The 55376-nt window shown below is 72.6% G+C and carries 52 protein-coding genes (1 of these 52 running past the window's edge); 30 read left to right on the top strand and 22 right to left on the bottom strand.

All coding sequences use genetic code 11. The features are described from left to right. Window positions 1-1014: the 5' portion of an aminotransferase class I/II-fold pyridoxal phosphate-dependent enzyme gene (locus tag ACIBEA_RS38520; RefSeq protein WP_399268037.1), read on the bottom strand. Its footprint begins 198 nt before the window's first position; the window shows 1014 of its 1212 coding nt (coding positions 1-1014); the start codon lies at window positions 1012-1014; its stop codon lies beyond the left edge, outside the window. A 371-nt stretch (window positions 1015-1385) separates the two neighbouring features. Here ACIBEA_RS38520 and ACIBEA_RS38515 point away from each other — a divergent pair, with 371 nt between their 5' ends. Beyond that, window positions 1386-2294: a BTAD domain-containing putative transcriptional regulator gene (locus ACIBEA_RS38515; protein WP_399268035.1), complete on the top strand. Its 909-nt coding sequence runs from the start codon at window positions 1386-1388 to the stop codon at window positions 2292-2294. Window positions 2295-2512: 218 nt separating this feature from the next. Here ACIBEA_RS38515 and ACIBEA_RS38510 read toward each other — a convergent pair whose 3' ends face one another. The 3 genes from ACIBEA_RS38510 to ACIBEA_RS38500 are packed head-to-tail and all read right to left on the bottom strand — an operon-like array spanning window position 2513 to window position 4523. Beyond that, on the bottom strand, window positions 2513-3265 hold the full coding sequence (locus ACIBEA_RS38510; protein WP_399268033.1) for an SDR family NAD(P)-dependent oxidoreductase: 753 nt from the start codon (window positions 3263-3265) through the stop codon (window positions 2513-2515). Continuing rightward, window positions 3262-4248, bottom strand: a complete 987-nt coding sequence (locus tag ACIBEA_RS38505; protein WP_399268031.1) for a 3-oxoacyl-ACP synthase III family protein — start codon at window positions 4246-4248, stop codon at window positions 3262-3264. Before ACIBEA_RS38505 ends, ACIBEA_RS38510 begins: the two co-directional genes overlap by 4 nt. A 20-nt stretch (window positions 4249-4268) precedes the next feature. After that, window positions 4269-4523, bottom strand: a complete 255-nt coding sequence (locus ACIBEA_RS38500) for a hypothetical protein (RefSeq protein WP_330335474.1) — start codon at window positions 4521-4523, stop codon at window positions 4269-4271. Window positions 4524-4793: 270 nt separating this feature from the next. On the opposite strand from ACIBEA_RS38500, the gene ACIBEA_RS38495 reads away from it, so the two are divergent. From ACIBEA_RS38495 to ACIBEA_RS38460, 8 genes are all read left to right on the top strand, one after another. Next, complete coding sequence (locus tag ACIBEA_RS38495; protein WP_385776400.1) at window positions 4794-5690, top strand: class I SAM-dependent methyltransferase; 897 nt, start codon at window positions 4794-4796, stop codon at window positions 5688-5690. Between the two features lie 9 nt (window positions 5691-5699). Beyond that, window positions 5700-7262, top strand: coding sequence for a flavin-containing monooxygenase (locus tag ACIBEA_RS38490; RefSeq protein ID WP_399268029.1), 1563 nt, complete (start codon window positions 5700-5702; stop codon window positions 7260-7262). 13 nt (window positions 7263-7275) lie between these two features. Continuing rightward, window positions 7276-8802, top strand: a complete 1527-nt coding sequence (locus ACIBEA_RS38485; RefSeq protein ID WP_399268027.1) for an FAD-binding protein — start codon at window positions 7276-7278, stop codon at window positions 8800-8802. A gap of 127 nt (window positions 8803-8929) precedes the next feature. Next, window positions 8930-9415 (top strand): SRPBCC family protein, encoded by a 486-nt coding sequence (locus ACIBEA_RS38480; RefSeq protein WP_399268025.1) that lies wholly within the window; start codon window positions 8930-8932, stop codon window positions 9413-9415. Continuing rightward, window positions 9412-10269: an alpha/beta fold hydrolase gene (locus tag ACIBEA_RS38475; protein ID WP_399268023.1), complete on the top strand. Its 858-nt coding sequence runs from the start codon at window positions 9412-9414 to the stop codon at window positions 10267-10269. Before ACIBEA_RS38480 ends, ACIBEA_RS38475 begins: the two co-directional genes overlap by 4 nt. After that, window positions 10266-10913: a 4'-phosphopantetheinyl transferase gene (locus ACIBEA_RS38470; protein WP_399268021.1), complete on the top strand. Its 648-nt coding sequence runs from the start codon at window positions 10266-10268 to the stop codon at window positions 10911-10913. Before ACIBEA_RS38475 ends, ACIBEA_RS38470 begins: the two co-directional genes overlap by 4 nt. Window positions 10914-11070: 157 nt before the next feature. Then, complete coding sequence (locus ACIBEA_RS38465) at window positions 11071-12741, top strand: FG-GAP repeat domain-containing protein (RefSeq protein WP_399268019.1); 1671 nt, start codon at window positions 11071-11073, stop codon at window positions 12739-12741. A gap of 298 nt (window positions 12742-13039) precedes the next feature. Then, window positions 13040-13741, top strand: coding sequence for a C2 family cysteine protease (locus ACIBEA_RS38460; RefSeq protein ID WP_399268017.1), 702 nt, complete (start codon window positions 13040-13042; stop codon window positions 13739-13741). A 6-nt stretch (window positions 13742-13747) separates the two neighbouring features. On the opposite strand, the gene ACIBEA_RS38455 is transcribed toward ACIBEA_RS38460, so the two are convergent. The 4 genes from ACIBEA_RS38455 to ACIBEA_RS38440 all read right to left on the bottom strand — a co-directional run bounded on the left by ACIBEA_RS38455 (window position 13748) and on the right by ACIBEA_RS38440 (window position 16941). After that, on the bottom strand, window positions 13748-14743 hold the full coding sequence (locus tag ACIBEA_RS38455) for an AraC family transcriptional regulator (protein ID WP_399268015.1): 996 nt from the start codon (window positions 14741-14743) through the stop codon (window positions 13748-13750). Between the two features lie 91 nt (window positions 14744-14834). Then, window positions 14835-15329: a DUF1772 domain-containing protein gene (locus tag ACIBEA_RS38450; RefSeq protein WP_399268013.1), complete on the bottom strand. Its 495-nt coding sequence runs from the start codon at window positions 15327-15329 to the stop codon at window positions 14835-14837. Then, window positions 15326-15967, bottom strand: a complete 642-nt coding sequence (locus tag ACIBEA_RS38445; RefSeq protein ID WP_399268011.1) for a hemerythrin domain-containing protein — start codon at window positions 15965-15967, stop codon at window positions 15326-15328. The genes ACIBEA_RS38450 and ACIBEA_RS38445 overlap by 4 nt, the downstream gene beginning before the upstream one ends. 137 nt (window positions 15968-16104) lie before the next feature. Next, window positions 16105-16941: an NAD(P)H-binding protein gene (locus tag ACIBEA_RS38440; RefSeq protein ID WP_399268009.1), complete on the bottom strand. Its 837-nt coding sequence runs from the start codon at window positions 16939-16941 to the stop codon at window positions 16105-16107. A gap of 401 nt (window positions 16942-17342) precedes the next feature. On the opposite strand from ACIBEA_RS38440, the gene ACIBEA_RS38435 reads away from it, so the two are divergent. Continuing rightward, a complete protein-coding gene (locus tag ACIBEA_RS38435; RefSeq protein WP_399268007.1) occupies window positions 17343-18344 on the top strand; it encodes an AMP-binding protein in 1002 nt (333 codons plus the stop codon). 39 nt (window positions 18345-18383) lie between these two features. On the opposite strand, the gene ACIBEA_RS38430 is transcribed toward ACIBEA_RS38435, so the two are convergent. The 3 genes from ACIBEA_RS38430 to ACIBEA_RS38420 all read right to left on the bottom strand — a co-directional run bounded on the left by ACIBEA_RS38430 (window position 18384) and on the right by ACIBEA_RS38420 (window position 21034). Further along, the gene (locus ACIBEA_RS38430) at window positions 18384-19028 is read right to left on the bottom strand and encodes a GNAT family N-acetyltransferase (protein ID WP_399268005.1); all 645 of its coding nucleotides are present in this window, start codon (window positions 19026-19028) and stop codon (window positions 18384-18386) included. 118 nt (window positions 19029-19146) lie between these two features. Beyond that, window positions 19147-19959: an SDR family NAD(P)-dependent oxidoreductase gene (locus ACIBEA_RS38425; protein ID WP_399268003.1), complete on the bottom strand. Its 813-nt coding sequence runs from the start codon at window positions 19957-19959 to the stop codon at window positions 19147-19149. A gap of 163 nt (window positions 19960-20122) precedes the next feature. Beyond that, the gene (locus tag ACIBEA_RS38420) at window positions 20123-21034 is read right to left on the bottom strand and encodes a LysR family transcriptional regulator (RefSeq protein WP_399268000.1); all 912 of its coding nucleotides are present in this window, start codon (window positions 21032-21034) and stop codon (window positions 20123-20125) included. 130 nt (window positions 21035-21164) lie between these two features. Here ACIBEA_RS38420 and ACIBEA_RS38415 point away from each other — a divergent pair, with 130 nt between their 5' ends. From ACIBEA_RS38415 to ACIBEA_RS38405, 3 genes are all read left to right on the top strand, one after another. Further along, window positions 21165-22163, top strand: a complete 999-nt coding sequence (locus tag ACIBEA_RS38415) for an NADP-dependent oxidoreductase (protein ID WP_399267998.1) — start codon at window positions 21165-21167, stop codon at window positions 22161-22163. Window positions 22164-22305: 142 nt separating this feature from the next. Then, the gene (locus ACIBEA_RS38410) at window positions 22306-23529 is read left to right on the top strand and encodes a hypothetical protein (RefSeq protein ID WP_399267996.1); all 1224 of its coding nucleotides are present in this window, start codon (window positions 22306-22308) and stop codon (window positions 23527-23529) included. 80 nt (window positions 23530-23609) lie between these two features. Beyond that, the gene (locus ACIBEA_RS38405) at window positions 23610-24260 is read left to right on the top strand and encodes a hypothetical protein (RefSeq protein WP_399267995.1); all 651 of its coding nucleotides are present in this window, start codon (window positions 23610-23612) and stop codon (window positions 24258-24260) included. Window positions 24261-24323: 63 nt separating this feature from the next. Here ACIBEA_RS38405 and ACIBEA_RS38400 read toward each other — a convergent pair whose 3' ends face one another. The 3 genes from ACIBEA_RS38400 to ACIBEA_RS38390 all read right to left on the bottom strand — a co-directional run bounded on the left by ACIBEA_RS38400 (window position 24324) and on the right by ACIBEA_RS38390 (window position 29136). Continuing rightward, window positions 24324-25664 carry an AMP-binding protein gene (locus ACIBEA_RS38400; protein ID WP_399268083.1) on the bottom strand — a complete coding sequence of 447 codons (1341 nt, stop codon included), beginning with the start codon at window positions 25662-25664 and terminating at the stop codon, window positions 24324-24326. Window positions 25665-25871: 207 nt separating this feature from the next. Next, window positions 25872-27230, bottom strand: coding sequence for an NADP-specific glutamate dehydrogenase (gene gdhA / locus ACIBEA_RS38395; protein ID WP_399267992.1), 1359 nt, complete (start codon window positions 27228-27230; stop codon window positions 25872-25874). 328 nt (window positions 27231-27558) lie between these two features. Further along, entirely contained in the window at window positions 27559-29136 is a 1578-nt protein-coding gene (locus tag ACIBEA_RS38390; protein WP_399267990.1) for an acyl-CoA carboxylase subunit beta, read from the bottom strand. A gap of 179 nt (window positions 29137-29315) precedes the next feature. Between ACIBEA_RS38390 and ACIBEA_RS38385 the strand changes: the two genes are divergently transcribed. From ACIBEA_RS38385 to ACIBEA_RS38375, 3 genes are all read left to right on the top strand, one after another. Next, complete coding sequence (locus tag ACIBEA_RS38385; protein ID WP_399267988.1) at window positions 29316-30548, top strand: helix-turn-helix domain-containing protein; 1233 nt, start codon at window positions 29316-29318, stop codon at window positions 30546-30548. 114 nt (window positions 30549-30662) lie between these two features. Further along, window positions 30663-30971, top strand: a complete 309-nt coding sequence (locus tag ACIBEA_RS38380) for a hypothetical protein (protein ID WP_399267986.1) — start codon at window positions 30663-30665, stop codon at window positions 30969-30971. Further along, a complete protein-coding gene (locus ACIBEA_RS38375) occupies window positions 30968-31477 on the top strand; it encodes a hypothetical protein (protein ID WP_399267984.1) in 510 nt (169 codons plus the stop codon). Before ACIBEA_RS38380 ends, ACIBEA_RS38375 begins: the two co-directional genes overlap by 4 nt. 48 nt (window positions 31478-31525) lie before the next feature. Here ACIBEA_RS38375 and ACIBEA_RS38370 read toward each other — a convergent pair whose 3' ends face one another. Then, entirely contained in the window at window positions 31526-32218 is a 693-nt protein-coding gene (locus ACIBEA_RS38370; protein ID WP_399267982.1) for a lysophospholipid acyltransferase family protein, read from the bottom strand. 193 nt (window positions 32219-32411) lie between these two features. Here ACIBEA_RS38370 and ACIBEA_RS38365 point away from each other — a divergent pair, with 193 nt between their 5' ends. Both ACIBEA_RS38365 and ACIBEA_RS38360 read left to right on the top strand, forming a co-directional pair. Then, window positions 32412-33002 (top strand): DJ-1/PfpI family protein, encoded by a 591-nt coding sequence (locus ACIBEA_RS38365; RefSeq protein ID WP_399267980.1) that lies wholly within the window; start codon window positions 32412-32414, stop codon window positions 33000-33002. Then, entirely contained in the window at window positions 32999-33469 is a 471-nt protein-coding gene (locus tag ACIBEA_RS38360; RefSeq protein ID WP_399267978.1) for a MarR family winged helix-turn-helix transcriptional regulator, read from the top strand. Before ACIBEA_RS38365 ends, ACIBEA_RS38360 begins: the two co-directional genes overlap by 4 nt. A 60-nt stretch (window positions 33470-33529) precedes the next feature. On the opposite strand, the gene ACIBEA_RS38355 is transcribed toward ACIBEA_RS38360, so the two are convergent. Continuing rightward, window positions 33530-33886, bottom strand: coding sequence for a hypothetical protein (locus tag ACIBEA_RS38355; protein ID WP_399267976.1), 357 nt, complete (start codon window positions 33884-33886; stop codon window positions 33530-33532). A gap of 559 nt (window positions 33887-34445) precedes the next feature. Next, window positions 34446-35021 carry an RNA polymerase sigma factor gene (locus ACIBEA_RS38350; RefSeq protein ID WP_399267974.1) on the bottom strand — a complete coding sequence of 192 codons (576 nt, stop codon included), beginning with the start codon at window positions 35019-35021 and terminating at the stop codon, window positions 34446-34448. Window positions 35022-35322: 301 nt separating this feature from the next. Between ACIBEA_RS38350 and ACIBEA_RS38345 the strand changes: the two genes are divergently transcribed. Further along, window positions 35323-35868, top strand: coding sequence for an FABP family protein (locus ACIBEA_RS38345; protein ID WP_399267972.1), 546 nt, complete (start codon window positions 35323-35325; stop codon window positions 35866-35868). 27 nt (window positions 35869-35895) lie between these two features. On the opposite strand, the gene ACIBEA_RS38340 is transcribed toward ACIBEA_RS38345, so the two are convergent. After that, a complete protein-coding gene (locus ACIBEA_RS38340; RefSeq protein WP_399267970.1) occupies window positions 35896-36321 on the bottom strand; it encodes a hypothetical protein in 426 nt (141 codons plus the stop codon). A gap of 306 nt (window positions 36322-36627) precedes the next feature. Continuing rightward, window positions 36628-37845 carry an aminotransferase class V-fold PLP-dependent enzyme gene (locus ACIBEA_RS38335; protein WP_399267968.1) on the bottom strand — a complete coding sequence of 406 codons (1218 nt, stop codon included), beginning with the start codon at window positions 37843-37845 and terminating at the stop codon, window positions 36628-36630. Between the two features lie 383 nt (window positions 37846-38228). On the opposite strand from ACIBEA_RS38335, the gene ACIBEA_RS38330 reads away from it, so the two are divergent. From ACIBEA_RS38330 to ACIBEA_RS38315, 4 genes are all read left to right on the top strand, one after another. Further along, window positions 38229-38465 (top strand): hypothetical protein, encoded by a 237-nt coding sequence (locus ACIBEA_RS38330; protein ID WP_399267966.1) that lies wholly within the window; start codon window positions 38229-38231, stop codon window positions 38463-38465. A 77-nt stretch (window positions 38466-38542) separates the two neighbouring features. Then, window positions 38543-38866 (top strand): acyl carrier protein, encoded by a 324-nt coding sequence (locus ACIBEA_RS38325; RefSeq protein WP_399267964.1) that lies wholly within the window; start codon window positions 38543-38545, stop codon window positions 38864-38866. 256 nt (window positions 38867-39122) lie between these two features. After that, window positions 39123-39731, top strand: a complete 609-nt coding sequence (locus ACIBEA_RS38320; protein WP_399268081.1) for a DUF998 domain-containing protein — start codon at window positions 39123-39125, stop codon at window positions 39729-39731. A gap of 99 nt (window positions 39732-39830) precedes the next feature. Continuing rightward, entirely contained in the window at window positions 39831-40043 is a 213-nt protein-coding gene (locus ACIBEA_RS38315; RefSeq protein ID WP_399267962.1) for a DUF4287 domain-containing protein, read from the top strand. Between the two features lie 120 nt (window positions 40044-40163). Here the strand turns inward: ACIBEA_RS38315 and ACIBEA_RS38310 are convergent, their stop codons facing one another. Continuing rightward, window positions 40164-40700: a GNAT family N-acetyltransferase gene (locus ACIBEA_RS38310; protein WP_399267960.1), complete on the bottom strand. Its 537-nt coding sequence runs from the start codon at window positions 40698-40700 to the stop codon at window positions 40164-40166. Window positions 40701-40979: 279 nt separating this feature from the next. Between ACIBEA_RS38310 and ACIBEA_RS38305 the strand changes: the two genes are divergently transcribed. From ACIBEA_RS38305 to ACIBEA_RS38295, 3 genes are read left to right on the top strand one after another with little or no spacing between them, the layout of a single operon-like run. Then, entirely contained in the window at window positions 40980-46655 is a 5676-nt protein-coding gene (locus tag ACIBEA_RS38305; protein WP_399267958.1) for an amino acid adenylation domain-containing protein, read from the top strand. Window positions 46656-46706: 51 nt separating this feature from the next. Continuing rightward, window positions 46707-47183 carry a hypothetical protein gene (locus ACIBEA_RS38300; protein WP_399267956.1) on the top strand — a complete coding sequence of 159 codons (477 nt, stop codon included), beginning with the start codon at window positions 46707-46709 and terminating at the stop codon, window positions 47181-47183. 49 nt (window positions 47184-47232) lie between these two features. Then, a complete protein-coding gene (locus ACIBEA_RS38295; RefSeq protein WP_399267954.1) occupies window positions 47233-47712 on the top strand; it encodes a DUF2871 domain-containing protein in 480 nt (159 codons plus the stop codon). Window positions 47713-47740: 28 nt separating this feature from the next. Here the strand turns inward: ACIBEA_RS38295 and ACIBEA_RS38290 are convergent, their stop codons facing one another. Next, the gene (locus ACIBEA_RS38290) at window positions 47741-48367 is read right to left on the bottom strand and encodes a TetR/AcrR family transcriptional regulator (protein WP_399267952.1); all 627 of its coding nucleotides are present in this window, start codon (window positions 48365-48367) and stop codon (window positions 47741-47743) included. A gap of 184 nt (window positions 48368-48551) precedes the next feature. Here ACIBEA_RS38290 and ACIBEA_RS38285 point away from each other — a divergent pair, with 184 nt between their 5' ends. Next, window positions 48552-50207, top strand: coding sequence for a condensation domain-containing protein (locus ACIBEA_RS38285; protein WP_399267951.1), 1656 nt, complete (start codon window positions 48552-48554; stop codon window positions 50205-50207). Between the two features lie 184 nt (window positions 50208-50391). On the opposite strand, the gene ACIBEA_RS38280 is transcribed toward ACIBEA_RS38285, so the two are convergent. Further along, window positions 50392-51564 (bottom strand): glycosyltransferase, encoded by a 1173-nt coding sequence (locus tag ACIBEA_RS38280; RefSeq protein WP_399267950.1) that lies wholly within the window; start codon window positions 51562-51564, stop codon window positions 50392-50394. Between the two features lie 81 nt (window positions 51565-51645). On the opposite strand from ACIBEA_RS38280, the gene ACIBEA_RS38275 reads away from it, so the two are divergent. The 3 genes from ACIBEA_RS38275 (at window position 51646) to ACIBEA_RS38265 (ending at window position 55159) form a co-directional block, all read left to right on the top strand. Next, window positions 51646-53385 carry a cytochrome ubiquinol oxidase subunit I gene (locus tag ACIBEA_RS38275; RefSeq protein ID WP_399267948.1) on the top strand — a complete coding sequence of 580 codons (1740 nt, stop codon included), beginning with the start codon at window positions 51646-51648 and terminating at the stop codon, window positions 53383-53385. Next, on the top strand, window positions 53382-54443 hold the full coding sequence (locus ACIBEA_RS38270; RefSeq protein WP_399267946.1) for a cytochrome d ubiquinol oxidase subunit II: 1062 nt from the start codon (window positions 53382-53384) through the stop codon (window positions 54441-54443). The genes ACIBEA_RS38275 and ACIBEA_RS38270 overlap by 4 nt, the downstream gene beginning before the upstream one ends. Window positions 54444-54643: 200 nt before the next feature. Continuing rightward, window positions 54644-55159 (top strand): hypothetical protein, encoded by a 516-nt coding sequence (locus ACIBEA_RS38265; RefSeq protein WP_399267944.1) that lies wholly within the window; start codon window positions 54644-54646, stop codon window positions 55157-55159. Window positions 55160-55376 lie beyond the last annotated feature (217 nt).

Genomic DNA, 55376 nt, shown 5'->3' with positions numbered 1-55376 from the left:
CGCGATGATCGGGACGACGGCGGTCTCGCTGTCGACGGTGCTCATTCCGGCGTCGTGGAGCATGCCGCGGAAGCGCGCCGACTCCTGCTGGATGAACTCGACCCGCTCCGGCTCGCGTTGGAGGACCCGCAGGGACTCCAGGGCGGCCGCGGCCTGGGCCGGTCCGAGGGCCGCGGAGAAGAGGAAGGGGCGGGCGGCGTACTTCAGGTGGTGGACGAGTTCGGCGGAGCCCGCGACCCAGCCGCCCATGGAGGGGATGGCCTTGGAGAGGGTGCCGAGCTTGATGTCGACCTTCACCTCGTAGTCGAAGTGCTCCTCGATGCCCTTGCCGGTGGCGCCGATGACACCGAGCGCGTGGGCCTCGTCGACCATCAGCAGCGCGTTGTGGGCGTCGCAGACCTTGCGCAGCTCCACGAGGGGGGCGATGTCGCCGTCCATGGAGTAGACGCTGTCGACGATGACCAGGCGGACCCCGGTGTCGGGGGCGGCGGCCAGGCGGCGCTCCAGGTGCGCCACGTCGTTGTGGCGGAAGCGGGTGACGGTGGCTCCGGAGAGCTTGCAGCCGTCGACGATGCTGGCGTGGTCGTACTTGTCGATGAAGACGGTGTCGCCGGGGCCGACGATGGCGCCGACGGTGCCCACGTTGGCCGCGTAGCCGGAGCCGAAGACGAGGGCCTTCTCGCGGCCGGCGAACCGGGCGACCTCCACCTCCAGTTCCTCGTGCAGCGGGGTGGACCCGGCCAGGGCGCGGACCCCGTGGTTGCCGGTGCCGTAGCGGTCGACGGCGGCCTTGGCGGCCGAAACCACCCGCTCGTCCCCGGCGAGGCCGAGGTAGCTGTAGCCCGACATCATCAGCAGCCGCTGGCCGTCCTGGTCCGCGTACGCCGAGTCCCGCTCCACCGTGTATGCGACGAAGCTGTTCTTGCGGTTGGGCTCGTACTCCAGCGACGCTACGCGGTCCCTGAAGTACGCCAGCTTCGGCTCCAGACGGTCCCAGGCGGCGGATGCGTTCACGTTCTTCTCCTCGTCGTGATCGTCCGGCGGACCCGGAACTCCATCGGTGCCCTGCCGTTCTTCCGGCTGGGCTCTAGTGCAATTCCATTAACCCGCGGCGGCGCAATGGCGACGCAACAGCGGTATGCGAGTGGGGCGTTAGCCTCGCGCGAGCGGCGCTCCAGTCGTTTCGCGGGCGGGATTCCAGTACTCCGCCAGTGGGTCTCGAATTCCGGGGCCAGAACCCTCCACCCCGCTTCGACCTGGCATTTCATTCGCGAAGGAATGTTTGCCGGGCTCTGTTGACACACGGAGAAGGCCCGCAGGTATCTTCGAACCGCACGCGAACCAGGGGGACACGGCCGGAAGTCGACCGTTTCGGAGAGTGCATAGTGCTGATCAGACTCGTAGGTCTCGTCACGATCGAGCCGGACGGAGCCCCGCCGCAGCACCTCTCCAGCGCCCAGGCGCAGGTGGCGTTCGCCCGGCTCCTCCTCGAACGGACGGGAGGCACCGAGCGTGACCAACTGGCCGAGACCGTATGGCCGGAGGGGCTGCCCGACACGTGGGCCTCGGCGCTGCGCAGCGTCGTGAGCCGCGTACGGACCTTCGTCACCACCCCGCAGGACCAGCCCGGTGTGACGCCCCTGATCGCGCAGGGCGGCCGGTACGTCCTGCGCATACCGCAGGACGCCGCCGTCGACGTGGAGTGCGCGGAGACGGCGGTGGCGGAGGCGGCGGAGGCGTACGCGGAGGGGGCCTACGCGGTGGCCCAGCAGCTCGCCGCGGGGGCCGTGTCGAACCTGCGCGGCTCGTTCCTGCCCTCGCACGAGGGGGACTGGGTCAACGCGGTGCGCGAGCAGCTGGAGGAGTTGCGGCTCAAGGCGCTGGAGACGGCGAGCCTGTCCTCGTCGGCGCTGGGCGACCAGCACCACGCCCTGCGGTACGCCGAGGAGGCGGTGCGGCGGGCTCCGTTCCGCGAGAGCGCGTACCGCTGCCGGATGGCGGCGCACACCCGGGCGGGCAACCGCGCGGAGGCGCTGCGCAGCTACCAGCAGCTGCGCGAGGTGCTGGCGGAGGAGCTGGGGATAGACCCGGCGCCGGAGACGGAGGCGGCCTACCTGGACCTGCTGCGCACGCCGGAGCCGCGGCCCGCGGCGCGGCCGTTCGCGGTCCTGGACCCCTTCCTGATGGGCATGTTCGAGGTGGACCGGGCGGCGGGCCCGCAGCCGTGCTCCCTCTCGGACCACGGCTGCGTGACGCACCCGACGGCGGCGCCGACACCGAGCTCGGCGGCCTAGCCGGGGCACGTACGTGGGCACCCGCGGGGAGGTTCTCCCCGCGGGTGCCCACGGCTGCCCACGGCTGCCCACGGCTGCCCACGACTGCCCACGGGCGCCCACAGCTGCCCACGGGCGCCCCCACGAGGGAACGCCGAACGGCCCCGGCCTCCCTGGGGGGCGGGGGCCGGGGCCGTTCGGGGTGGAGCAGGGTGCAGCAGGGTGCAGCAGGCGGTGGCTCAGGTGATGGACACACCGCTGTCGATGCTGATGACCTGGCCGGTCATGCAGTCCTGGTCCAGGAACAGACCGGCGCTGCGCGCGACCTCCTCGACCGTCACGAACCGCGGGATGGGAGCCTTGTCCTCCATGCCCTCGATCACCCGGTCCGGGAGGTCCTTCGTCATCCCCGTGATCATGAATCCCGGGGACAGCGCGTTCACCGTGACGCCGCGCCGGCCGCACTCCGACGCGAGCGTGCGGGTGAAGCCGATCAGGCCCGCCTTGGACGCCGAGTACGCCGTCTGTCCGGCCGTCGCGATGATGCCCGACGGGGAGACGATGTTGATCACCCGGCCCCAGCGCTGGCGCAGCATGGCCGGGACCGAGGCCCGGGCCGTGTGGAAGGACCCGATCAGGTTGGTCTGGATGACCTGCGCCCAGTCCGTCGGGTTCTGCATCGCCATGAGGCCGTCCTTGCGGATGGCCCCGTTGTTGACGAGTACGTCGACGGGTCCGAGCCCCGCGGAGATCTCCGCGTAGATCCCCTGGACCGTTTCCCAGGAGCCGACGTCACCGGTGACCAGGACGGACGGGTTGGTCAGCTTCTCCTGCACCGCCAGCGCCGCGTCGCGCGAGCTGTTGTAGTGCACCGCGACCCGACAGCCCAGGGCGTCCAGCTCCAGCGCCAGCGCCTGGCCGAGGCCGCCCGAGGCGCCGGTGACGAGCGCGACCGGGGACTCGGGCCGCTGGCCCGCACTCTTGTTGCTCATGCTGCCGCACCGCCCCATTCCATCAGGATCGAACCCCATGTCATACCGGCGCCGAACCCGGCCAGCAGGACCTTGTCACCGGCCTTGATCCGGCCCTCGTCGAGGGCTTCCGCCAGCGCGATCGGAATCGAGCCGGAAGCCGTGTTCCCGTACTTCTGGAGGTTGGTGATCAGCGCCTCCTGGCGCAGCCCGGTGTGGGACATGATCGAGTTGATGATCCGGATGTTGGCCTGGTGCGGCACCACGTGGTCCACGTCGGCCGCGTCCACCTTGGCGCTCTCCAGCGTCTCGCGCACCGTGCGGACGGTGTAGCGGACGGCGTTGAGGTAGATCTCGTTGCCGTTGATCTGCGCGTAGTGCAGGCCCGCCGCGACGGTCTCCGCCGTGGTCGGCATCCGGCTGCCGCCCGCGAGCACCTTGAGGGATCCGGTGCACGAGCCGTCGGCGCCCAGGTTCCAGGCCTTCACCCGGTTCTCCGGGCCGGGCACGATGACGACCGCGCCCGCGCCGTCGCCGACGAGGATGGACAGGTCCCGGTCGGCCGGGTTGGCCGTCAGGGTGTGGGTGTCGGAGCCGATCAGCAGGATCGGCCGCGGGTCGATCCCGATGAGGGCCATCGCGGAGACGAGTCCGTAGACGAATCCCGCGCACTCCGAGTTGACGTCGTGCGCGCTCCCGGCGATCCCGAGTTCGTGGTGGACGAACGCGGAGGTCGCCGGGGACGGCTGTTCGGGCGTCGCCGTGGCGACGATGAGGTGGGCGATGTCGGCGCCGGTGAGGCCCGCCTTGTCCAGGGCGCGCCGGCCGGCCTCGACGGCCAGGGAGACGGTCGTCTGCCCCGGGTCGACCGCCCGCCGCTCACGGATCCCGCAGCGGCTGACGACCCAGTGCTCGTCCACGCCGAAGCGTTCGGCGAGTTCCGCACTGGTGACGACGCGCTCGGGTACGGAGATGCCCCACCCGGTGATGTCGAAGCCGGTCACGTGGTTCCCCTCGTCCCTTGTTACGCCTGCGCCGGGACGAGCTCGACGATCTTCGCGTAGACATCGCGCAGCGTCGTCGTGTCGTCGAGGTCCGCGAAGAGCGACTCGTCGGCCGGGATGTGCGGGTAGTTGGTCTGGAATCCGTACAGCCACTCCATCAGGTCCAGCGAGTCGACGTCCGCGATGTGCTGGAGCGGGGCGTCGGGGCTGACCTCTGCGGCACCCGAAACGGCCTCGAGCTGGCTCGCCAGTTCTTCGATGGTGGGCAGCGACATGGGGTCGGTCCTCTCTCGGCAGTGCAACTCGGCAGTGCGTCTGTGTTTTCGACAGCGATGAAAACCCCGGGCCCGCAAGGAAGGCGCAACACGGCTTTCCGGCTCCGCCTTCCCGCCCCCTTCCCACCCCCTTTGTCCAGCGGATTCCGACCGTGTTGCGCACGCCTTGCGCGTCATCGGGTTTCCTCGGACGCGAATTCAGATCGGACGGCCCCGCCGGACAGCCAGGGCCCCGCCGGACAGCCCCGGACAGCCAGGAATGAGGATCAGATGACAACGGTCGCCCCCAAGTCGGTGGACCCCGAGGTCGATGCGATCAGGCACCACTACGAGGTCAGCAACGATTTCTACCGGCTGCTGCTGGGCCCCACGATGATGTACTCCGGTGGCTACTGGGAGGACGGCGAGGACCTCGTCGCCACCCTCGACGAGGCGCAGGAGCGCAAGCTCGACAAGTTCGCGGAACTGGCGGGCGTCCGCGCCGGCGCCGCCCAGCGCGTGCTGGACATCGGCTGCGGCTGGGGCACCATGCTCAACCGCCTCACCACCGTGCACGGCGCGGAGCAGGCCGTCGGCCTGACCCTGTCGCGCACCCAGGAAGCCTTCATCGACGGGCTGAAGAACCCGCGGATCACCACGCTGGTCGAGAGCTGGGCCGACTACAAGGTCGCCGACGACAGCGAGAAGTACGACGCGGCGTTCTGCATCAACGCGCTGGAGCACTTCGTCTCCTCGGCGCTGCCGCCGAAGGAGCGCACCAAGCGCTACCGGTACTTCTTCCAGCAGGTCGCGAACACCCTGAAGCCGGGTGCGAAGTTCGTGCTGCACACCATGACCGCCGAGGCGCTGCCGATGAACCGCGCGCTGCTGGACGACCTGAAGTTCCTGCAGCGGTCCGAGTTCAAGGACTGCCACATCCCGCACCTGCACGAGCTGGCCGCGGGCGCCGAGGGCCTCTTCGAGATCGACGAGATCGTCAATGAGCGCGAGTCCTTCGCGATGGCCTGCCGCGCCTGGCTGGTGCTGCTCGCCGAGCGCCGGGACGAGGCCGTCGCCCTGGAGGGCGAGGAGGTCGTGGCCCGCTTCGAGCGCTACCTCGACATCTTCGCGTACACGCTCGAGGACAAGTTCTTCAACAACTTCCGCGTGACCATCACGCGCCGCTAGGAGGCCGACGTGACGAGCATTCTCGAACCGGCCAAGGACGGCGGAGCCCGCCCGACGACCGAGGCGGCCGCCAAGGGCCGCGGGCCGACCCGCCACCTGCGGGTCGCCGTCATCGGTACCGGGTTCTCGGGCCTGGGTACCGCCGTCCGGCTGCTGCAGTCGGGCATCGACGACTTCCTGGTGTTCGAACGGGCCGATGAGGTCGGTGGCACCTGGCGCGACAACAGCTATCCGGGTTGTGCGTGCGACGTCATGTCCCACCTCTACTCGTTCTCGTTCGCCCGGAACCCGAACTGGAAGTCGACGTTCGCGTCCCGGGACGAGCTGTACGCCTACCTGCGCGACACCGCCGACCGTTTCGGCGTCCGTCCGCACATCCGGTTCCAGCACGAGCTGCTGGCCGCCCGCTGGGACGAGGGCGAGCGGCACTGGAAGATCGAGACCTCGCAGGGCGACTACACCGCGCAGTTCCTGGTGACGGGCACGGGCTACCTCAGCGAGGCGGCCGTGCCGGACATCAAGGGGCTGTCGGACTTCCAGGGCAAGGTCTTCCACTCCTCGCGCTGGGACCACGAGCACGACCTGACCGGTCGGCGCGTCGCCGTCATCGGTACGGGTGCCTCGGCGATCCAGTTCGTGCCGGCGATCCAGCCCGAGGTCGGCCGGCTGGACCTCTACCAGCGCACGCCCGCCTGGATCGGTCCCAAGCCCGACAAGGCCAACAGCGAGCTGCACACCAAGATGCTCCGCTCGCTGCCCGGCTACCAGCAGTTCCGGCGGGGCTTCAACATGTGGGGCCGGGAGATCCTGGCCTTCTTCTGGAAGCGGCCCAAGCTCGCCAAGAACGTCCAGAAGATGGCGAGCGACCACCTGGAGAAGTCGGTACCGGACGAGGCGCTCCGCAAGCGCCTGACCCCGGACTACCTGGTGGCCTGCAAGCGGCTGTTGTTCTCCAACACCTGGTACCCGGCGATCCAGCAGCCCAATGTGGAGATCGTCACCGAGGGCATCGCGGAGGTCCGGGCGAACTCCATCGTCGGGACGGACGGCGTCGAGCGCGAGGTCGACACCATCATCCTCGGCACCGGCTTCCGGGCCACGGACCGGCCGGTCGCGCGACAGATCTGGGGCCGCGACGGCGTCCAGCTGCGCGAGGCGTGGAAGGACGGAATGTCCGCGCACCGCGGCACCACCATCGCGGGCTTCCCGAACCTGTTCATGATGCTGGGCCCGAACACGGCGCTCGGCCACTCCTCGCAGACCGTGATGATCGAGGCGCAGGTCCAGTACGTCGTGGACTCGCTCCAGCAGGCGCAGAAGCACGGCCTGTCGAGCATCGAGGTCCGCCAGGAGGCGCAGGACGCCTACAACCTGAAGCTCGACAAGCACCTCGACGGCACCGTGTGGATGTCGGGCGGCTGCAAGAGCTGGTACCTCGACGAGAGCGGCCGCAACACCTCCATCTTCCCGACCTACACCTGGCGCTTCCGCCGGGGCACCAAGCGCCTCGACCTGAGCGAGTACGAGCTCGCTTCCCAGGTACGCAGCACCAAGCCGGTACCTCACCAGTAGGAGACGTAGGCAGATGAGCAGCACCCACACAGACGCCGCGGGCAGCGCCGCCCAGCCGTCCCGCCGCCGGGTCCTCGGCGGGATCGCCACCACGGCGGTCGCGGTCGTCGGCTGGAACGTCGTGTCCCAGACCTGGGCCACGGCCGCCGAGGCGGCGGGGAACACCGATGTCGTCCCGGTGCCGGGGCTGGTCGGGACCCTGGAGACGGCGCCCGCGACGGTCGAGGGCTTCGGCCACGACTTCGGGCACCTCTTCGACGGCGCCGCGAGCAAGCCGTGGGCCGTCCTGCGGCCGGGCGGCGTGGACGACATCGTCACGATCGTCAACTACGCCCGGACCCACGGCATCCAGCTCGCCGTCAACGGTCAGGGCGGCACCGGCAACGACATCGAGTCGCACTCGGTGTACGGCCAGGCCCGCGTCCCGGGCGGCATCTCCATCGACGCCAAGGGCATCTCGCGGATCCTGTCGATCGGCTCCGACCACGCGGTGGTCGAGGCCGGGGTGACCTGGGGGCAGCTGACCGACGCGACCCTCAAGGTGGGCAAGACCCCGCCGGCGCTCCCCGACTACCTGTACATCTCGATCGGCGGGACCATCAGCATCGGTGGGATCGGCGGCACCGTGCAGCGGTACGGCCTGTTGTGCGACACCGTCCAGTCCATCGACATCGTCACCGGTGACGGCAGGCTGGTCACCGCGACGGCGCAGCTGCGGCCGGAGCTGTTCAACGCGGCGCTGTCGGGCGGCGGTCAGGTCGGCATCATCGTCCGGGCCACCGTCAAGCTGATCCCGGCGCCGAAGCGCTCGGTCATCTTCAGCCTGTTCTACGCGGACGTGGCGACGTACCTCGCGGACTCGGAGAAGGTCCTGGCCGACGGCCGCTTCCAGGTCCACGCGGGCGAGATGCTGCAGAAGCCGGACGGTTCGGGCTGGCGCTACAAGCTGGAGGTCGGCGCCACCTACAACACGACCCCGCCGGACCGCGCGAAGCTCCTGTGCGACCTGAAGGACGTACGGGCGGACGCGATCATCGAGGACGTGCCGTTCCGGGACTACATGTTCCGGCTCGACGCCTACGAGGCGGTCCTGAAGGAGGGCGGCCACTGGTACACGCCCAAGCCGTGGCTGAGCATGTTCCTCCCCGCGTCGAAGACCAAGCAGTTCATGAAGCGGGTGGAGCAGGAGCTGGACGCGAGCTCGCTGGGCGGCGGCTTCCTGCTCTTCTACCCGTTCTACACCTCGAAGTTGAAGCGGCCGCTGGCGATGATGCCCAACGAGTCCGTGGTCTACCTCTTCGACCTGCTGCGCTTCCCCAACCCGGGCGAGCCCAACATCCAGGGCATGATCGACCAGAACCGCCGGCTGTACGACATCGCGGTGGGCCTGGGCGCCAAGCGCTACCTGGTGGGCTCGATCCCGATGACGAACGCGGACTGGAAGAAGCACTTCGGCAACCGCTGGGCCGGCTTCGTCAACGCCAAGAAGAAGTACGACCCGAACAACACCTTCACCCCCGGTCAGGGCTTCTTCGCCTGACGGCGGGAGTCCTACCGGTAGGGGAGCACCGGCGGCGGGGGCGGGGGCGGGCTCCCCGCCCCCGCCGTCGCCTTCCCGTACCCACACCCGTACACGTACCCGTTCCCCGCCACTGGAGGGTTTCGCCATGACGACCTACGACCGGATCGACGAGGCGGTGATCGACGCCCCGGCGCCCGCCGTCTGGGAGGCGCTCGTCGCGGAGCTGCAGGGCGCCAAGGAATGGTGGGTCCCGAGCAACACCTTCGAGCTGCTCTCCGGCGCCGCCGACCGCGTCGGCGGGCGGGTCGCGGTGACCGTCCACACCAAGGGCTCCGACAACGGCGGCCTCAAGCTCCGCTTCACCCAGCGCACCGTCGCGGTGGACCCGGGCCGGCGGCTGGACGTCGCGTACGTCGACGGGGTCTTCCGCGGGACCGCCTCCTTCCGGCTGGAGTCGCTGGTGGACGGCCGCACCCGGATCTCGATGCACTTCATCGGCACCCCGAACGGCTTCCTGAAGGTCCTGTCCAAGGTCGCCGACCTGGGCGCGGAGCACTCCAAGGGGGCCCTGTCGGCCTTCGAGTCGCTCGGCCGCAAGCTGGCGCCGGTGGGTTCGGGGGCGCGGGGATGAGCGCGGCGATGGAGGCCTCCCTCGCCCGCGAGCTGAGCCGGGAGCTGACCGTACGGACGGACGACGGCGCGGAGCTTGCGGTGACCGTGCTGACCCCGCTGGCGGGCACGGCGCCGGCCGTGGACGTGGTCCTGGTGCACGGCTGGGCGCACACCCGGCGGGTCTGGGGCACGGTCACGGACCGGCTGATCCGGGCCGGGCACCGGGTGGTCCTGTACGACCAGCGCGGGCACGGGGCCTCCACGCTCGGCCGGACCCCGGTCTCGATGGAGCGGCTCGGCTCGGACCTGGCGTCCGTACTGGAGGAGACCGGCGCGCGCGGGGCGGTCGTGGTCGGCCACTCGGGCGGCGGGTTCGCGGCCCTGGCGTACGCCGCCCAGGACCCCGGGGCCGGGAGGCTGCACGGCCTGGTGCTGCTGGGGACGGCCGCGCACGGCCAGGACACCCCGGACAGCGAGGTCAAGATGATGGGCAACGCGCTCTTCTCCTGGGCGCTGCGCCGGTCCTGGCTGGGCGGCAAGCTGCTGTCCTCGACCATGGGCAAGGGCGTGGACCCGGTCGCGCTGGACGTGAACCGGCAGCTGTTCGCGGCGACCGCCCCGCACGTGCGGGCGGAGTTCTTCCGGAGCACGCGGGGCTGGGACGCGCGCGCGGCGCTGAAGTCCGTACGGGTGCCCGCGGTGGTGCTGCACGGGGAGGGCGACAAGGTGATCGCCCCCGCCCTCGCCGAGATCCTCGCGGAGACCCTGCCGGGCGCCCGCTTCGAACCGGTCGCCGGCGCGGGCCACATGCTGCCGCTGGAGCGCCCGCTGCTGGCGGTGTCGGCGGTCGCGGAGCTCACCTCGCGCCGATGATCGAGTCCCTGCTGCCCCCGGGCGTCGCGTCGTCGGAAGCCTTCGACGACGCGGCGCCCGCTCCGCTGTTCCCGGCCGAGGCGGCGCTGATGACAGGCCGACGGGCGCGCCGCCACCGCCAGTTCGCGACGGCCCGGGCCTGCGCCCGGCGCTGCCTGGCCGACCTCGGGCACGCCCCCGTCGCACTGCTCCCGGGCCCGGGCGGCGCCCCGGCCTGGCCGACCGGGGTGGTCGGCAGCATCACCCACTGCGACGGCTACCGCGCGGCGGTGGCGGACCACTTGGGCCGCACCGCGGCCCTGGGCATCGACGCCGAACCGGCGGGCCCGCTCCCGCCGGGCGTGCTCGGCCTGATCACGTCCCCGGCGGAGCGCGCCCACCTGTCCGACCTGGCCGCGGCGGACCCGGCCACCCCGTGGGAGCGGCTCTTCTTCTCGGCGAAGGAGGCGGTGTACAAGGCGTGGTACCCGGCCACGGGCACCTGGCTCGGCTTCCGCCAGGCCACCCTGTCCCTCTCCCCCACGGGCACCTTCACCTGCACCCTCCACCCCCCGCCCACGGCCCCCCCGCTGGACCCCCACTACACGGGCCGCTGGCTGACGACGCCGGGGTTGGTGCTGACGGCGGTGGCGCGGGCGGGGTGAGGGGGAGGCGCGGGGTGCGCGGGGGAAGGCGCGGGGGCCGCCGGGGCCGTAAATCCCGGTGGAGATGTCCGTGCGATCTGATATTCCTGCTCCCCAACGGGATCACGCCCGACACTTCCGGCTGATCGCGTCAACTTCCCAGGGGGGACTCATCACCATGCAACGTGCCCGCTTGCTCCTGACGGCCGCACTGGCCCTGGGGCTCGGCCTACCGGCCGCAGCGCCCGCCTCCGCCACCCAGGACCCGGCAGCGCCCCGGACCACCGCGCCGCGCACCGCTCCCACGCCCGGCTTCGCCGGTGAGGGCCGCTACTCCGACTGCGACACGAACCCGTACTCCGGCAGCGGCGCGGGGTGGCTCGGCCTCGACGACGTCACGCTCCGCGTGAGCACCGGCTCCCCGGCCGCCACCCAGCTGCGGACCGACTTCCAGCTGTGGGACACCGCGTACGGCGGCCCGCGCACCGACTACCCGACGTCCTGGGCGCCGCTCGGCGAGGCGCGCACGACCGTGCCCAGCGATCGGCTGAAGGACGGCGGCCAGTACGCCTGGCGGGCCCGCAGCAACGACGGCACGCTGACCGGCCCCTACACGGCGTGGTGCTACTTCCGCGTGGACCACACGTCGCCGACGGCGGAGGTCACCACCGACGCGACGCCCAAGAAGGTCGGCCAGCTGGCCGGCTTCACGCTGCGCGGCTCCGACACCGGCTCGGGGATCGCCTGTGCCCGCTGGTCCACGGACACGGTCATGAGCGTCGGCTGGCGCTGCTCCGACGGGGCGACCGACAACCACGTCGTGCGCCTCGTGGACGGCGTGGCCGAGATCAAGGTCAAGCCCGCGGGCTGGGGCAGCCAGCGGCTCCAGGTCGAGACGATGGACGACGCGGGCAACGTCTCGCAGCCCGCGGCGCTGACGTACTACGCCACGCCGTCCACGAACCCCGCCGCCTTCGGCGACATCGACGGCGACGGCACCCCGGACGTCCTGGTCCCCGACGCCGCGGGCGACCTCCGCACGGCGGGCTCCGACCCCAAGTCACCTGCCAACGCACACCGTTCGGCCGCCCCTGGCGGCAGCGGCAGCTGGGCGAACGTCCAGTACACGCACCGCGGGACCCTGGGCTACCAGCAGGTCGACGACCTACTGGCCCACGCACCGGGCGACTCGTCCCTGTACGTGTTCAGCAATGACCGAACGGGCGCCTTCACCGGTCAGTCGCCAAGCGTGGTCGGCAAGCCCACCACCTGCCAGGACCCGGCGGGCGGGGCCATCGACTGCGCGCAGCACGGCTACGGCGCCGACTGGTCCAAGGTCACCCAGATCGCGGCCTACGGTTCCCCCCTCGGGGACACCGCCAACGCCAACGGGATCCTGCCGGAGACCTCCGTGCTCTTCGTCGAGAACGGCCGGCTCTGGCTGGCGCTGCGCGGTTCCACCCGCCAGCTCGACAGCTCGGTCATCCTGCTCTCCGACACCGCCTCCGGCTGGGCCGGCTACGACCTGCTCACTCCCGGGCCGGCGCAGGGCACCGCCTTCCCGACCCTGTGGGCCCGCTCCCGGGCCGACGGCGCGATCCGCGCCTTCTCCGTCAAGGGCACGTCCGACGCACCGGACTTCTCCGCCTTCGTCGACCCGGCCGCGGGTCCCGTCCTGGCGACGCTGCCCACCGGTGCGCACCCGCGGATCGGTTCGGACGGTGACCTCACGGGCGACGGCCTGCCCGACCTGTGGTCCGCCGACACCGCCGGCCGGATCACGCTCTTCCCCGGCGTGGGCACCACCACCCCCCACCCCACGGTGACGGGTTTCACCCCGGCCTCCTGACCGCACACCTGGGCAGCCCGTCACGGCACCGCGCGCAACACCTCCCTTCATCTCGGTATTCCGAATCTTCGAAAATAGTCAACTTACGACCATCCGGTTAGACCTGGGTTGACCCTGTGGCGCTTTACCGCCCTGTACGGTGGATCACAAGCACGTGCCAAATTAGAAACTTAAGAAGGTCGGCATTCGCGTCCACCCAAGCAGCCAATTCCCCAGGGGGGACCCGCCCGCAATGTTCGATAAATCGAAAACGAATACACCCGTTGCCGCAAAAGCCAAAATCCAGCGGAAACCGTCCGTGAACGAATGCAAGAGAGAGCGGGACAGAACAGCGGCAGGGGTGATTCTCACGACTTACGATCTCGGCGCGCTGGCCCTCTGGGGCAGGAGCGAAAGTCCGAGCCCGCTTGATGTTCGCCAGGGCGAGCTGGGGGACTGTGTCTACCTATCTACGCTCGCCGCTTTGGCCCACATCGACCCCGAAGGGATCAAGAGTCGCATCACGCCCCTCACGAATGGGCGATTCAAAGTGCGCCTCGACCGGACCGTCGAGGTAGGTCCCCTCGTACACGCCCGCCCAGCACGTTCGACAGGTTTGTATGCTGAAGGAGAGCTTTCGTCCTGGGTGGCCCTTATGGAAAAGGCCCTGGCGAAGCGCAGATCCCCTTTGCTGGGCGCACCCAGCTATGAAGCCCTTAATGGCTGTAAGAAAATGTCGACCGCACTCAAAGCGCTTGGCTACGGCGTCGAGCTTGAGGACGATAGTGGTGACGAACCACTAGAAGGAGCCCTGGAGATCGTTTCGGAGGGTTTGCGGTGTGAGCGAATCGTCCTCGCTGCGCTTGAGATTGGTGGTGACCAGTCGCAGCATGCCCATGCCGTGCTGGGGGTGAGCTCGAACATGGTGCGGCTGTACGACCCCTACGGGAGTCAGAAGGACTTGACGATCAGAGAGTTCGAGGCCCGCGTGAGAGCGGTGACCGTATCCACGGCGCTGTAAGCCCCCTCACGCCTCCAGAATCACCGTGCGGGCCGGGGCCGGGGCTTCCTGGGGGGTGTCGGGGGTGGTGCCGGCGCGGAATTCCTGGGGGCTCACGCCGCGGACGCGTTTGAAGGCCGTCGAGAGGGCGAAGGCGTTGCTGTAGCCGACGCGGCGGGCGACCGTGGCGACGGTGGCGTCCGGTTCGCGCAGGAGGTCGGCGGCCAGGGCCAGGCGCCAGCCGGTGAGGTAGGCGACCGGGGGTTCGCCGACGACCTCCGCGAAGCGGCGGGCCAGCGAGGCGCGGGAGACGCCGACCTTGAGGGCGAGTTCCTCGACGGTCCAGCCGTACGCCGGGTTCTCGTGCAGCAGCCGCAGCGCCGGGCCGACCACCGGGTCGCTCTGGGCGCGGTACCAGGCGGGCGCGCCGCTGCCCGGGTCGGCGAGCCAGGTGCGCAGGATGCCGATCAGGGGCAGGTCCAGGAGCCGGTCCAGGACGATCTCCTGGCCCGGTTCGTCCTTGCCGATCTCCATCGCGAGCAGCCGGACCAGGGTGTCGTCGCCGGACGCGGCCGGCCGGACCAGGATCGTGGGCAGGGCGTTCAGCAGCCGCCGGCCGATCTCGCTGGGCGCCTGGTAGGTGCCGCTCAGCATGATGGCCGAGCCGTCGTCCTCGAAGGCCTCGCCCCAGGAGCGCACGCCCAGCGCCATGGTGTCGGTGACGTCCTCGCCCTCCTGCGTGTTGCAGCGCTGCTCGGGGCCCACGGTGATCTGGACCGGGGTGTCCGGGCTGTCGGAGACCGTGTACGGATCGGGGCCGCGTACGACGGTCAGGTCGCCGGGGCGGATCAGTACGGGCTCGCCCCGGTCCGGGATCAGCCACGCCTCGCCGCGCACCATCGTGACGACGGACAGCGGGGCCCGGTCCTCGACGCGCAGCGACCAGGGCGGGTTGAAGACGGACTTCAGGAGGAAGGCGCCGCGGGCCTTGGGGCCTTCCAGCAGACCGGTCAATGTGTCCATGCCCACGGGCCTTCCTGGTTGCGGTGGATCCGAAGCGCCCGCTCCCCCGCGGGGGACGGAATTGAGAGCGGGCGCCGTCACGGGGGTGGTGCTACGCGACCGAACCGCGGCCGTGCAGGGTCAGCGCCCGGCCCAGCGCGGCGAGGGCCGCCGTGCAGGCCACGGTGCGCACGATGTTGCCGCCGGTCCAGCGGGCCCCGAAGCGGGACCTGGCGGCTCCGAAGTCGGCTCCGGCGCGGGCCAGTTGGGTGTTCAGCGGGATGTTGATCGCCGCGGTCACCACCAGCGAGAGGGCGTACAGCCCGAAGGCCGTCCAGCCCCAGCGCGCCGCGTCCGGTCGGCCGCCGCGCTGCTGCTGCGCGGCCGCCACGCCCGTGGCGAGGAAGGCCCCGAGGAAGAGCAGGCCGAACAGCCCGTTGTCGATGGCGTCGTTGATGTTGCGCATCGCGGTCACGTAGGTCTGGTCGTCACCGCGTCCCAGGCCCGGCATCACCGAGATGTCAAAGGCGAAGTACAGACCGGCCATCAGGCCCGTGCTCACCGTCGCCGCCACCAGGGTGGCCGATTGGGTCGTCGTGCTCGTCACGTCAGGAGTCCCTTCAGTGTGCGCTCGTACCGCCTGCGCAACAGCGTCGCACCGATCAGCCGGACCGGCGGTGGAATGGTGGAGGACACGTGGGAGACGGACTCCCGACTCGCGCCGTCGAACATCCACGGCTGGAGGTACGTCATCACGCGCATCGGCGCACTGGAGACCACCTTGCGCTCCTCCGTCAGGTAGGCCCGCTCCCCCAGTCGGTCGAAGACCGGGAAGACCACGCGCTCCTCGTCGCGCAGGTGACCGTGCAGGATCTCCTCGAACGCCTTGGCGGCCGGGGCCAGACCGTCGCCGCCGCGCCCCACGGCCGTGGACACCGCGGCCATCGCGGCGTCCAACTCCTCGTGGTCGTCGTGCAGTTCACGGGCCTGCGCGTCGAAGTCGGCGTCACGGCGGCGCAGCCCCGGCCACAGCACGTCGTCCTCGCTGGTGTGGTGCCACTCGATGACCTCGCGCAGCCGCTGCCACCACTCGGCGCCACCGCCCCGCCAGCCGGGCGCCGCCGCGCGCAGCCGCGCCGCGTCGCGCCGCATCGCGATGTGCATGAGCGCGAACCCGTGGAAGTGCGGCGGGAGCGCGGCCAGTCCGTTCTCGCTGGAGAAGGACGGTCGGGGGGTGCCGGTCATCGGGGCCTCCTGTCGGGGGGCGGTGGGGCGTGCGGTCGCGCGGTCGTGCGTACATCCCGGGCAGTTGTGCGTACATCCCGGGCGGTCTCACGGACGGGTGCGTCCCGGGATGTACGTCGGATCTGCGTACGGCCCGGTCAGACGTTCCAGACCCCGGTGGCCGCCGCCTCGCGGGCGAAGTCGGCGAAGTCCTTGGGCTTGCGGCCCAGGGCCTCCTCGACCCCGTGCACCAGGTGCGCGTTGCGGCCGTCCAGGATCATGGTGAACAGGTCGGCGAACTCCTCCGGGAGGTCGTTCTCCCGCAGGACGGCGCGGTACTCCTCGTTGGTGACCGAGATGTACGTGATCTCCCGGCCGGTGGCCTTGGTCAGTTCCGCCGCGACGTCGGTGTAGCTGAGCAACCGCGGGCCGGACAGCTCGTAGGTCTTGCCGATGTGCTTGTCGTCGGTCAGGGCGGCCACCACGACGTCGGCGATGTCGTCGACGTCGACGAAGGCCTCCACGGCGTCCCCGGTCGGCAGGGCGATCTCGCCGGCCAGGACGGGCTCCAGGAAGAAGCTCTCGTTGAAGTTCTGGTTGAACCAGCTGGACCGCACCACGGTCCAGTCGGCGCCGGAGGCCTTGAGGTTGTCCTCGCTGACCTCCGCGGCCTCCTCGCCCCGGCCCGAGAGCAGCACCAGGCGGCGCGCGCCGCTCGCGACGGCCAGCTTGGAGAACTCGCCGACCTGCTCGGCGGCACCCGGGAAAGCTAAGTCCGGGTAGTAGGTCACGTACACCCGGCTGACGCCCTCCAGGGCCGCGGTCCAGGTGTCCGGCTGGTTCCAGTCAAAGGCCGGCTCACCATGGCGCGATCCGACCCGGACCGGAAGTCCCTGGGCGGTGAGTTTTTCCGCGACGCGGCGCCCGCTCTTTCCGGTGCCGCCGATGACGAGGGTGATCTGCGCGTTCTGCGTGTTCTGCGTGTTCTGAGTCATGAGTACAGTCAAGTCCAGTCTCGCGAGACGGGCCATAGCCACGAAGCTCTCCTCCATACGCGTGCGTCTACGGCCTGGGCCCGCGACAGGGGGCGTGGAGTACGTGGCGGCGGCGGGAACCCTCGAATCGTAGGCATGCCTTACCCGCCCCTGCCACAGCCTCCCCAGCCCCCCTCGACCCCGCCTTGAGCCGTCGACGAGCGACTCCCGAAGCGATCTCCGGCGATGTCCGAGCAGCTCCCGCGCCGCCCTCCCGGCGCGCCTCCACCCGGCCCCCGACGCTCCCCCAGCGACCCTCCACCCGGCCTGGACCCGTTCTGTACGGCGGAACTTGAGTGATCCTCAGGCGCGCGCCGACACCATCGGGCCGTGGAAGACCGCAGCGAGGTCCGGGAGGCCCCATGAACCCCACTCCGGAGCATCCGGAGCTCGACCAGTTGTCCGCCGACCTCGGCGGTCTGCTCGGCCGGATCGGGCTCGACCCGGCCCGGGAACGGACGGAGCGCCGGGACCGCATCGACATCCGCTTCGCGACGGTGGCCGCCCGCCACCCGGTGCGCATCGCCGCGCGCGATACCGAGGAGCAGGCGACCTACCTCGAACTGGACTGGCTCGCCGACGAGATCGCGCGCAAGCTGTCGGGGCGCACGGGGCCGGGGCTCGCGGTCGCGGTGCGCGCCCGGCGCTCGTGCATGTCGGCGGGCGCCGTCGTGGGCGCACTGCGCTCGGGAGCGGCCGTACTCCCGCTGGAGCCCGGTCACAACGCGGGGCTCCAAGAATTCTTGATGCGGGACGCCGGTGCGTCGCTCGTCGTTTCGGACAGCGGACTGCTGCGCGACGAGATACCCGTGGCGAAGGCCGGCCCCTTCGTCATCGCGACCCGCCCGCGGGGCGCCGGCGCACCGCGCGAACTCCCGCAGGACTCCGCCTTCCTGGCCCTCCCCTCCGGCGGCGGCAACCCCGGCCGGGCACTGTCCGTGGACCCGGTGACGCACGGGGAGGTGCTGTCCTGGGTGGACAGCATCGTTCCGCTGTTGGAGGCGGGACCGCAGGAGGTGTGGACGTCCTTCCACTCGCTGAGCCTGGACCTCGGCATGCGCGAGATATGGGGGCCCCTGCTCTCGGGCGGCCTCGCGGTCGTCGTCGACCAGGACACCGGGGCGGACGCCCGCGAGTTCGCCGAGCTGCTGGAGGACCAGCAGGTGACGGTGCTGACCCAGCTGCCCTCCGGGTTGGCGCGGCTCACCGGGGCCGCCGCGCGCGGGACGACGCTGCCCGCGCTGCGGCACGTACTGCTGTCGGACGAACCGGTGGAGGAGCGGGTGCCCGCCGCCTGGCGTGCCTCGGGGATCGCGCCGTGGGCCGTGGTGTGGGAGGTCTCGGGATCACCCACCGTGCGGTGAGCCGACCCGGCCTTACGGTCCCCAGGGGGCCTACGGGGCCTACGGCGCGGTGACGCTGCGGCGGTCGAGGGCGCGGGCGATCCGTGCTTCCAGCGCGATGCGACGGTCCGGCCACTCCGCCGCCGTGATCGAGAACACCGCGGAGTCACGGAGCCGCCCCTCCTCGCCCGGCGCCCAGGACCGGGACCAGTTGCGCAGCACGCCCTCGAACCGGGCGCCCACCCCCTCGATGGCCGCGCGCGACCGTGCGTTGCGCGCGTCCGTCTTGAGGTCGAGCCGGTCCACGCCCCACTGCTCGAAGGCGTGCCGGAACAGCAGGTACTTGGCCTCCGCGTTGATCCCCGTGCCCTGGGCCGACGACGCGAGCCAGGTGAAGCCGACCTCCACGGCGGACAGTCCCCCGCCCGGTAGGTAGCACCGCGGGTCCAAGTAGGCCGTGGCGCCGACCGCCCGGCCCGACGCCCGGTCGACCTGCACGTACGGGGCCACCGTCCCGTCGGCGGCCCGGCCGAGCTGCGTGTCGACGTACCCCTCGACCTCGGCGGCCTTCGGCACCCAGGTGAAGCCGTAGGAGCTCCGCTCCTCCTCCACCGCCACGGCCAGGTCCACCGCGTGACGCGGCTCCAGGGGTTCCAGGCGCACCAGGGCGCCCTCCAGAACCGGTCCCTGCAACGTGAAACTCATCGATCACCACTCCTGTGCGGCTGCGACACGGACTCCGCGGAGCACGGCCGCGCGCCCCGGACCTGCAGGGTTTCAGAGCCGCCGGGATCTTGTCGCGCGCATTACACACGGCGGGGCCTCAGACGTTCCCCATCCCGCCGCACACGTTCAGCGCCTGCGCCGTGATGGACGCGGCGAGGTCCGTGGTCAGGTACCCGACCAGGCCGGCCACCTCCTCGGGGGTGGAGTAGCGCCCCAGCGGGATCCGCGCCTCGAACTGCTCCTGCACGTACTCCTCGGTGGTGTCCCACACCTGCGCGTAACCGCTGCGCACCAGGGCCGCGGTGGGCGTCTCGACGTACCCGGGGCAGACCGCGTTCACGGTGACCCCGAGCGGGGCCAGTTCCTTGCCCAGCGCCTTGGTGAAGCCGACGACGGCGTGCTTGGCGGCGGAGTAGGGGGCGCCGAGCAGGACGCCCTGCTTGCCGGCGGTGGAGGCGATGTTGATGATCCGGCCCCAACTCGCGGTGCCGAGCCCGCCCTGGGCGAGTACCTCGCGGGTGACGAGGAAGACGCTGTTGAGGTTGGTGTCGATGACCTCGTGCCACAGCTCGTCGGTGAGGTCGGCGGTCGCACCGCCACCGCTGCGGCCCACGTTGTTGACGAGGACGGAGATCGGCTCATCGAAGGCGAGGGTGGCCGCCGCCACCAGCTCCGCCACCGACGCGCGGTCGCGCACGTCGGCCGCCACGCCCTCCACGTCCAGCCCTTCGGCCCGCAGGTCCTCGACGGTCTGCTTCACGGCCGCCTCCGTGCGCGCGCAGAGGAACACCCGGTGACCGCGCGCACCGAGGTCCCTGGCGATGGCCAGTCCGATGCCGCTGGTCGCTCCGGTGACCAGGGCCACGGGCCGTTCGGGGGCTCTTCTCGTCTCCGTCGGCTGTGCCTTCATCGGGGCGCCCTCCCATGCTCGCGTTGACGTGACGACGTTCGCGGAGGGGACTCGGGGCCCGCCGGAAGAAAGATGGAGAAACGGTTCCGTACCCGACAACGAGGCCCGGGCGCGGGCGCTCCGACGCGGTCAGGCTTCCGACGCGGTCAGGGTTCCGGGACGGTCAGGACGGCAGGACGGCCTCGGCCGCCAGTCGGAGATTCCGGATCATCGGATTCGGGTCGCCCTTGCGGCTGACCAGGACGACCTGGCTGGGGGGAGCCCCCTCGATCGGGACGGTGACGAGGTCGGGGCGCAGCGAGCTGCGCCGATCGCCGACCGGTAGCACGGCGATCGCCCTGCCGCTCGCGACGAGTTCGAGCTTGTCCTCGTAGCTCTCGGTGCTCCCGGTGCTCTCGATGCTCCCGGTGCTCCCGGTGCTCCCGATCGGCGGCATTCCGGCACCGAGGATCCGGTAGGAAGTCCAGCCCTCGCTCTCGAACGCGCACGGCGCCGCCTCCTCGCCGGCCAGTTCCTCCGCGGTCACCGACGCGCGGTCGGCAAAGCGATGGCCCTGGGGGACCACTAGCATCCGGGGCTCCTGGTACAGCGGGGTGATGGACACGTCGTCGGCGGCGAGCGGCAGCGGGGCCCGCCCGATCAGGGCGTCGACGCGCTTGTCGGACAGCGCCCCGACGTCGCGGCAGCTCAGGTACCGGGTGGCGATCTCGGCGTCCGGGTGACGGCGGCGCAGTTCCCGTACGGCCGCCGTGATCACCAGGTCTTCCACGTACCCGATGGCGATGCGTGCGGTCTCGGCCTCTTCACGCACGGCCAACTCGGCCTGGCGGGCGGCCTGTAGCAGGGCGTGTGCCCGGGGGAGGAACTTCTGGCCGGCCGGAGTGAGCAGGGTGCCCTGGGGTACGCGGTCCAGCAGCCGTGCGCCGAGATGCTTCTCCAGGCGTTGGATCTGGCGGCTCAACGCCGGTTGGGCCACGTGCAGGTCGGCGGCGGCCCGGCCGAAGTGCTGGTGCGCCGCCACCACGGTGAAGTAGCGCACCAGCCGCAGTTCCAGGTCCTGTCCGAGGTCGTTCACCGGTCCAGCGTACGCGTCATGCCGTTTCGGAATGATCAGGTTGCCGAACCGGTCTTGGACGGCGATGCCGTCATCCGCCTTGACTGGAGGAGCAACGGAGCAACGTTTCCCCGAGAAAGCGACAGGCGCGATGAAGGCTATCCAGTTCCACGAAGCGGGCGGCCCGGAAGTTCTGCGGTACGACGAGGTGCCGGTTCCCGAGATCGGCCCGGGCGAGGTGCTCGTCCGGGTGCACGCGGCGGGCATCAACCCGCCGGACTGGTACCTGCGCGAGGGCATGAAGGTCATGCCGGTCGAGATGCGGCCGGCGCTCACGTTCCCCCTGACCCCCGGCACGGACCTGTCGGGCGTGGTCGAGGCGGTCGCTCCCGACGTGCTGGGGTTCGCCGTCGGTGACGAGGTCTTCGGCATGCTGCGGTTCCCCGGATTCGACGGCCGGACCTACGCCGAGTACGTGGCCGCGCCGGCCTCGGACCTGGCCCACAAGCCGGCCGGCATCGACCACGTACAGGCGGCCGGGGCGCCGATGGCCGTGCTGACGGCCTGGCAGTACCTGATCGATCTCGGCCACGACGTGCCGTCCGCCTTCACCGGCCAGGTGCACCGGCCGGTGCCGATCACACCGGGGATGACCGTGCTGGTCAACGGGGCCGCCGGTGGAGTGGGCCACTTCGCGGTGCAGTTGGCGAAGTGGAAGGGGGCACACGTCATCGCGGTGGCCTCGGGCCGGCACGAGCAGTTCCTGCGGAAGCTCGGCGCCGATGAGTTCATCGACTACACCACGACGCGGGCCGCGGACGTGGTCGGCGACGTCGACCTGGTCATCGACACCGTCGGCGGCCCGGACAGCTCGCGCTTCCTGACCGTGCTCAAGCGCGGAGGCACCATGCTTCCCGTGTTCTTCGCCCAGTACGACCCGGAAGAGACGGCGCGCCTGGGCATCGCGGTCTCGACCCTCCAGGTGCGTTCCAACGGCCCCCAACTCGCCGAGATCGGGAGCCTGTTCGACGCCGGCACGCTCCAGGTCGGGGTGGACAGCACCTACCCGCTGCCCGAGGCGGGCAGCGCACACACGCGGGCCGCGCACGGCCACATCCAAGGGAAGATCGTGCTGACGATGGTCTCGTGATCACCGTGTCGGCAGGACCTGGTCCGCGAGCTGGTCCTGGGCAGGCCCGTACCGTCGCCTCGGGCGGCGCGAGGCGCGGCCCGATGTCGACCGCTGGCACCTGATGTCGCGAGTCACGAACACCCGTCTATCGTCCGTACGGATGAACGACGACGATGTGACGCCCTACGCCCCCCACGACTCCGTCGAGGGCCTGCTCCAACGGGGGCGCGGGCTGGGCGCCGTCCGCGCGCTGGAGGGGCCCGGCGAGGCCGCACCCTTCGTCTACGACAGCGTCCGGCGGGACTGGCGGTGGGACGGTACGGACGACCGCGCCCGCTACCTGGCCGGGCTGGTCCAGGACCTGGGGCTGGCGCGGGGCCCGGTCGTGGAGTTGCTCGGCGGGGACGAGCGGCAGTGCGAGCGGGCCGCCGAGGTGCTGGAACTGCTCGCGCTCGGCGGTTGCGACGAAGCGCGGGAGGCGCTGCGCCGGTACGTCCGGGAGGGCCCGCACTGGGTCGACCGGCTGGAGTCGCTCGCCATGAGCTGGCCCGCGCAATGGTGGGAGGACCTGGGCGCGGTCGCCCGGGCCCGGATCGGCGCCGAGCCCGAGCCACCCTGGTTCACCGAGCCGTGGACCCGGTTCGGGATCGAGGTCCAGCGACCGGACCCGGGGCCGGTCGCCCACGACCTCAGCGGCCTGACGGACGGCGAGCTGCTCGACCTGCTGGCCGGGGTCCGTCCCGCGGCCGGCGGCCGGATCGAGGCCCTGCGCGAGCTGTCCCGTCGGGATCCCGTGGAGGGGCTGATCCCGCTCGTGCCCTCGCTCGTCACGCCGGGCGGCGGCCGTCCCCTTCCCCTGCTCAGGCGGGCCGTCGGCCACCTCGGCCCGCTCGCCCTACCGGCCGCGCGCCGCTGGGTGAATGACGAGCGGGAGTGGCTGGCCCAGCTCGGCTCGGAGGTCCTCGCCGACCACCTCGGCCCGGAGGTGATACCGGTCCTGGTGGCCGAACTCGCCGACCAGTGGCGGGCCCGCGCCTGGTGCGGCCCCGACACCACGGCGAGGCGGCTGGCCCGCTTCGGGCCGGCGGCCGCCGAAGCTGCGCCGGTCCTGCGGCGGTTCTGGGTGCGCACCCCGCATTCGTACGAGCGGGCCGCCTACCTGGAAGCGCTGGCCGCCATCGACCCCGGCGGCGGTATCGACCGTGCCCACACCGAGTCCCTCTGGGACTGCGAGGAGCGCTCGCGGCTGCTGGGCATCGCCCACGCCCCGTCGCGCCCCGACGTCCTGGAGCGGATCGCGGCGCTGCGCGACGACCCGATGGACAGCGCGGAGGTGCGTGCCGCGGCCGGGACCCGACTGGCCGCCGCGCGAGCGTCGTCCTAGGGGGGCGTCCGTCGCCCCTCTCGACGGGCGGCGCGTGCCGCGCGATCCTGGTGTCCGGGTCCGGTGACGGGGGGTCACGCGTGAGGGCGTTCGACGTGGTCGAGCCCGTGCTCGCCGCCACCTTCCTCGGGCTGGCCTACCGGACGGTGCGCACCAGCGGCGTCGGGCTGCGGGTGGCCGTGCTGGTCATGGCCGTCTTCAACGCCGGGTTGCTGTGGACCCTGGCCGATACCGGGCCGTCCTGGTCGGTGCCGGTGGTGGCCGGGTTCTCGTTGGTGTGCGCGGTGTTCAGCTCACTGGCCGCGATGCGGACCCTGGTCGCCCGGATCTCGTACATCGACGCCGCGGGCTACGAGCGGATCATCGAGCGGGCCGAGGCGCAGGAGGACCCCCAAGTGCTGGGGCTCTGCGTGCTCTTCACCGGCACCCTGGCCGTGACCACCTTCGCCGGCGACGCGCAGCCCGACGGGAAGATGCACCACCTGGTCGCCTCGGACCGCTGCTACTTCTGCCTGGTGGAGGACCGGATGCGGGCCTGGCTGGGGGATCGGGCGCCGCTGGTCGAGGAGTACCGCGCGCAGCTGCGGGCGGGCCACAGCCGGCACTTCCTGGCCAAGCGGCGCTCCCCGCAGGAGCCGTGGACGGGCCGCTTGCGGGACCGCCTGGCCTACCGGCTGCCGAAGGTGCGACCGCCCTGCGACGTCCACGACCCGCTCTTCGCCGGGCGTTAACGGCGTTAACGCCGTTAACGCTTCGTCGCTACCGCTTCCAATGCTCCGCGGCCCGGCGTCGGTTCACCGCTCCTCCGGTGAAAGCAGCAGCCGCTTCTGGGGTTTGCCCATCGCGTTGCGCGGCAGCGAGGCGACGAACCGGACTTCGCGCGGGCGCTTGTGCACCGAGAGGTGGGCCGCGACGAAGTCCGTGAGCTCGGTCGCGCCGACGCCTTCGGCGACGACGAAGGCCACGATGCGCTGGCCGAGGTCGGTGTCGGGGACGCCGACCACGGCGGCCTCGCTGACGGCCGGGTGGTCGAGCAGGGCGTTCTCGACCTCGCCCGCGCCGATCCGGTAGCCGCCCGACTTGATCATGTCGATGGAGGCCCGGCCGACGATGCGGTGGAGGCCGTCCGCGTCGATGGCCGCGATGTCGCCCGTACGGAACCACCCGTCCTCGGTGTAGGAGGCGGCCGTGGCTTCGGGCCGGCCGAGGTAGCCGCTGAACAGGGTGGGGCCGGTGAGCTGGAGTTCGCCGATGTCGGCCCCGGGCTCGGCGGCGATCCGGGTACGGACCCCCGCGACCGGGGTGCCGACCGTACCGGGGCGGGGCACGGCGTCCGCCCGGGCGCTGAGCGTGATCAGGGTCTCGGTCATGCCGTAGCGCTCCAGCGGCGCGTGGCCGGTGAGCCGCGCCAGCGAGCGGAAGACGGGGGTGGGCAGCGGCGCGCTGCCGGATACCAGCAGCCGGGCCCCGGAGAGCGCCGCGGCGGCGGCCGGGTCGGCCGCGATCCGGGACCAGACGGTGGGCACGCCGAAGTACAGGCTGCCGCCCGCCGCGGCGTAGGCCGCGGGGGTGGGGCGGCCCGTGTGGACCAGGCGGCTGCCGGTGCGCAGGGCGCCCAGGACGCCGAGGACCAGGCCGTGGACGTGGAACAGCGGCAGCCCGTGGACCAGGGTGTCCTCGGCGCTCCACTGCCAGGCGTCGGCGAGGGCGTCGAGGCCGGCCGCGAGGGCGGTGGCGGTGTGGACGACGCCCTTGGGGGCGCCCGTGGTGCCCGAGGTGTAGAGGATCAGGGCCGGGTCGTCGGGCCCGGCGGTGCAGGGCACGGAAGCGGCGGCCCGGCGGGCGAAGTCGACCTCGACGAGCGCGGCGCCGGAGTCGCGCAGGATGTGCTCGCGCTCGGCGGGCCCCGCGTCCGGCGGCAGGGGCACCACCGGCACCCCGGCGAGCAGCCCGCCCACCACGGCGGCGACGGTCTCCAGGGAAGCGGTCGCGGTCACGGCGAAGGCGGGGGCTCCGGCCACGTCGGCGGCCACCGCGCGGGCCGCGCCCAGCAGGTCTTCGTACGAGGTGGAGCGGCCGGCGATGGTGACCGCGTCCGCGCGGTCTCCGTGGATGCCGTGCAAGGCCTTGAGCAGCACCGAGGGGTCCCCTGTCCGTCGTCGACTGCGTCCCAGGGTGTCAGACGGCGGGGCGCGCAACGACATGCGGGCGGGCGGACGGGCGGAAACCTCCCGCCCGCCCGCTCGCCCTTCCCCAGGAGTCGACCCGAGGAGTCGACCCAAGGAGTCGACCTGCGGAGTCGATCTATCGACCTGTCGGCTATCGGCCGACAGGCCGGTCGACTAGATGATGCCCTGGGCCAGCATCGCGTCCGCGACGCGCTCGAAGCCCGCGATGTTGGCGCCCGTCACGTAGTCGCCGGGGGCGCCGTAGCGCTCCGCCGTCTCGTGGCAGACCGCGTGGATGTCACGCATGATCCCGGCCAGCTCCTGCTCGACGCGCTCCGCGGTCCAGGAGACGCGGGCCGCGTTCTGGCTCATCTCCAGGGCGCTGACGGCGACGCCGCCCGCGTTGGCGGCCTTGCCCGGGCCGAAGGCGACACCGGCCTCCTGGAAGATCCGGACCGCTTCCGGGGTGGTGGGCATGTTGGCGCCCTCGGAGACGGCCTTGACGCCGCCCGCGATCAGGGCGCGCGCGTCCTGGACGTCGAGCTCGTTCTGGGTGGCCGAGGGGAACGCGACCTCCGCGGGGACCTCCCAGACCCGGCCGCCGGGCACGAAGCGGGCCGAGCCGCCGCGCCGGGCCGCGTAGTCGCTGACGCGACCGCGCTCGACCTCCTTGATCTGCTTGAGCAGCTCGATGTCGATGCCCTTCTCGTCGAGCACGTAGCCCTGGGAGTCGGAGCAGGTCAGCGGGTGCGCGCCGAGCTTGTGCAGCTTCTCGATCGTGTAGATCGCGACGTTGCCGGAGCCGGAGACGACCGCGGTGCGGCCCTCCAGGCCGAGGCCCTTGAGCTTCAGCATCTCGGCGGCGAAGAGCACCGCGCCGTAGCCGGTGGCCTCCGGGCGGATCGCGGATCCGCCCCAGCCTCGGCCCTTGCCGGTGAGCACGCCGGCTTCCCAGCGGTTGGTGATGCGGCGGTACTGGCCGAAGAGGTAGCCGATCTCGCGGCCGCCGACGCCGATGTCACCGGCGGGGACGTCGGTGTGCTCGCCGATGTGGCGCTGGAGCTCGGTCATGAAGGACTGACAGAAGCGCATCACTTCGGCGTCGGAGCGACCACGCGGGTCGAAGTCGCTGCCGCCCTTGCCGCCGCCGATGCCGAGGCCGGTCAGGGCGTTCTTGAAGATCTGCTCGAAGCCGAGGAACTTCACGACGCCGATGTCGACGGACGGGTGGAACCGCAGGCCGCCCTTGTACGGGCCGAGCGCGCTGTTGAACTCGACGCGGTAGCCGCGGTTCACCTGGACGTGGCCGTGGTCGTCGGTCCACGGCACCCGGAAGATGATCTGCCGCTCCGGCTCGCAGAGCCGCTCGACGAGTCCCGGCACCGCGTACTCGGGGCGCGCGGCGAAGACGGGCGCGAGGGTCTCCAGTACCTCTCGCACAGCCTGGTGGAACTCCGGCTGGGCCGGGTTGCGGCGCTCGATGTCCGCGCGCAGCGCGTCCAGCCTGGCCTTCGAGTCCTTGGGGTCCTTCACGGGCTCGTCCTCCTCGGGAGTGTGGTGCGCACGGGTGCGGTGGTCGCGGCGGCAGTCCTTCAGCCGTGGCCGCGCCACGTCCCCGTGGACCGGAATCGGCTGTTCGGGGTGCGGTCCCAGCCGGAGGGTACCGTGCCGGGGGGCTGCTCAGACATGCCGTCCGACCTGCGGAACAATGCCGAAAGTACTACGGTCAGCACCGCGGTTTCGACCCTGTCGGGACGACCCCGGACGATCCGCCAGACTTCGCTGTCCGGAGTTGTTCCTTTCGTTTCACCTTCCGTTTCACCTTTCGTCCCACCCGTCCCGCCCCTCTCTCCGCTCTCTCTCATACCGGCGGGTTCCCGTGCTTGCGCGACGGCAGGTCGGCGTACTTCGACCGGAGCATCGACAGGGACCGGATGAGGACGGCGCGGGTCTCCTGCGGGTTGATGACGTCGTCGACGAGGCCGCGCTCGGCCGCGTAGTACGGGTGCATCAGCTCGGTCGTGTACTCCTTGATCTTCTGCGCGCGCATCGCCTCGGGGTCGTCGGCGGCGGCGATCTCCCGCCGGAAGATCACGTTGGCCGCGCCCTCCGCGCCCATCACCGCGATCTCGTTGGTGGGCCACGCGAGCGCCAGGTCCGCGCCGATCGAGCGCGAGTCCATGACGATGTACGCGCCGCCGTACGCCTTGCGCAGCACGAGCGAGATCCGCGGGACGGTGGCGTTGCAGTAGGCGTAGAGCAGCTTCGCGCCGTGCCGGATGATGCCGTTGTGCTCCTGGTCGACACCGGGCAGGAAGCCGGGTACGTCGACCAGCGTGACCAGCGGGATCGAGAAGGCGTCGCAGAACTGCACGAAGCGCGCGGCCTTCTCCGAGGCGTGGATGTCGAGGACGCCCGCGAGGGCGGCGGGCTGGTTGGCGACGAAGCCGACGACGTGGCCGTCCATCCGGGCGAGCGCGCAGACGATGTTCTGCGCCCAGGCGGGCTGGACCTCGAAGAACTCGCCGTAGTCGACGGTCTCCTCGATGACCTTGCGGATGTCGTACGCCTGCTGCGGGTTGGCCGGGACGATCTGCTCCAGCGCGTCGTTGGTCCGGTCGACCGGGTCGTCGCAGACCTCGCGGGGGGCGCTCTCGCGGTTGTTGGAGGGCAGCAGCGAGAGCAGGTGGCGCACATCCTCCAGGCAGCTCGGCTCGTCGTCGTAGGCAAAGGCGGCCACGCCGGACACGGAGGCGTGCACATCGGCGCCGCCGAGGCCGTTCTGGGTGATCTCCTCGCCGGTGACGGCACGGACGACGTCGGGGCCGGTGATGAACATCTGGGAGGTCTCGCGGACCATGAAGACGAAGTCGGTCAGCGCGGGGCTGTAGGCGGCGCCGCCCGCGCAGGGGCCGAGCATCACGGAGATCTGCGGGATGACGCCCGAGGCGCGGGTGTTGCGCTGGAAGATGCCGCCGTAGCCGGCGAGCGCGCTGACGCCCTCCTGGATACGGGCCCCCGCGCCGTCGTTCAGCGAGACCAGCGGCGCCCCCGCCGCCTCGGCGAGGTCCATCACCTTGTGGATCTTCTCGGCGTGGGCCTCGCCCAGGGCGCCGCCGAAGATGCGGAAGTCGTGCGCGTAGACGAAGACGTTGCGGCCGTCGACGGTGCCCCAGCCGGTGATCACGCCGTCGCTGTAGGGCTTCTTGTCCTCCAGCCCGAAACCGGTCGCCCGGTGCCGGCGCAGGGCCTCGATCTCCTGGAAGGAACCCGGGTCGAGCAGCAGATCGATGCGCTCGCGCGCGGTGAGCTTGCCCTTGGCGTGCTGGCGTTCGGTGGCCCGCTCGTCGGGCCCGGCGACGGCCTGGGCCTTGATCTCGGCCAGTTCGGCGGCTCGGTCCAGAACCGGTATGGGCGGGGCTTCGGGAGCCATGGTCATGTGGATCCTCCAGGTCTGAAGGCCGGATCCAGCCACCGTCACCCCAGCCCCTCAAGAGGCCTTGGAGACCTGCTGGACCCCGGCCCCGGCCGGGGTCGGGTCTGTGGGCCTGTTGCGCCATCTCCCCTTCGGGAAAGGGGAGTAGCGTTCTCGGTGTCCCGGCCAGAACGGAGTCCCGCATGACCGAGCAGTACGACCCCGTCCGTCAGACCTCCACTCCGCAGACGTTCTCCCAGCGCGCCCGCACGGCACGGGACCGCGCCGGTCTGACCAGGCCCGTCGCGGGCGGCTTGGTGGGCCGGTCCCCGGAGTGGATCAAAGGAATCGAGTCGGGCGCCATCGGGATGCCCCGGCTGCCCATGCTCATCCGCCTCGCCGCCCTCTACGAGTGCGACGTCGCCGACCTCACCGGTGACGACCGGATCGCTGCCGCCACGTACACGAAGTCCGCACACTCCGGCCTACCCGCCGTCAAACGGGCGCTGACCACCTACCGGCTCACGCCCGCCGATGTCGAGCCGCAGTCCGCCGAGGTGCTGCATGCGCGCGTGCGGCAGGCGTGGCGGCTCTGGCACGGTGACGGCGACCACCGCTCGCGGGTCGCCCGCCTCCTGCCGGACCTCCTCGCGGACACCCAACACGCGTCCCGCGCCCTCGAAGGCGTGGACCGGCGCAGCGCCCTCGTCGCGCAGGCGCAGACGTATCACCTGGCCCAGCTCTTCCTCGCGTTCCAACCCGCTCCGGAACTCGTCATGATGACCGGCGACCGGTCGATGACCGCCGCACAGGACGCCGACAGTCCCCGCGCGATCGCCGGCGCCGCCTGGTACATGAACCACTTCTACCGCGATGCCAACGAGGCGGCGGACGCCCGCGTCGAACTCGCCGAACAGGCGGCCTCATTGCTCCGGCAGGACGACGAAGGGGAACTCGCCCGTTGGGGCCTGCTCCAACTCGCGGTGGCGCTCAGCTTCGCGAAGGTCGGCCGCGCCGGGCTCGCCTGGCGCTACTGGGACCGCGCGAACGACGCCGCCGGGCGCCTCGGCGAGGACTACGCGCACCCGTGGCTGATCTTCGGCCGAGGCGTGGTGAACGCGTACGCCCTCACCATGCACAACGACCTGGTGCAGCCGGGCAAGGCCCTGGAGGTCGCGGCGGCCCTGGACCTCGACACGGTCCCGTCGCAGACGCGCCGCTCGTACCACCTGATCGAAATGGCCCGGGCCCACGGTCTCCGGGGCGAGGGCGTGGCCACCGTCGCACTGCTCCAGAAGGCCCGCGCGACCTCGCCGGAGACGGTCCGCTTCAACATGCACACCCGCATGGTCCTGCCCGAACTGGCCAGGACGGGCCCCCGTACCGTGCGGGCCGACGCCCGCTCGCTCGCGCTGGAACTCGGCATCGCCGTCTGACCCGGGAGGGGCAGGAATCCTCCCCCTCGGTCAGGGGACAGGAACCGTACCCCTCCCCCGCACCCGGGGCTCCTACGGTCGTCACACCACCCGGTGACGACGACAGGAGCCCCCGTGGAGCACAGCGAGCAGACGCGGACGACGGAACCCGTAGCGGCGGCGGCCCGGGAGCTGGTGGCCCGGGCCCTCGTTCCGTACGGGGAGCGCCCGCCCGCCGCGGAGGTGACCCGGCTGCTCGACGAACTGACCCGCCACGGCTGGGCGTTGCACGCGGCCGCACCCCCCGGCTCGGCCTCGGAGTGGTCCCACCTCGTCGCCGACCCGCCGCGCGGCATCACGGACAGCACCCGGTGGAGCTACTGCCGTGCCGTGGCCCGCGCGCTGCGGACCCTGCTGCGCGTCCTCGAAGGTGCGGCCCGGTGACCGGGGCCGGCGGCCCGCTCTGCGCGAGGTGCGACCGTACGATCGAGGGCCCGGCCGAGACCGTCACGGTCGACGGCGGCTCCGGCGTCCGGCCCGATCAGCACGCCCATCCCTACGGGGACCCGGCCTGCAGGCCGACCACCAGGGGGCGTTGGGAGCAGCGGCTCGCGACGGACGCCGCCCGCGTCCTCGCGACCGTGACCCCGCCGGCCGAGGCGGTCGCAGTCGGCTGGGTGGACCACCTGACGGACCGCGGCGGCCTCCTCGCCCACGGCGTGCGGTGCTTCCACTTCCAGGCGGAGGGGCGGCGCGCCGCCAGCGCCGACGAGGCCCTCGCGAACTGGGACGCCGTCGTCGCCCTGGACCCGGCCCGCTCCCCCTCGGGCCACTGGGGCAAGGCGCTCTCCCTCGCCCGGGTCATCCGCGACCTGCAACGCGAGGAGGACGAACACCAGGCCCGCCGCCGCGCTCGGGCCGGCGGCGGACCGGGCCTCAGGCGAGGCTGAGGGCGAGGTCCGTTCCGGCCGGGTCCGCGGCCGGGTGCCGGAGCGGCGCTACCGGGCGCTCGGGGACGAGCGGCGGCCCGGCTCCCGTACCGGCACCGGCACCTGCACCAGCGCCGCCGCCGTGCGCCAGGCGTCGGTGACCGCGGCGCGCGCCTGGTCGGTGCGGGCCGCGACATCGCCGGTCAGCCGCACGGGAGCGCCCACGTGCACGTGCAGCGACGGACGGCGCAGGGGCGCGGTGGCCACTCCCGCCAGCTGCTTGACGGTGCTCCCGGACGAGATCCGGCGCGCACCCGCCTGGCCGACCGGCACGACGAGGGCGCCGGTGCGTTCGGTGAGCCGGGCCAGGCCGCTCCGGAACGGGCCGGGGGCCGAGTCCGCCGCGTCCGTGCGCGCGGGCAGCCGACCCTCCGCGTACATCAGCAACACCCGCCCCTGCCCGAGCGCTTCGGCGGCCGCGTCGAGTGCGGCCGAGGCGCGGGCGGTGCCACGGGCGACCGGGATGTGCCCCTCCCCGTCGAGGGCGCGCCCGAGCCACGGCACGCGCCACAGGCCCGCGGTCGCCATGACGACCGGACGGACCCCGAGCCGGTGCAGCGCGGCGAGCACCACGGCCGGGTCGGTGAGCGAGGTGTGGTTGGCGACGAGGACCGTGCCCGACCCTCCTGCGGGGGCGACCGTACCGGTCACGGACAGCCTGCCGAAGAGCGGGACCAGCGATGCGGCGGTACGGCTGAGCAAGGGGGCCTCCGGGACCGGGACGTGATGCGTGGCGCGTGGTGCGTGATCACCATCGTCCGGTCGGTGCCGCGGTCCCGTCCTGAGTGATCGTGCTCATTTCGCAGGGGTTGTGGTGCCTAGGTTCCCTCGCGTCATTGACAGGACACTGTCGAATTGACAGCATACTGACACAGGCCACGACATGGAGGACGCCATGACCCGCACCGTGCACCTCGCCGTTTACGACACCCTCGCCGACTGGGAGACCGGACACGCCACCGCCTGGCTGGCCCGCACCGGCCACGAAGTGCGTACCGTCGGCCTCTCCCCCGACCCCGTCCGCAGCATGGGCGGCCTCCGCATCACCCCCGACCTCGCGCTCGCCGACCTCCGCCCCGAGGACAGCGCCCTGCTCCTGCTGCCCGGGGCCGACCTCTGGGACGCGGGCGACGACCTGGCCGTCTTCGCCAAGGCCGCCCGGGCCTTCCTGGACGCGGGCGTCCCCGTCGCCGCCATCTGTGGAGCCACGGCGGGCCTCGCCCGCGAGGGGCTGCTCGACGACCGCGCCCACACCAGCGCGGCGCCCGAATACCTCGCCGCGACGGGCTACGCGGGCGCTGCCCACTACGCCGACACCGACGCCGTCACCACCGGCGACCTCATCACGGCGGGACCGACCGAGCCGGTCGCCTTCGCCCGTGAGGTCCTCGGCCGGCTCGGCGCGTTCGAGGGCGCCACGCTCGACGCCTGGTACCGGCTCTTCCACCACTCCGACCCGGCCGCGTACGCGGAGCTCAACGCGTGAGCCGGGCCGCGCAGGACGCGCTGTCGGGCACCGCGCTGTCGGTCTTCCGACTCAACGGCCAGTTCCTCGGCGTCTCCGAGGAACTGGCCGCGCCCGCCGGCCTCACCGCCGCGTGGTGGCAGGTCCTGGGCGCCGTGCTGCCCGAACCGCTGCCGGTCGCCGGTATCGCGCGGGCCATGGGCATCACCCGCCAGAGCGTCCAACGCATCGCCGACCTCCTGGTCCACCGCGGCCTCGCCGCGTACGCGCCCAACCCGGCGCACCGGCGCGCCAAACTCCTCGGCCCCACGGCCGAAGGACGCGCGGCGATCGCCAGGATCGAACCGGGCCACGCGGACCTGGCGGCGCGGCTGCTGCACGAACTGGGCGGCCAGGACGCCTTCGACGAGACGGTACGGGTGCTGCGCCGGCTGAGCGCGGCGCTGGACGCGGTCGCGGCGGAGCCGGGGGCCGATCCGGCCGAGTGAGCCCGGTGGGCCTCGCCTTCACCCCCGCCCCCGCCCCCGCCCCCGCGGCTACGGCTACGGCTACGACTTGTCGGCAACGGCCGCCGCGAGGCTCCAGGCCGCTCCCGCCGCACCGAGGAGTTCGGGCCCGCCCTGGTGACCGAGGAGGAGCAGGCCGCCGCCACCGGCACACGCGAGGGTGCCGAGGGCCGCGAGGCCCACGTGCACGGCCGTGCGGATGCGGTACGAGGCGCTGCGGCGGCGCTCCGCACGGCGGGCCCGGTCGAGGCGGTCGAGGATCCGCCGCTCGACGGTCCGGGCGGCCTCGTAGGCGCTGCGGCGGTGCTCGACCTCGCACTCGACGTCGGCGAGGAGTTGCTCGATGGTCGCGTCGAAGTGGAGCGGGGCGGGCGCGGTGTTCTCGGGGAGGGCGCTCATGGTGGGTATCTCCGGAAATCGCGGACGGTGATGCTCTGTCACCCCCTACGAGTACGGCCGGGCCCCGCATCGGGAATCGGGACCCGGCCGCTCACTCACAGGCCGGACCTATCGTGCGTCCCCAGCGCGCACGGTAGGTCCGACCGGGCCGGCCTCGGCGCGGCCGGCTCGGGTCATGCTTGTTCGGGCCACAGTCGATCATCCAATCTTCCGGAGGACGCGTCCTGCCGGACCACCGTGCGGGCAGGCGTCGCCGCCCGGACGGAGCCCACTGCGGGGAGCTTGGGGAAGCCCATCAGTAGGCGATCGATGTGTCGGTGCAACCATGCAAGTGCCGCGCCCAGTATCGCGACGCTCGTGGATACAGCTTCGGTCATGTCTGGCTCCCTTAGCGAAGAACGACGCCCCCTGCCGCAGTTCCCCCCGCGGCGGGGACGTGGCTGTTCTTCGCGCCATTTCGTGCGTCAGGCGGAGTGAATCTCCACCCCGGGGTACGCGACCCGGGTCCGGCAACGGTGGTGTCCGGGCCGGCGGTTCGCGTACCGGGGGGAAGAGACGACTAGCCCTCCTGGACGCCCGTGCCGCGCGGGCGATAGTGGAAGCGGTCGAGCACCTCCTCGGTGCGGAGCTTCTTCTCCGCGCGCCGGACGGCCTTGCGCACCGCCGAACCGGTCAGCCCGACGTGCCGGCCGACCTCGTCCGAGGTCAGACCGAAGACCACGGTGAGGACGTAGGCGCGGTGCTCGACCGGTTCGAGGACGTCGGCGAGGACGGCGTGCACGCTCTCGTACGCGGCCTCGGCGACGCTGTCCTCGGGCGAGGGGGCCACCGTGTCGAGGACGTCGTGGCCGGTCTCGACGAGGGTCTCCGCCCGCTTGAGGATCCGCTTGTACTCGGCCCGCGCGGTGTTGACGCATATGGTCTGGAAGTAGGCGAAGAGGTCATCGACCGTGTGTCCCGCGTCCAGGTGCTTGAACATGGCCACCAGCGCGTCCTGGTGGACCTGGTCGACGTAGCGCGGGGGAACGATCCGGTAGATCACCGAGCGGTAGCGCCGGCTCTGGGCCTCCAGCTTGTGGATCTTGTCGGTGACACTCAGACCGGAGAGGTCCTCCCGGTCCGAGCTGCGTCTCATCCAGTTCGCCCGCTTCCGGGGCGCGGGGACCCCGATCGGGTGCTCGGCGGACTGCGTCATCGGTGCGCTGCTCCGATCTCGATGTCTGCGCCAGCGGCCGGCGTCCCGAGGACGGCCGACGGTTTCATGGCTGGCACCAGGTACGAGTGCCGCGCTCCCCCGGTTCGGGAACGGACCGCCAAGATTTTTTCCCCACCCGCCCTTGCGCGACAAAACCTCTAGGCTTCCGGCGGCACCACACAGCACAGACACCACACAGCACCGACACCACACTGCACCGACACCACCAGGAGCGCGCACCGTGTTCGACCCCGCAGCAGGGCACCCGTACCCCGACGCCCACCGGCCGGACGAGGCGCCCGCGCCGCACCCGTTGTTGGGGCCGGTGCTCGGGTTCCTGGGCACCTGGCACGGGCGGGGGCGCGGCGGCTACCCCACGCTCGGCGGGGAGTTCACGTATGCGCAGGAGGTCACCTTCAGCCACGACGGCCGGCCCTTCCTCCACTACGAGACCCGGGCCTGGCTGCTGGACGCCGACGGCGCGCCGCTGCGGCCGTCGGCCCGCGAGAGCGGCTGGTGGCGGCTCCAGCCCGACGGCCGGGTGGAGGCGCTGATCACCCAGCCGACGGGCATCGCGGAGATCCTGGTCGGCCGCGCGGACGGCACCGCGGTCGACCTGGCCACCCACGAGGTGGCCCTCGCGCCCACGGCCAAGGAGGTCAACGCCACCCGTCGCCGCTACACGCTGGCCGAGGACGGCACGCTCACCTTCGTCCACGACCTCGCGGCGGTCGGCCAACCGCTCCAGCACCACCTCTCGGCGCAGTTGCGGCGCCGAGAGGGGTAGGGCCGGGTCAGGCCGAGTAGGACCGGGTCAGGCGCCGCAGATGATGGTGACCGAGAACGGCCGGTCGCTGTCGACGACGTTGTTGGCGGTCCCGGACGGCGTGGCGGTGCGGATGAAGAGGGTCTTCTCGCTCACCTTGCCCACCAGGATGGAGGAGCTGCCCGGCCCGGGATCGGTCCCGCCGTTCGTGTTGATCGTGCCCAGCAGCGCGCAGTTGGCCAGATCGGGGTAGACGTCGATGTTGTAGCGGCCGGTGCCGAACTTGCGCACCGCGCTGACGCCCGACGAGCCGAGCAGCTGCCCGTTCGCGGCGACCTTGGCCCAGACGGTGGTGGTCGGCGCGGCGTGCGCGGCCTCCCGCGTTCCCGCCGACGCCGTGGACACCGCGACCGAGCCGCCGATCGCGAGCGCCGCCACGGCGGCGCCGAGCGCCAGCTTCCTCGTTGCGTTCATGTGTGATCTCCCTGCCGAAGTCGTAACCGTGCAGGTGGCCCACCCCGGGTAAGGGCTCACCGGGGAGGACTCTCCTCTCCCTACGACCGGCAGCAGAAGCCCTCGCGGGGACCGTCACTCCAAATGATCAAGATGCCCGGCGTGCGGACGTTCACTCGAAGGGTCACTCCGGCTCCACACCTGTTGACGAGTGCGCATCATCGCGGAGGGCGGCGGGTAGGGGGGACCGAATCACCCGTCCCCGCCACCGCCCGTCCCCGCCCGTCCCCGCCCGTCCCCGCTCCACGGCGGCGGGGCGTACGACGGTCAGCTCGCCGCGCCCTGGAGGAGCGTCAGGTGGCCGCGGCGGGCCGGGGTGCGGGTCGCGGCGACCGGGCCGGATGCCGCGGCGAGCTGTCGGACGGGGGAGTCCTGTTCGCGCGCGCGCAGTTCCCGCGTCCGGAGGTCTTCCTTGCGCAGGTCCTCCCGCAGCTCCCGGAGCACGTCCTGGAGGGCCTCGTCGAAGCGGGTGACGTCCTCGGGGGTGTTGTCGTAGTGGACCGAGGCCCGCAACGCGGTGGTGACGCCCCGGGCCGGAAGATGGAGGGGCGTCTCCTGGGCCACCGACTTCCACACCACGACCCCGCGCCGCGCCAGTGCGCGCCGGATCAGCGCAGAGGGCAGTTCGGCGTGCCGGAAGGCGAGGATGCCGGATCCTCCCGCGCCCGCGGTGAGCAGTTCGATGCCGGGGGTGCGCTCCAGGACCGCGCGCAGGTCGGCCTCCAGGTCGCGCCAGGGCAGCAGCGCGGCCGCCGCGTGGTGGGCGAGGGCCTCGTGCAGTGCGGCGACGGCTGCCGGGGCGGGCCGCGGGTGCGCCCGGCCGCTGAGCAGCGACCGCAGTGCGGGGGCGACGTAGGCGAAGCCGATCGCGTCGGGGCCTCGCAGGAACCGCCAGCCGTCAGCGGTGAGCAGGTCGCAGCCGATGGCCGCGGCGTCGACGGGCAGCCGCCCGACGGAGTGCGAGGCGTCGACGGCGTACCGGGCCCGGTGGCCGGCCAGCAGCCGACCGACGGCCTCGACCGGGCCGACCGTGCCGACGGTGGCGGCGACGTGCGTGACGGAGACCAGGGCGACGTCCTCGTCGAGGTGGGCGGCCATCCACTCCAGGTCGAGCTCCCCGTCCGCACGCAGCGGGACGACCTCCAGCGCGCAGTGCACACGGTCGCGCAGGGCGTGGAGGGCGGTCAGTTGTGCCACGCCCTCGTACGGGGTGGTCCAGATCCGGTCGCCGGGGGTCAGGGCGAGGCCGGAGAGGCAGAACTCGAAGGCGGCGGCCGCGCCGGTGAACAGCGCGGTGTGCGCGGCCGGGACGCCGAGGAGGCCGCCGAGGCGGGCGTAGACCTCGGTGTGCAGGACGGCGCCGAGGCGCTCCTCCAGGTCGTAGGGGCCGTAGAGGTCGTCGCGGGCGGTGGCGTCGGCGAGTACGGCGCGCACGGCGGCCGGCATCCGGCCGGTGCCCGCCGTGTTGAGGTGAGCCGTGTTCATTTCAGGGGCCTCCCCCCACAGTTGGGGTGTACCAAAGCTTGCCAACTAGCTTGGCAATATGTTGCCCGTCAATGAGCCGGCTTGGCAATGCTTGGCAACACCCGCTCAGGCGGGACTCTAGGAAACGGGTCCGGCAACCCTTGCCCACCCCCTCTTGGCAACTCTTGGCAACATTCACCACCCCTCTTGCCGTCCCATCATTTACGCAGGTCAGAGGCATACATCAAGGCAACCAACGCGATCCAGGGTGGCAAATAGGGGGCCTTTTCTGGGGTTCTCCACCCCTTCTCCAGCGCATTCCGAGCGGTTTTCCAGCGGGTGTTGCCAATCTTCTTGGCAGAGAGGTTGCCAAGCCGGATCAAACAATTGCCACGGAGGACACCATGAAGAACATCGCCCGCCTCATCGCCACCGCCGCCCTCGCCGCCGCCGCCCTCCTCACCGCCGGTGGGATCGCCAACGCCGACATCGGCTGGCCGGTCGCCCCGCCCACCGGGGTCACGGCAGTCGCCGACGGCGGCTCCGAGAACATCGGCTGGCCGGTCGCCCCGCCCACCACCCCGGCCCCCACCACCCCGGCGCCGACCCCGGCCCCCACCACCAACATCGGCTGGCCGTAACCTCCACGGCGGCTCTAGCCGGATGCGGCACGGTGCTGCGAGGAGCACCAGCGCTGCCGCCCGGAAGGAAGTCCCCGATGGCCCACGCACCGTGGAACGCGAAGTTCGAGACCGTCCTGCGGCAGGGCCTGCCCGGGCTCGGCAAGGACAAGCAGCCCGCGGCCGACATCCCGATGGACGCGTACGGGCTGGACTCGATGGCCCTCATCGGCATCGTCAGCGCTCTGGAACGGGTCTTCCGCACCAGCCTCGCCGGACAGGTCGTCATCCCCGTGCACTCCCTCACGGCCGGCCAGCTGTGGGGCATACTCTCCGCCGCGCTGCAGCCCTCCTGGGACCAGGAGCGCCCCGTCGCGGCAGGCCACCACACCCGCGACCTCGGCCCCTGGGCCGTAGCCTGACCAACCACCGCGAAGCCCCCGCCGGTCACCCGACCGCGACGGGGGCTTCGGTCATGCCGGCAGCAGCCGGGAGCACCACAGGAAGCACCTCAGGAAGCGATGAGTTCGGACCTCGCCGTCGGTCATACCCAGGACAGCATCGACGCGAGGAAGGCCCGCCATGACCCACACCGTGAGCACCCGCCACGACGCCGCCCCCGCCACGAACGCACCGCAAACCGCATCGGGAACGGCAGCGCGGAACGCCGCGCGGCGGATGGTGGCCGGTGGCCTGGTGGCGGGTCCGGTGTTCCTCACGGCCGGCGTCGCCCAGGGCTTCGTGCGCGACGGCTTCGACTTCACCCGGAACGCGATCAGTCAGCTGGCCCTGGGCGAGTCGGGCTGGGTCCAGACGGTGAACTTCGTGCTGACCGGAGCACTGTTGCTCGCCGGTGCGGCGGGACTGCGGCGGGTGTTGCGCGGCGGAGCGGGCGGGACCTGGGGCCCGGCCCTGGTCGGCGTCTTCGCCGTCTCCTTCTGGGTCGCCGCGGCCTTTCCGGCCGACGCCGGGGCGGGCTTTCCCGTCGGCGTCCCCGGCAGCGCGCCCGGGGCGGCGGCGCTGAGCGGGCACGGCACCGTCCACATGCTCGGCGGGATGGTCGGTTACCTCGCCCTGTGCGCCGCGTTCGTAGTCCTGGCCCGTCCGCTCGCCGCCCGGGGGCTGCGGGGCTGGGCCGTCGCCTCCCGTGTCGTGCCGGTGGGCGTCCTCGCGGGGTTCGCGGGCTCGGCCGCCTCCGTCCTGGCCTTCACCGCCGGCGCGGGCCTCGGCCTGCTGTGGCTGACCGCGGTCACGGCCCGGCTCGCCCGCGTCCGGGCGGACCGCTAGCGCACCGCCGCCCGCCCGGGCATCATCGACTCACCACCAAGATCATTCAGCACCAGCCGAACCAACCGAACCAGACCGAGCGAACCGAAACGGGGCATCATGACCGACGCAGTGAAGGGTCCGGCCAGCTACTTCCCCTCCATCGAGGCGAAGTACGGCCGCCCGATCAGCGAGTGGCAGGACCTCATCCGATCCTCCCCGCTGACCAAGCACACGGAGATCGTCAACTGGCTCAAGTCCGAACACGGCCTGGGCCACGGACACGCCAACGCCCTCGTCGCCCACACCCTCACCGAGGACAGCGCCAAGTAGCCGACCGCACGACTCCGATCAGGCCGTCGGCTTCTCGAAGGCTGCGTCGCTGCGGCATCTTGAGCCGAGCGGGCCGCTGATCTGGGGCTGCGCCATCGAGGGGCGGACAGCACCAGGCGGTCAGGGTGTGCGCAGTACCGAGTAGATCAGCTGGTCGTGCCAGGCGCCCGCGCGCCATTGGGCGCGGCGGATGCGGCCCTCCAGTTCGAAGCCGGCCTTCACGACGGCCCGTTGTTCCGCGATGTTGTCGGCGTCGGTGCACACCTGGACGCGTTCGGCCCGGGTGTGCTCGAAGAGGTACTCGACGAGCTGCCGCTGCGCCCGGGTGCCGATGCCCCGGCCGCGGTGCTCGGCGAACAGTCCGATCGCGATCTCCCAGCAGGACGAGGTGTCCGCCCGTCCCCAGGCGCGCCGCAGCCATTCGACGCGCCCGACGAGGGTGTCGCCGACGGCGACGGACAGCATGTTCTCGTCGCCGCCCAGCAGGCCGCGTTCCGCGAGCGCCTGCCGCGTGCGCAGGGCCGGTGTGTGCCCGTACCACTGGTAGGGCCCGGGACCGTGCGGTCCGGCGAACTCCGCCTCGAACCGGTCCAGATCCGCCGCCGTCACCGGCCGCAGCACCACGGTGAGCACTTCTGACAACCCGTCTTCTGCCATCCGGTGATCGTACAAGAGGACCACCGCACGGCCCTTGGCCTGCGGTTCCACCAGTCTTCATGTGTTCTTGGACAGAGGCTCAGGATCCGCTTGCCAACATCGAGGCAAGGTTTTGCCAAGCCCCACAGCCCAAGCACCACAGCCCAAGCACCACAGCCCAAGCCCCACGGCCCAGCCGCCCACGGCCCAGCCGCCCACAGCCCAGTCGCCACAGCCCGGTCGCCCCACAGCCCGGTCGCCGCCAATCCGGTCGCCGCTGTCGAAGGAGCTACAGCCTTGATGTCACTCTCCGGCCTCATCGAACAGCACGTGCTCGCGCGGCCCGAGGCGACCGCCGTCACCCACCCGGCCGGCGGGGGCGACGAAGTTTCGCTCTCCTACCGGGAGTTGAGCCTCGCGGCCAACCGACTCGCCGCCCACCTCGGCGCCCTCGGCGTACGCCCCGGCGACCGCGTGGTGACCGCGTTGCGGCCGGGGCCGGATCTGGTGACCGCCTTCCTCGCCATCGTCCGGGCGGGCGCGGCCTACGTACCCGTCGACCCGGCGCACCCCGGCGAGCGGCGGCGCCTGATCGTCGCGGACAGCGCGGCGCGCGCCGTGGTCACCGAGGGCGCCTTCGCCGCCGACTACGCGGACCTGGGCGCGGTCGTCGTCGCCGTGGACGGCGACGCCACCTCCATCTCCGAGCGCCCCTCCGAACTGGCCGCGCTGCGCGCACCGGTGCCGGGCCCCGAGGACGCGGCGTACGTCTGCTACACCTCCGGTACGGGCGGCACCCCCAAGGGTGTCGTCGTCCCGCACCGCGCCGTCCTCGACCTCGTCGGCTCGGGCGACTTCCTGCGCCTCGGCCCGCGGGACGTCGTCGCCCAGGCCGCCAGCCCCGCCTTCGACGCGGTCACCTTCGAGATCTGGTCGACCCTCGCCGCCGGGGCCCGCCTCGCCGGACTGACCCGGGACACCGTCACCGACCCGGCGCGCTTCGAGCGGGCGGTCCGCGACCAGGGCGTCACCGTCGCCTTCCTGACCACCCCGCTCTTCCACCGGATCGCCCGCGAGCGCCCGGCCGCCTTCGCCCCGCTGCGCGCGCTGCTCTTCGGCGGCGAGCCCTGTGATCCGCGCCGGGTGCGCGAGGTCTTCCGGGCCGGGCCGCCCAACCGGCTGCTGCACATGTACGGGCCCACCGAGGCCACCGTCTTCGCCACCTGGCACGAGGTCACCGAGCCCGCCGAGGACGCCCGCACCATCCCGATCGGGCGACCGCTGGGAGCCACCGTCGCCATCGTCGTGGACCGCGACGGCGTCCGGGTGGGCCCGGGCGGCTCCGGCGAACTGCTGTTGGGCGGGCCGGGGCTGGCCACCGGTTACCTCGCGCGGAGCGAGCCCGGCCCCCGCGGGCGGCTCACGGCGGAGCGCTTCGTCGAGGACCGCTTCACCCCCGGCGGCGGCCGCCTCTACCGCACGGGTGACCTCGTACGGCTGTGCGAGGACGGCGAGTTGGAGTTCCTCGGCCGGGTCGACAAGCAGGTCACCCTGCGCGGACACCGGATCGAGCTCGGCGAGATCGAGGCGGCGCTGGGTGCCCACCCGGCCGTCGCCGAGTCCGTGGTCTCGGTGCACGAGGCCGAGGACGGCGAGCGCCGGCTGGTCGCCCACGTGGTGCCCGCCCCGCTCGCGCCGCCCGCCGCGGACCCGGCCGGGCAGGTCACCGCCTGGCGGGAGATCTTCGAGACCCTGCACCAGGACGCCCGCTCGGGCGGCCTCGGCGAGAATTTCGTCGGCTGGGACAGCAGTTACGACGCGCTGCCGCTGCCCCCGGCCCAGCTGCGCGCCTGGCGCGCGGCGACGCTGGAGCGGATCCGCGAGCTCGGCCAGCGCCGGATCCTGGAGATCGGCGTCGGCACCGGACTGCTGATGGCCCCGCTGGCCCGGTCCGCGCAGTGCGAGGAGTACTGGGCCACCGACTTCTCCCCCACGGTCATCGACGCCCTGTACGCGCAGACCCGGGCGGACGGGCGGCTGCGCGGCAAGGTGCGGCTCAGCTGCCGGGAGGCCGAGGACACCGCGGGGCTGCCCACCGGGCACTTCGACACCGTCGTGCTCAACTCCGTCGCCCAGTTCTTCCCGGACCTGGACCGGCTGCGCACCGTCATCGGCCGCGTGCTGCCCCTGCTCGCCCCCGGCGGCTCGATCCTGCTCGGCGACCTGCGCCACCTCGGCCTGGCCCGCCCCCTGCGGACCGGGGTCGAACTGGCCCACCGCGGGGAGCAGCGGGGCAGCGAGCGGCGGGGCGACGCGGCGCAGGACCCCGCGGCCGTCCTGCGCGCCGTGGAGCGCCGGGTCGCCCTGGAAACCGAACTGCTGCTGCACCCGGCCCTGTTCACGGACCTGGCCGGGCGGTTCCCGCAGATCCGCGCGGTCGACGTACGGGTCAAGCGCGGCGCCGACCACAACGAGCTGACCCGCTACCGCTACGACGTCGTCCTGAGCACCGCCGAGCCCGTCGCCGACCTCGCGGCGGCCCCCGCACTGCCCTGGGGGCAAGGGGTCGGCACGGTCGCCGAGCTGGCCGCGCACCTCGGGGAGCACCGCCCGGCCGTGCTGCGACTGACCGGGATCCCCAACGCACGGCTGCACGGCGAGCGGGCGGCCCTGCGCACCCTGGAGACCGGGGGCAGCGTGGCCACGGCGCTGGCCCGGCTCGCCGAGCCGGGCCTCGCACCGGATCCGGAGGAGCTGTGCACGGCGGCGGAGCGCGCGGGCTACCGCGCCGTGCCGACCTGGTCGGCGCGGCACGACGGGAGCCTGGACCTGGTCCTCGTCGACCCGACGCGGATCCCGTACGGCGCCCTGCACGCGGCGTACGCGGGCTCCGCGACCGCGACGGCTACCGGGACGGCGGACGGCGCGGCGCCCGATCCCACGGCGCCCGATGCCACGACGCCCGATCCCACAGCGCCCGATCCCACAGCGCCCACCAGCTGGGCGAACACCCCCACCGCCTTCGACCACGCCGTCGACGTGGAGGTGGTGCTGCGCGCCCACCTCCAGGAGCGGCTGCCCGACTACATGACCCCGTCCGCCCTGCTCGTCCTGGACGCGCTGCCGCTCACCCCCAGCGGCAAGCTCGACCGGGCGGCGCTGCCCGCACCGGCCTTCGGCGGGAAGCGGCCGGGCACCCAGCCGGGCACCCCCGTCCAGGAGATCGTCCGCGACCTGTTCGCCGAGGTGCTCGGCCTGCCGCGGCGCGCGGTCAGCGCGGACTGCGACTTCTTCGCCCTCGGCGGCCACTCGCTGGCCTCCGCCCGGCTGCTGGCCCGCGCCCGGCACGCGCTCGGCGTCGACCCGGGCCCGCGCGCCCTGTACGACGCCCCGACCCCGGCCCTGTTCGCCGTGCTCGTCGGGGACAGCCCGGCCACCGCCACCGGCCCCGCCGGGAACGCCACCGGCAGCGCCGTACTGCCCCTGCGGCTGCGCGGGGCGCTGAGCGTGCGCGCGCTGGAGGAGGCGCTGCGGGACCTGGGCGGGCGGCACGAGGCGCTGCGCAACAGCCGGCTGGGCTCGGCGGGCACCCGGCTGCGCGCCCTGGCCGCCGACGACCACGTGCTGGAACTGACCCTGCCGGGCGAGTCGGTCGACCTGTGGTCGCACACACCGCTGGCCGCCGAACTGGCCCTGGCCTACGGGGCCCGCGCCACCGGGGACTCCCCGCGCTGGCCGACCTCCGCGCCGCAGGGCGCGCCCCGGGCGATGTACGGGGACCTGGAGCCCACCTCGGCCCCGGGCAGCGGGCCCGACCGGGCCGACTCCACGCTCGGCACGCTGGCGAGCGGGCTGGGCCCCGCCCTGCACGAGCGGCTGACCCGGTTGGCCGCCGAGCACGGGGCGACCCTGTTCATGGTGGTCCACGCGGCGCTCGCGGCGCTGCTGACCCGGCTCGGGGCGCGGTCCCCCGTCACGCTGGCCGCTCCGGTGCCCGCCCGGGACGGCGCGGCGCTGCGGGGCGCGGTGGGTCCGTACGGGCGGGTGCTGGCCCTGTCGGTCGAGACCTCGGGGGATCCGGCCTTCACGGAACTGCTGGCCCGGGTGCGCGCGGCGGACCTCGCGGCCTACCGGCGCGGGGACGCGGCGCTGGCCCTGCCGGGCGGGATCGCGCTCGGACTGCTCCAGGAGACGGGCGGCGAGTTCGAGGGCGCCGGTCTGACCGTCTCCGCCGAGGACGCCCAACTCCCGCACCGGGCGGCCGCCTTGGCCTTGACCCTGACCGAGCGGCAGACCCCGGCCGGGGCGCCCGGCGGGCTGGCGCTGAGCGCGGTCTTCCAGCACGAGGCGATCGGCGAGACCGCCGCCGCCCATCTGGCCGGGCAGTTGGTCGCGCTGCTGGAAGCGGCCCTGGAGACACCGCACAGTGCGGTGAGCCGGCTGCGGCTGCTGCCGGGCGAGGTGTCGGCGGAGACCGTCGGCCCCTGGCTCGGGGAGCACCTGGAGCTGCCGGTGCGCAGCGTGGCCTCGCTGTTCGCGGCCCAGGTGGCCCGTGCGCCCGGCGCCCCGGCGCTGTCCGGCGGCGCCACGGGCGGCCCGACCGGGCTGACGGACCTGAGCGGCCTCGCGCCGCTGGCCGGTCCGGCCGGGCTCGCGGGTCTGGCGGGGATCGCGGGCCTGACCGGCATCGGCGGCGGCACCGGGGTCCCGGGGATGCCGGGCGCGGCGCTCACGCCGGGCATGGACTACGCCGAACTCGACGCGCGCTCCGACCTGTTGGCACACGCCCTGATCGCGCACCAGGCGGGTCCGGGCACCACGGTGGTCACCGCGATCGCCTCGCCGACCGGCTTCGCGGTGGCCGCGCTCGCCATCGCCAAGACGGGGGCCGCCTGCCTGCCGGTGGATCCGGTGCGCGGGTTGCCCACCGCGGTGTGGCCCGTCGTCCTGCTGCTGGACGAGGCGGCCGACCGGCTGCTGCCGCCGGTGCCGCGGGCGGCCCGGCTGGTCCGGGACCCGGCCGCCGACCTGCTGCCGGCCGACGGGAAGTGGCCGGTGCGCTCGGCGGACCGGACGAGCCCGCTCGACCCCGACGCCCCGGTGGTGCTGGCGAGCACCCCGCAGGCCACCGTCGCGATCGGCACCGCGGCGCCGGCCGCCGCGAGCCTGGGGCACGGCGGCCAGGTCGACGCCGCCTGGCTGGTGACCGGTTATCCGGACGCGGACGCGGCGGTCGGGCTGCTGGGCGCCTTCGTCTCCGGGGCCCGCGTGAACGTCCCGGACCCGGCCCTCGCGCACCTGGGCACCCCCTACGAGGTGCTGGGCTGGCTGCGCGAGCACGGCGCCGCGACCATCCTGGGCCGGGCCGACGACGCGCTCGTGGCGCTGGCCCGGGCCGAGGGGACGGCGCTCACCTACAGCGCCGGGTGGGCCGAGGGCCGCCTGGTCATAGAGCAGGCCCCGGACGGGCGGACCCGGCCCGCGCCGGGCTACCGGGCCTACGTCCTGGACGCGCTGCTGCGGCCGGTGGCCACCGGGAACACCGGTTCGCTGTACGTCGCGGGGGTCGGCGTGGCCCAGGGCTACGCGGGCCTGCCGGGTGCCAGCGGGGCGAGCTTCCTGCCCGACCCGCTGGGCGGCGGGCCGCAGGGGGCCACCGCCCGGATGTGGCGGACCGGGCACGCGGCCCGGGTGGAGGCCGACGGCAGCCTGCACATCCTCGACCACCCCTGGGCGGACGACCCGTTCGCCGACGCGTTCGCGACCTTCGTCGTCGTCGCGGACGGCGCCGGGCACCGCGCGATGTGGCCGGCGGGGGCGCCCGTACCGCAGGGGTGGCACGAGACGCACTCCGAGGACGTGTACGAGCTGTGCCTGGAGCACCTCGGCGAGCTCGCCGGTGACCTCGACCTGGACCTCGACCTGGGCGACGTGAACGGCACCAACGGGACCAACGGCACCACCGACCACCTGTAGCAGCGCGCCCCGGTAACGCCCCGACCCGACCGAGCCTTTGGGAGACCGACGATGAACGCGATCCTGCTTGCCGAGAGCCCGCGCACCGCCTTCGCCGAGAGCGTCCTGGGGCGCGGCGAGGTGGAGGTCGTCCTGCTGCGGCTGGACTCGATGCCGTTGGGTCGGGCGTACCTGCGGCGCACCGCGCACGTGCCCACCTTCACCCTCGACCCGGGGGCGGCGCTGATGGACGAGGCGGCCCGCTACCTGCGTTGGGCGAAGGGGACCAAGGGGCTGCCGCGCCCGCGGTTCGTGTGCGGCGGGGACCCGGAGGCGGGGGAGGTGGCGCGACGGTTCGGCGCCCTGGTGGACCTGCCGGAGCTGACCCCGGAGCAGCTGGCACCGGCCCGGGCGGCCCTCCCGACCACCCTCCCCGCGGCAGTGTCGGCCGGCACCGGGGAGCCCTGGTGGAATCTCGGTGGAGGCTCTCTCGAAAGGGACTTGAGCGATCTGGGCAATCCGGCGAAGAGGCTTGCGCCGAGTGCTTGAATGATCTCGTCGGGGACGATGTGATCATCAGGGGATTCGGGGAGCGGGCATGCGGAAGACGTTTCATGCGGCGCACATCTACATGATCGTCGGAGTGATCTCCGGCCTGTACTACCGGGAGCTCACCAAGGCCAACGACTTCACCGGGGACACCCAGCTCGCGGTGGTGCACACCCACCTGCTGGCGCTGGGCATGCTGGGCCTGCTGATCGTGCTCGGTCTCGACAAGGTGTTCTCGCTGTCGGGGACGAAGCACTACGACTACTTCTTCTGGTTCTACAACGCGGGCATCGCCATCACCTGCGCGAGCATGACCTACCGCGGCACGCAGACCGTGCTCGGGCACAAGGTGCCCGAACTCTTCTCGCTGGTGGGCGGCCTGGGACACATCATCCTGACGGTCGGCCTGATCCTGCTCTTCACGCTGCTGGGCAAGCGCGTGAAGGAGCACGTGGAGGGGCAGGACGGGCAAGCCGCGCAAGCCGTGGGGACCGCACAGGCCGGAGAGTCCGAGCGGGTGTCCGGCTGACCGTTCGGCCGAACCATCGGCCGAACGGTCAGCCGACCGGGGCCGCCGGGCCGGTCAGGATCCCGGTCAGGGCGGCCAGCCGCTCCTGCGTGAGGTCGGGGCGCAGCCGCCGTCCCCGGGTGAGGGTGGCCAGGCCGTGCCAGGTGCTCCACAACACCTCGGTCAGCAGCTCCGGATCGCGGCCCAGGGCCACCGGTTCCACGGCCAGGCGGATCTCCGCGAGGGCGTCGAGCACCGGCTGCGGGGCGACCGGTTCCGCATCCCCCGGATCACCGGGATCAGCGGCGTACCCCGTCCCGCCCGCGTCCAGGGTGAGCATCGCCTGGTAGAGGACCGGCCCCTTGGCGGCGAAGGCGAGGTAGGCGCGCGCCACCGCGTCCAGCGCCTCCAGCGGATCCGCCTCCGCGTGCCGCACGCGCGCGGCGTGCAGGGCGCCCGCGAGCTCGCCGAAGCCCTCCAGGGCCACCGCGTGCACGATCGCGTCCTTGTTCTTGAAGTGCTGGTAGAGCACGGGCTGGCTGTACTCGATGCGCTCCGCGAGACGCCGGGTGGTGACGAAGTCCCAGCCTTCGGCCTCGGCCATCTCGCGGGCCGAGCTCAGGATCAACTGGCGGCGCTGGCCCTGCTCGCGAAGGCGTCGCTCTCGGGGAGTCATGTCCCTCACGCTACCACTTTCGGTGCAATTGCAGCGGTCAGTGATAGGGTTCCTGCCTTTGACAGAAGCCGGGGGCGGGAGCACGCTCCGAGGCGCTCTTCGCCGCTCTGACCTCATCGTCTAGTGGCCTTCGAGGCATGGTCGGCAGCATCGGGGTAAGTCCGCCCACAGAGAGGGCCACCCCATGCAGACCCCGACTCCCCTGGAGGAGCTGCTCGACCTCGCCGCGGACGTCCTGTGCCACGACCGGCGCACGCTGCCGGCCGGGGCCTCGGGTTCGCCCTTCCTCACCCTGGGCGGCGGCCTCGGTCAGGCCATGCGGCTCCAGGCGCGCGCCGACGAACAGCTGGGGCTCACGCTCGACGTGGCCCAGCTGCTGGGCGCCGCCCCACTGACGGACGTACTTGCCCGGGCCGTTCCCCTGGCTCCCGCGCCCCCGGCCGCGACCCCGGCCGCGACCCCCGACCGGGGGCCGCGCGAACAGCCCTTGCTGCCCGGGCAGTTGGCACCACTGACCGCCCAGCGCTACGTCGGCCCCGGCGCCGTGCACCGGGTGCTGAGCGCCGAACTGGCCGGCCCGCTCGACCTCGCCGTGCTGCGGAGCGCGCTCGGTGTCCTGGGTGCGCGGCACGAGGGGCTGCGGACCGCCTTCCCGGAGGTGGCGCGGGGGCCCGTACGGCGGGTGCTCGACGCGTACGCCCCGCCCCTGATCGTCCTGCCCGAGCTGCCGGGCGCTCCGGCGGCACACCGGGAGGCCGCCGTCGACGCCGTGCACGCTCGGCTCGCGCGGGAGGTGGAACGGCTGATCGGGCACCCCGACCGGCCGCCCGTCGCCTTCGCCCTGACCCGGCTGGGCGCGGAGCGGCACCTGCTGTCCTTCCTCTGCCACGACGCCGTGGCGGACGCCTGGTCGGCGGCCCTGGTCTGGCGGGAGCTGCTCGCCGACTACGCCCGGGCCGCGGTCGGACTGCCACCGGCGGTCCGTACGGCCGCGGCCACCCCGGGCACCGACCGTCCCGCCGCGACGGCCACCACCACGGCGGCCGAACGCAACGAGCGCGTCGAGCGCCTCGAACGGATACGGGAGTTCCCGACCGCGCTGGACCTGAGCGCCCCCGGGCGGCGGCCCGCCGTCTTCGACTTCCGCGGCGAGCGGCTGCCCGTCGCACTGGACGCGGAGCTGCGGGACGCGGTCGACGCCACGGCCGCGCGGGCGGGCGTACCCCACGGGACGGTGCTGCTCGCGGCCTGGGCCCTCGCCGTGGGACGGCGTTCCGGGCACGAATGGCTGCTGGTGGGCGCCGAGCTGCCGCGGCGCGGCGCGGGACCGGCCCTGCGCACGGTCGCGCCGGGCTCGACGAACGTACCGGTGTGTTGCGAGCTGGAGGGCGGCGTCGACTACTTCCTGCGCGGGGTCGCCTGCGCCGTCGGCGAGGCCCTCGCCCACGCGGCGCTCGATACGGACGCCCTCGTGCGCGAACTCGGGCTGCGCGGGGACCGGTCACGGACCCCGCTGGTCCAGGTCGCCTTCGCGGACCACGACGGCCTGCTGCCCGCGCGGGCCGGGGCGGGCCCGCTGACGGCCCGTTTCCACCACGGGCACCTGGGCGGCGCCACGGCCGACGCCGCGCTCACCGTGCTGCGCTGGCGCGAGGAGCCGCTGCTGGCACTGGACTTCGCCCCCTGCGCGCTGGACCGTGCACAGGCGACGGAGCTGGTGCACGAGCTGCGCGCCGCGCTGGCGGCGCTGGCGGCGGCCGGCGAGGCGGACCCGGTGGAGGACCTGCTGCCCACCACCCTGGCAGCGGCGCCTTCGCTGTCCCTCGCCGCTTCGGGCTGAGGTGCCGCGAGGCCACTGAGGTACTGAGGATCCGGTGCGCGCGCCGTACGGGGGAATGGCAGCGCGCGCACCGGATTCCGGGGCCCGGGCGGCCGGAGGGGGCGCCGACGCCCGGGAGTTCGGTGTGCGGACGGCCGGTGGACCGGCCGTCCGTCGGTCCGTACGGACCTTTCTGGCCGTACGGTCAGGCCGCGAACTCAGGGAGCCGCGCGGCGATCTCGGCCGGGTCGGGCAGCGCGGCGATCTCGGCGGCGATCTTGCCCGCCGCCTCGCGGTAGCCGGGGTCGCCCAGGATCTTGCGCGCGTGCTCGGTGACCGCCTCGGCGGACAGTTCGAAGAGCACCTCGCCCGCACCCGCGTCCCGTACGGCCTTGCCGTTGGCGGGACCGTCGGCGCCCTGCGGCACGATCAGCTGGGGCAGGCCCGCTTCGAGGGTGGCCAGGGTGGTCCCGCTGCCACCGTGCTGGACGACGAGCGCGGCGTGCGCCAGCACCGCGGACTGCGGCAGCCACGGCGCGACGATCACGTGCTCCGGCAGCTCGCCGAGGTCGGCGATCTGCACCCGGAAGCCGGCGGCGACCAGGACCGGCACGCCCAGCGGGGCGAGGCCGTCGATCACGGTGCGCAGGTTCTCGGCGGAGCCGAGCGCGGTGCCCAGGGTGAGGTAGACGAAGGGCTCGCCCGACTCGGCGAGGCCCGCGGGCAGTTCGCCCGGCTCGACGAAGGCGACGGGGCGCTGCTCGATGCGCGCCTGGCCCGACTCGACGAAGGCCCGGTCCTGGAGGGACGGCGGGCAGATGTCGATGTAGGTATTGCCGAGGGTGAGCACCTGCCCGGCGGGCACGGTGACGCCCAGATCGGCGGCGGTGGCGAGGATCTCCTGCTGGAGGCGCTCGGCCTCGTGGTCCTGCGCGAGCAGGCCGACGCCGTGCGCGAGGGCCGGTACGCCCGCGAGCTGAGCGGCGAAGCCGGCGCCCGGGTTGAGCACCTCGTGGACGACCAGGTCGATCTGCCGGCTCTCGAAGACCGGCGCGAGGTCGGCGGCGACCCAGCGCGGCAGGACCGAGCCGAACACCTTGATGTGCAGGTTCGCGAGGACCTCCGGCGGCACGTCCTGGGCGCCCACCTCGCCGCCGTGGGCCTCAAGGAAGGCTCGACCGCCCGCTGCTTCGATGAATGCCTCGGGCACGGACCGGCCTGCCGTCACCGGCTCGAAGCCAGCCTCGCTGAGGGTCTGGTGGAACTGCTCACCCGTTGCGAACGCGACCTCGTGGCCGGCGGCTCGCGCCGCCCTCGCCAAGGGAAGCAAGGGAAATATGTGCCCGAAGTTGCCCACGCTGGCAAAGAGGATTCTCATGAGGCCCAACCCTAGGGGCGCCGACCACGATTGTCTAGTGTTGCTAGGAATTCTAGCGACGAAAGAATCGAGGTGAACGGAATGGCCCCCCAGGACCTGGCACGCCTTCAGTTCGGCCTCACCGTCGGGACGCACTACCTCCTCGTCACGCTCACCCTCGGGCTCGTCGCCCTCGTCGCCGTCACGCACACCCGTTGGGTGCGCACCGGCGACCCCGCGTTCAGACGGATGACCACCTACTGGGGCACCCTCTACGTCATCAACTACGCGGTCGGCATCGCCACCGGCCTGGCCATGGAGTTCCAGCTCAGCGCCAACTGGACCGGCCTGGAATCCACGGCGGCCAGCGTCTTCGGCGCGCCCCTCGCCGTGGAGACGGTCGTCTCGTTCTTCGCCGAGTCGACCTTCCTGGCCCTGTGGATCTTCGGCTTCGACCGACTGCCCAAGTACGTCCACCTGGCGTGCATCTGGGCGGTGGCCGCCGCGGCGTACACCTCGGCGGTGTGGGCCCTGCTGGCCAACGGCTTCATGCAGAATCCGGTCGCCTACACGATGCGCGACGGGCACCTCGAACTGACTAGCTTCGGGGCGCTGTTCTCCAACGCCAACGCGTGGATCGCCATCTTCCACATCACCGGCGGCGCGCTCGCGGTCGGCGGCTTCTTCATGCTCGGCATCGGCCTCCTGCTGCACCGGCGCGGCCGCGCGGACCGGTCCTTCGTCCGGCACTCCCTGAAGACGGGTGCGCACGCCGGTACCTGGGGCGCCTCCCTCTTCGTCCTCAGCGGGATGGTCCAGCTCGGCAACACGAAGAAGGACCAGCCGCTCAAGGGGGCGGTGCTGGACGGCAACCAGGCGGAAGTGACGCGTCAGCTCCAGGAGTTGGCGAAGAAGTTCGGCCCGCTGGAGGGACCGCCGTCGGGGCCCGTACTGGGCGCCCTCACCCTGATGATGATGATCGGCGGCGTGCTGCTGATCCTGGGCATCTGGGCCCTCGTATCCCTGCGCGAACCGCGCCCGCAGCACCAGCGGACGTACCCCGGCCAGCCGTATCCCGGGCAGACGTACCCGGGGCAGACGTACCCGGGCCAGTGGCAGGGACAGGCCCAAGGGCAATGGCAGGCGCAGGGCCAGGGCCGCCGGGTCCACCCCGGTCAATGGCCCCCGGGCCAGGGCCCGAACGGTCCGACGCGCCAGTACCCCCGGCCGGGCCAGTACGGCCACCAGTACGGCCAACCCGGACAGCAGTACGGCCAGCCCGGCCACCAGTACGGCCAGCCCGGCTACCCGATCCCCAGCCGGACCGGCGACGTCATGCGGTCCACCGTGCTGGCGCGGCTGCTGCCCTTCGCGATGGTGCTGCCCTTCGTCGCGAACCTCTGCGGTTGGATCGTCCGCGAGGTCGGCCGCCAGCCGTTCGTCATCACCGGCATCCTGACCACCCGCCAGGCCATGACCCCCGGCCTCGGTGCGGGGCGGCTGACCGCCTCGCTCCTGGTCCTCGTCGTCCTCGTGGTCGCTCTGCTCGGCCTCGACTGGTGGCTGCTGGCCCGGTCCGCGATGCGCGGCCCCGGCGAGAGCGGTCTCGGCCGGGCCGCGGAGCCCGCCGACTCCGCCTCCGTCACCGCCACCGCCCAGGCCGCGGATTCCCTCGGCAGCGGCCTCGCCGCCACGGCCCACGACCCGCGCGTGGATCCCCGTACGATCCCCCGCTCGCCGCAGTCGGACCCGTACGCCGCCGCCCAACCCCCCGGGGCCACCACCGCACCCGCGGCTCCCGCGGCCCCCGCGGCCCCCCGGGAAGGAGCGCACCCGTCATGACCTACCCGACCCTCGCCCTCGTGGCGTTCATCGTCCTCTTCACCGGCTACCTCGTGCTCGCAGGGATCGACTACGGCGTCGGGCTCGCCCTCCCCCGCACCGGCTCCGACGCCTCCGGGCGGCGGGCCGTGCTCGGGGCGGTCGGCCCGCTGCTGCTCGGCAACGAGGCGTGGCTGCTGGTCTCCATCGGCGCGCTCGCCGGAACCCTGCCCGGGCTGCGCGGCGCGCTCGTCGACGGCGCCTATCCCTACGCGCTGATCGCCTTCGCGGGGGCGCTGGCCCTGAACGCGGGCATCCAGCTGCGCGGCCGGCACCCCGGCGAACGGGTCCGGCGCGCCTTCGACCTGCTGATCTGCGCGGCCGGAGCGGCAGCCGCCTTCGGCTGGGGCTGCTTCCTCGCCGTCACGGCCGCCGGGGTCTCCCTCGGCAGCGACGGTCACGTACGGGGCGTGGCCGCCCCGAACCTCTTCACCCTGCTCGGCGGGGTGACGATGGTCGCGCTCCTGGCCACGCACGGCAGCGCCTTCATCGCGGCCCGGCTGACGGGAGACCCGGCCCGACGGGCCGCGGCGCTCACCACCATCGGCGCGACGCTCTCGGCGGCGCTGCTCGGGGTCACCGCCCTGACGGGCTTCGTCGGCGGAACCTTCGACGGCGACGCGCTGCGCCACCCGGTCCTGGCGGCGCTGGCCGTCGTCATCGGCGTGGGGGCGCTGTTCCTGACCCGCTCCCTGACCGGGAGCGGCCGGGCACGGCTCGCCCCCTGGGCGACCACGACCGCCGTGATCGCGGCGGCGGGGGCGGTCTTCGCCGGCAAGTACCCGGCCCTGCTGACCTCCACGGTCCCGGGCGTGCCCGCACCCTCGGTGGCCCAACTGGCCACCGATGAGACCGCGTTGGCGGCGGTGATCTGGACCTCCGGGCCGGTGCTGCTGATCGTGATCGCGGCGCAGGTCTACATGTGGCTGGTCCTGTGGGCGCCGGCGCGGACCGCCGTCGCCCCGACGCCCGGAGCGACGGCGGGGAACGCGGCGCTCGACACCCCCGCCTTCTCCTGAGACACCCGCCGCTCCAGAGCCGAACACCGTCACCGCGACACCCGCCGTTCCCGAGAGTCAGGACAGCGACCGATGGACCTCGCCCTGGTACGGAGTTGGGTGTAGCTCGATTGCAGGGAACCGCTGAGCTGGGAGAACGCTGCTTGGGGGTGCGCGGGGTAGTCGTCCTTCTACTGTGGCGGGTGGAGTAGGGGGCGTGGATGGTTTCGTTGATCGAGGAGTTGGAGGCGCGGGAGGCTGCGGCCCGTGCCCGGGTGGAGGAGCTCGAGGCCGAGATCGCGGAGTTGACCTCGCGTCTTGAGGGTGAGCGGGAGGCGTGGTCGCGCCTGCGGATCACTCGGGAGACGGTGGCCGAGGTGATCACGGATCTGGGCGGGTCCGGGTCGGCTGGGCCGGTGGCCGAGCGCCCGGAGCAGGAGAGTCCGGTGGAGCCCGAGGTGCGGATGGTGGGGGCGATCATGGTGCCGCACTGGCGGGAGGGGCTCTCGGTGGACGTGTTGCCGGATGTGTACCGGGACATCGTGGAGGTTGTTTCGGATGCGTCGGGGCCGATGCAGGCGAAGCAGATCGTGCCCAGGATCGGGCTGCCCGCGGTGACGGGGAAGATCGAGGGGACGCGGGGGAAGCTGAAGCGGCTGGTGGAGCGGGGCTGGCTGGTCGAGGACCAGCCCGGACGCTTCGCGCCGGCCCGTCGGGGTCCGGCGCGAAGTCGGTGAACTCGCTTCAGGAGAAGGGCTCTTCTCTCTAGATTCGAAGGTGCCAACCAAATCGAACCGGAGAAAGAAGAGCCCGGTGGAACTGTATGACGCCTTCGATGCCATCGATCCGTTCGCCGCGGCGACAGGGGCCTTCGACTGCCTGAAAGGCACGTTGGCGGGGCCGGAGACGGTCGCGTTGTCCCATCACGATCTGGAGGACCTGATCGAGATGCAG

It is taken from the genome of Streptomyces sp. NPDC051555 (genome assembly GCF_044454405.1).
Classification (GTDB): domain Bacteria; phylum Actinomycetota; class Actinomycetes; order Streptomycetales; family Streptomycetaceae; genus Streptomyces.
The sequence above is the reverse complement of the archived record's forward strand: the minus strand, read 5'-3'. Positions and strand labels throughout refer to the sequence as shown.

Coding starts and splice junctions, on each gene's coding strand:
- ACIBEA_RS38510 (WP_399268033.1), bottom strand. CDS start 3,265: ATGAGCAACAAGAGTGCGGGCCAGCGGCCCGAGTCCCCGGTCGCGCTC.
- ACIBEA_RS38500 (WP_330335474.1), bottom strand. CDS start 4,523: ATGTCGCTGCCCACCATCGAAGAACTGGCGAGCCAGCTCGAGGCCGTT.
- ACIBEA_RS38495 (WP_385776400.1), top strand. CDS start 4,794: ATGACAACGGTCGCCCCCAAGTCGGTGGACCCCGAGGTCGATGCGATC.
- ACIBEA_RS38485 (WP_399268027.1), top strand. CDS start 7,276: ATGAGCAGCACCCACACAGACGCCGCGGGCAGCGCCGCCCAGCCGTCC.
- ACIBEA_RS38480 (WP_399268025.1), top strand. CDS start 8,930: ATGACGACCTACGACCGGATCGACGAGGCGGTGATCGACGCCCCGGCG.
- ACIBEA_RS38475 (WP_399268023.1), top strand. CDS start 9,412: ATGAGCGCGGCGATGGAGGCCTCCCTCGCCCGCGAGCTGAGCCGGGAG.
- ACIBEA_RS38470 (WP_399268021.1), top strand. CDS start 10,266: ATGATCGAGTCCCTGCTGCCCCCGGGCGTCGCGTCGTCGGAAGCCTTC.
- ACIBEA_RS38465 (WP_399268019.1), top strand. CDS start 11,071: ATGCAACGTGCCCGCTTGCTCCTGACGGCCGCACTGGCCCTGGGGCTC.
- ACIBEA_RS38455 (WP_399268015.1), bottom strand. CDS start 14,743: ATGGACACATTGACCGGTCTGCTGGAAGGCCCCAAGGCCCGCGGCGCC.
- ACIBEA_RS38445 (WP_399268011.1), bottom strand. CDS start 15,967: ATGACCGGCACCCCCCGACCGTCCTTCTCCAGCGAGAACGGACTGGCC.
- ACIBEA_RS38440 (WP_399268009.1), bottom strand. CDS start 16,941: ATGACTCAGAACACGCAGAACACGCAGAACGCGCAGATCACCCTCGTC.
- ACIBEA_RS38435 (WP_399268007.1), top strand. CDS start 17,343: ATGAACCCCACTCCGGAGCATCCGGAGCTCGACCAGTTGTCCGCCGAC.
- ACIBEA_RS38430 (WP_399268005.1), bottom strand. CDS start 19,028: ATGAGTTTCACGTTGCAGGGACCGGTTCTGGAGGGCGCCCTGGTGCGC.
- ACIBEA_RS38425 (WP_399268003.1), bottom strand. CDS start 19,959: ATGAAGGCACAGCCGACGGAGACGAGAAGAGCCCCCGAACGGCCCGTG.
- ACIBEA_RS38415 (WP_399267998.1), top strand. CDS start 21,165: ATGAAGGCTATCCAGTTCCACGAAGCGGGCGGCCCGGAAGTTCTGCGG.
- ACIBEA_RS38410 (WP_399267996.1), top strand. CDS start 22,306: ATGAACGACGACGATGTGACGCCCTACGCCCCCCACGACTCCGTCGAG.
- ACIBEA_RS38390 (WP_399267990.1), bottom strand. CDS start 29,136: ATGACCATGGCTCCCGAAGCCCCGCCCATACCGGTTCTGGACCGAGCC.
- ACIBEA_RS38385 (WP_399267988.1), top strand. CDS start 29,316: ATGACCGAGCAGTACGACCCCGTCCGTCAGACCTCCACTCCGCAGACG.
- ACIBEA_RS38365 (WP_399267980.1), top strand. CDS start 32,412: ATGACCCGCACCGTGCACCTCGCCGTTTACGACACCCTCGCCGACTGG.
- ACIBEA_RS38355 (WP_399267976.1), bottom strand. CDS start 33,886: ATGAGCGCCCTCCCCGAGAACACCGCGCCCGCCCCGCTCCACTTCGAC.
- ACIBEA_RS38350 (WP_399267974.1), bottom strand. CDS start 35,021: ATGAGACGCAGCTCGGACCGGGAGGACCTCTCCGGTCTGAGTGTCACC.
- ACIBEA_RS38340 (WP_399267970.1), bottom strand. CDS start 36,321: ATGAACGCAACGAGGAAGCTGGCGCTCGGCGCCGCCGTGGCGGCGCTC.
- ACIBEA_RS38335 (WP_399267968.1), bottom strand. CDS start 37,845: ATGAACACGGCTCACCTCAACACGGCGGGCACCGGCCGGATGCCGGCC.
- ACIBEA_RS38330 (WP_399267966.1), top strand. CDS start 38,229: ATGAAGAACATCGCCCGCCTCATCGCCACCGCCGCCCTCGCCGCCGCC.
- ACIBEA_RS38325 (WP_399267964.1), top strand. CDS start 38,543: ATGGCCCACGCACCGTGGAACGCGAAGTTCGAGACCGTCCTGCGGCAG.
- ACIBEA_RS38320 (WP_399268081.1), top strand. CDS start 39,123: ATGGTGGCCGGTGGCCTGGTGGCGGGTCCGGTGTTCCTCACGGCCGGC.
- ACIBEA_RS38315 (WP_399267962.1), top strand. CDS start 39,831: ATGACCGACGCAGTGAAGGGTCCGGCCAGCTACTTCCCCTCCATCGAG.
- ACIBEA_RS38310 (WP_399267960.1), bottom strand. CDS start 40,700: ATGGCAGAAGACGGGTTGTCAGAAGTGCTCACCGTGGTGCTGCGGCCG.
- ACIBEA_RS38305 (WP_399267958.1), top strand. CDS start 40,980: ATGTCACTCTCCGGCCTCATCGAACAGCACGTGCTCGCGCGGCCCGAG.
- ACIBEA_RS38300 (WP_399267956.1), top strand. CDS start 46,707: ATGAACGCGATCCTGCTTGCCGAGAGCCCGCGCACCGCCTTCGCCGAG.
- ACIBEA_RS38295 (WP_399267954.1), top strand. CDS start 47,233: ATGCGGAAGACGTTTCATGCGGCGCACATCTACATGATCGTCGGAGTG.
- ACIBEA_RS38290 (WP_399267952.1), bottom strand. CDS start 48,367: ATGACTCCCCGAGAGCGACGCCTTCGCGAGCAGGGCCAGCGCCGCCAG.
- ACIBEA_RS38285 (WP_399267951.1), top strand. CDS start 48,552: ATGCAGACCCCGACTCCCCTGGAGGAGCTGCTCGACCTCGCCGCGGAC.
- ACIBEA_RS38280 (WP_399267950.1), bottom strand. CDS start 51,564: ATGAGAATCCTCTTTGCCAGCGTGGGCAACTTCGGGCACATATTTCCC.
- ACIBEA_RS38275 (WP_399267948.1), top strand. CDS start 51,646: ATGGCCCCCCAGGACCTGGCACGCCTTCAGTTCGGCCTCACCGTCGGG.
- ACIBEA_RS38270 (WP_399267946.1), top strand. CDS start 53,382: ATGACCTACCCGACCCTCGCCCTCGTGGCGTTCATCGTCCTCTTCACC.
- ACIBEA_RS38265 (WP_399267944.1), top strand. CDS start 54,644: ATGGTTTCGTTGATCGAGGAGTTGGAGGCGCGGGAGGCTGCGGCCCGT.